Consider the following 57,671-nt stretch of genomic DNA (forward strand, 5'->3'; position numbering starts at 1 on the left):
TAGGCAATTATGAGCTAGGCACTCGTAGTATCAGCGCTGATGATGCTGTCATAATCGCTAAAGCCTTAGACGTTAGTGCTGCTGAGCTCTTATTTGGAGATACCGGATTTAGCAATGTCTCAAATCCTAGGCCATATGAGAGAGGGAATCTCTACCCAGTAATTAGCTGGGTAAGTGCAGGCGCATGGGCAGAGGCCTGCGAACCTTACACAATTGACCAAATAGATGAGTGGTTTGAATCAGACGCGAAGATTGCTGGTACAGGCTTCTGGCTTCGTGTTCAAGGTGACTCGATGACTGCCCCCACAGGCTTGAGTATACCCGAAGGCACGTTGGTGCTGGTCGATACTGGGCGCGAACCAATTAACCATAGTCTCGTTGTCGCTAAGTTGACTGATGCAAATGAAGCAACCTTCAAACGCCTTATCATCGATGCTGGCCAAAAATACCTTAAAGGGCTTAATCCCTCATACCCATTAATTCCAATCAACGGGAATTGCAAAATTATCGGCGTCGCGATCGAGACAAAACTGAGACTGGTTTAGCCCATAAAACCTCAATTTCCTCATAAGGATTTGGGGTTTTACACATCTTTCTTCCCTTCAAATTGCCTCATATTTGCTAAACACACAAAATAAACACATTTTGTGTTTGACATGATAAACACATTTTGTGAATATCATTCATGTCGTAAACACAAATCATGTTCAGCTTATGTTCTTTACCCTTATAAATGAGGTTTTGTGAGCGCTACAAACTACAGAGAGAAGAGCTCGGCCTCACATTTGTAAACCTTCAGCCCCGAGCCCTTCTATGTGTGGAGAGTAATTAATTAAATCTATCTGTTTGTGTGAATTTTAATTAATTCGCACCGGAGATACTCATACCTAAAAAATGTGGAGGAATAATCGTGAAGTTAAGCGAATTATCAGCAAAGACACTCGTTAAGCAGGCGCATGCAGGCACCAAGCTAGTGAGTGGGCAATACCCGGAGGCCGCAGCAATATTGCGTGAAGTCACTACTCGATATGACGTGTTGTATGAAGTGCGTCTGCAAGCCAAGGATGCAGAAAGAAAGCCTGAGCTTGTAGATTTGAGCCAACAGATAGAACTACTAGACAGAATCCTTAGCTGGATTTTGAAAGAGCTTCCTACGCCAACAAAAAAGGCTGCAGCAATGGCCATGAGGCTAAGCTCGGTAATAGAGATCATTTCAAACCTTGAACTCCCAGCACAGGTGCAGATAAATGACTAACTCAATCGTGATCGACATTGAAACTATGGATGTGCGCCCTTCTGCTCTAATCCTTTCTATAGGGGCCTTCGCTTTTGATATCTCAAACATCGAGAAGACACGCAGTTCAATTCTTGAAGTTAGCAGGGATCTAGATGTAGCCGAGTATTCTCCATATGCCTTTTACGCACTTGTCGATACGTTTAATCAGCTTATGTCTGGCCGTTCTGTTGGCAAAGATAATCAGTTCTGGTGGAAAACTCAGGGGGAAGATGCTCATGAAGCTTTAGCCGGTGAGCGCCATTCATTAAGCACGCAGCTGCTGAACTTATCCAGCTGGATCGCTCAGCATAATGATGCCCGGATATATTTTCGTGGTACTGATTTTGATGGCTCCATTTTGGAACATGCTTATCGCCAATGCGGTTTGACCTGCCCTTGGAAATACAACGGCAAGCGAGACGTCCGCACGTATATCGATGCGCTAACTGGCAGCCAAAAAGGTTACATCGTGGACCACCAGCCATGTTTTCAGATTATTAAGCATCATGCACTGCATGATGCAATGAATGATGCTGAGCAAATGGTCATAGCCTACTCTGGCAACATGGCATCCCATTAAAACTGATTATTAGTACCCAAACTACCCGCCAGCTCATACTGTGCTATTGGGCTGGCTATCGAGGAATGACTATGGCGCGAATGCTTCCATTGCTGGAGTGGGCAAAAGAGGAATTTGGCGACCTCGCCCCTAGCGAAAGAATCTTAAAAAAATATGCCAAGGGGCAGATGATCGTCCCACCTGCTCAGAAAATTGGTCGAGAGTGGATGGTTGACCGCAATGCTCGATATGTGGGCATGCTGGTAACACCTGTACTCTCAAAGACGGCAAATCCAATGCTAAAAAGGATTATTTCAGATGGCTGCTCGTCCACGCTCGCATAAGATCACTATACCGAATCTGTATAGGAAATTAGATAAGCGTAATGGAAAGGTCTACTGGCAATATAAGCATCCTATCACCGGTAAATTTCACAGCTTAGGGTGCGATGAAGATGAGGCCAAACAGGTCGCTAGTGAAGCAAACGTAATTATTGCTGAGCAGCGTACAAGGCAAATCCTGTCCATTAATGACAAAATTGCGCAGTTAAAAGGCTCGAGAGAATCCATTACTGTTTCTGAGTGGCTTGATAAATATATAACCATTCAGGAAGAACGAATTAAAAACGAGGAATTAAGACCCAATACATACAAGCAGAAAATAAAACCCGTCCGTCTGTTCCGTGAACACTGTGGTATGCAGTATTTAAAAAGCATTACTACTCTCGATATCTCAGAGATTGTCGATCCAGTAAAGGCCGATGGACACAGCCGTATGGCTCAGGTCGTTCGAATGGTTCTGATTGATATATTCAAAGAGGCCCAGCACGCTGGGCACGTGCCTCCAGGCTACAACCCTGCACAAGCAACCCGACAGCCCCACAACAAAATCTCACGACAGAGATTATCTCTTGTGGAGTGGCAGGCGATTTTCACACAAGCAGATCACCACCCAGCCTATCTCAAGAGCGGGATGCTATTAGCATTAGTCACCGGCCAAAGGATCGGAGATATATGCGCGATGAAGTTTTCGGATATTTGGGATGACATGTTGCATGTAACCCAAGAAAAGACAGGCATGAGATTGGCGATCCCACTGAGCCTCAGATGCAACGCGATTGATATGAGCCTTAGAGATGTAATTGCGGTATGCCGCGATGCCGTTGTCAGTAAGTATTTGGTTCATTTTAGGCATTCAACATCTCAAGCCACACGCGGCGGAAATGTATCTGTAAGTTCGCTGACAACGACTTTTAAGAAATCACGCAACAATTGCGGTATCAGTTGGGAAGAAAAGACAGCACCAACCTTTCACGAACAAAGATCGTTATCGGAACGACTGTATCGAGAGCAAGGAGTCGATACGCAAAAACTACTTGGGCATAAATCTAAAAAAATGACAGATAAGTACAACGACGATCGGGGGAAAGATTGGATGGTTGTTGCTATATAAAAGAGCCAATCACAGGAGGGTTTTGGGGAAGAATTTTGGTGGAGTTTTGGGGAAGATTTCTCGTTAACAAAAAATAACGGGGCTCTAACAGCCCCGTTTACATTTACGCTATTACATGTGCTTAATAATCGCGTCACCAAACTCTGAACATTTCAGCAGTTTAGCGCCTTCTAACTGACGTTCGAAGTCATAGGTCACGGTCTTGGCAGCGATCGCGCCTTCCATGCCTTTAACAATTAAATCAGCCGCTTCGAACCATTCCATGTGACGCAGCATCATTTCAGCGGACAAGATAATAGAACCAGGGTTTACTTTATCCTGACCCGCATACTTAGGTGCGGTGCCATGAGTCGCTTCAAACAGAGCGCATTCATCACCGATGTTAGCGCCCGGTGCAATACCGATACCACCAACCTGTGCAGCCAGCGCATCAGAAATGTAGTCACCGTTCAGGTTCATACAGGCGATAACGTCATATTCAGCAGGACGCAGCAGGATCTGTTGCAGGAACGCATCCGCGATCACATCTTTAACGATGATGTCTTTGCCGGTTTTAGGGTTCTTGATTTTAACCCATGGGCCACCGTCAATCAGTTCGCCGCCGAATTCTTCACGCGCCAACTGGTATCCCCAGTCTTTGAATGCGCCTTCGGTGAACTTCATGATGTTGCCTTTGTGAACCAGCGTCAGAGAGTCACGGTCGTTGGTGATCGCGTACTCAATCGCCGCGCGAACCAAACGCTTAGTGCCCTCTTCCGAGCAAGGCTTGATACCGATGCCGCAATGTTCAGGGAAGCGAATTTTCTTCACGCCCATTTCATCACGCAGGAATTTGATCACTTTATCAGCTTCAGCGCTGTCTGCTTTCCATTCGATACCGGCATAGATGTCTTCTGAGTTTTCACGGAAGATCACCATATCGGTCAGCTCTGGCTGTTTCACCGGGCTTGGCGTGCCCTGATAGTAACGGACTGGGCGCAGACAAACGTAGAGGTCGAGCTGTTGGCGCAGTGCAACGTTAAGAGAACGAATACCGCCGCCAACCGGGGTGGTCAGTGGGCCTTTGATAGCCACGCGGTAGTCACGAATAAGGTCCAGCGTCTCTTCAGGCAGCCATACGTCTTTACCGTAGACCTGAGTCGATTTTTCGCCGGTGTAGATTTCCATCCAAGAAATTTTGCGTTCGCCTTTGTAGGCTTTGTTAACGGCTGCATCAACGACTTTGATCATCGCAGGAGTCACGTCAACACCGATACCGTCACCTTCAATGAACGGAATCACCGGGTTATGCGGAACAACCAGTTTCCCCTGAGCATCAACCGTAATTTTCTTACCTTCAGCCGGAACAACAACTTTGCTTTCCATTAACCTCTCCTTCAGCGCACGTACTTATAAAATACCGTTTATAAATATTACTACCCATTAACCTGGGTCATTCGTTTTTGTACAGTAACTGCTTGATTTCGCAAAGGCATGAATTTTTAAAAATGCAGCCTTTTGTTAATGCATTGTAAGATACCTGTCAATATTACTTGAAATATTGTCCGTCGCCAATCGGAATACGATTTCAGTTATAATGTTGTGACCATCTGCTATCATAATCACTATGCCAAAATTCCCTGTTAAAAATCACAACGTTAACCGATTCAGCTCGCGTCCTAATGCGGCTGTGAAGCGTCCACGTGGGCCACGAAAAGTGGTCATATTCAACAAACCTTTCGACGTTTTGCCTCAGTTCACCGATGAAGCAGGACGCTCTACATTAAAAGATTTCATCCCGTTGACCGATGTTTACGCGGCTGGCCGTCTCGATCGGGACAGCGAAGGCCTGCTGGTGCTAACCAACGACGGCAAACTTCAGGCTCAGTTGACTCAGCCTGGGCAAAAAACAGGTAAGGTCTACTATGTTCAGGTTGAAGGTGCACCAGACGAAGCCGCTCTGGAGCAATTCCGCCGTGGCCTTGAGCTAAAAGATGGTATGACACTCCCTGCTGGGATTGAAATCGTTGCGGAACCAGAATGGCTCTGGCCGCGCAATCCGCCGATCCGTGAACGTAAATCCATCCCTACCACATGGATGAAAGTAACGCTTTATGAAGGCCGTAACCGGCAGGTACGCCGAATGACAGCGCATATTGGTTTCCCCACCCTGCGCCTGATCCGCTACAGCATGGGAGATATTACGTTGCAAGATCTCGCCCTCGGCGCTTGGCAAGAAATCCAATATCCATAGCCAGAAAGCATGGCTAAATAACGAAATGGTTAATCAGTTATGAATAGCTAACTCATAGAAGAAGGAAATCTGATGCTAAAACCTCATGTGACCGTTGCCTGCGTCGTGCAGTCTCAGGATCGTTTTTTGATCGTAGAAGAAACCGTACACGGAAAACCAACGTGGAATCAGCCTGCGGGTCATTTGGAGACCGACGAAACCCTGCTAGATGCTGCGGTGCGTGAGCTATGGGAAGAGACGGGCATACACGCCCAACCTCAGCACCTCTTGCAGATGTATCAGTGGGTTGCACCAGACAATACGCCTTTCTTGCGTTTTACCTTCTCGATTGATTTACCCGAACAGCCGGAAACGCAGCCGCACGATGACGACATCGATCGTTGCCTGTGGCTCACCGCCGATGAAATTATCCACAGTGACCGCCTGCGGTCGCCGCTGGTACGCGAGAGTATCCTGCGCTATCAACGCCCTGAGCGGTATCCGCTGGAAATTCTCGCCACCTTCGGTGAGCTAAAAAGAAGCTAATTAAGCTATAAGCCCCGCATCGGCGGGGTTTTTCTTGTCCTCTCGACACAGCGTGCTTGCGATCACACTTTTTACCTTTGATATTCTTATTCGTCACAATTGACGTTTTTTTAACTCATAAAAATGACGACCCCCGCTCAAATCACCTTATTTAATTCTCCCTAAAAACGTTACCTATTCTTTTTATTAGAGAAATTTTCCAGGCTCCTCTTTGGCACAGATCGTGCTCATGCATTGAGCATGCTAGTCACCGTTGTGATCTGAACCAGAGGACCGAACATGAATCGCTTTGTGATTGCAGAACCTTTGCGATGCATTGGCTGTAATACTTGTCTGGCGGCCTGCGCCCAGACGCACAAGGAACAGGGTTTGCAACAGCACCCTCGCCTTGCGATGACGCGTACTGGCGACCAAACGGCGCCCATCCTGTGCAGACAGTGTGAGGACGCGCCGTGTAAAAGGGTATGCCCTGTTAACGCCATCAGCCAAGGCACCGACGCCATTGAGCTAAACGAAAGCCTGTGCATCGGCTGCAAACTATGTGGTCTGGTCTGTCCCTTCGGAGCGATTACGCCTTTCGGCAGTCACTCTCTCGATCTTCCTGACCAATTTCAATATCACGTCAGCGCGGCTGAACTGGCCGATGTGCCCGTCAGTTCGCCGACGATGGAGCCCTTTCTAGCGTGGAATGCAGGCGTACGCAGCATTGCCGTCAAATGTGATCTATGTGCTTTCTCACCGTCTGGCCCCGCCTGTATCCAAGTTTGCCCTACTGATGCGCTGCACTTGGTCGATGAAAAACTGATCGCACAGCAGCTGTTGCAACGCCGCTTGGAGGCCTCTTCTGAGTTAGCGTCTGACCTTCTGGCGCTCGCCATCCCACCGCAGGAGCACCTCTAATATGGATTCTCTTCACTTGTTGTTCTGGTCTGTTGGTATCTACGTGATTGGCGCCGTGCTCTCGCTACTCTTCGCAAAGCAAGAGCGTATCGCGATTTGGGCCACCGGCATCAGCGCTATTCTTGGCGGTATTATCGGACTGTGCAGCGCGTTTCCCGTATTGATACAGACCGCAACGCTCACATTTTCTGCCGCAGGCCCCTTCCCTTTTGCCGAGTTAGTGATTCGCATGGACCCATTGGCGGCGTTTATGGTGTTGGTCATTTCGTTGCTGGTCACCCTGTGCGGGCTCTATTCGCTTTCTTATGTCGAGGAGTATCGCGGGCGCGGCGCGTGGAGCATGGGGTTCTTCATGAACCTGTTCATCGCCTCCATGGTGGCGCTGGTCGTGATGGACAATGCTTTTTACTTCATCATTCTGTTCGAGATGATGTCGCTCGCTTCATGGTTTTTGGTTATCGCCGATCAGGACGACGAATCTATTCACGCAGGCCTGCTCTATTTCTTTATTGCCCACGCAGGTTCCGTGCTCATCATGATTGCGTTCTTCTTGATGTGGCAGCAAAGCGGCAGCCTCAATTTTGCCTCCTTCCGCAGCCTCTCTCTTTCTCCTGGGCTGGCCTCGGCCGTTTTTCTGCTGGGCTTTTTTGGCTTTGGTGCCAAGGCAGGGATGCTACCGTTACATAGCTGGCTGCCTCGTGCTCACCCTGCGGCACCTTCTCACGCATCGGCGTTAATGTCTGGCGTCATGGTCAAAATTGGCATTTTCGGCATCATCAAGATCGGTGTCGACCTTTTGGGTGCCACCGAACTGTGGTGGGGGATCGTGGTGCTAGGATTTGGCGCCGTATCTTCCGTGTTAGGCGTGCTGTATGCGCTTGCCGAGCACGATATCAAACGGCTCCTCGCCTGGCATACGGTTGAGAATATCGGCATTATTTTAATGGGCGTGGGCGTTGGCATGGTTGGAATGGCCACTCAGCATCCGGTTCTCGCCGCGCTAGGCTTGCTCGGTGCGCTCTATCACCTGTTGAATCACGCCGTATTTAAAGGGCTGTTGTTCCTCGGCGCGGGCGCGGTTATTTATCGTGTGCATACCCGCGACATGGAAAAAATGGGCGGCCTCGGCAAGCTTATGCCTTGGACAGGACTCGCGTTCCTCATCGGTTGTATGTCCATTTCGGCACTCCCCCCGCTCAACGGCTTCATCAGTGAGTGGTACACCTATCAATCGCTGTTCTCAATGAGTCATTCCGGTGATTTCATCATGCGGCTAAGTGCGCCAATTGCCATTGTGATGCTAGCCATCACCGGCGCACTCGCAGCGATGTGCTTCGTTAAAGTTTACGGCATTAGCTTTTGCGGTGGTGCGCGCAGCGAGCGGGCCGCTCAGGCTCGTGAAGTGCCTTGGCCGATGACGCTATCCATGTTGCTTTTAGCGTTACTGTGCATATTGCTTGGCGCAGGTGCCAGCGTCGTTGCGCCCATCATCTCTAGCGTAGCCACAACGCTCGTCAACACTCACCCCATCACCGTATCTGAAGGATTGCTATTGGTTCCCGCGCAAGCATCCCAAGCGATGCTTTCCCCGGCGGTTATGTTCATCTTATTACTCGCCTTACCGCTGCTGCCGCTGCTGGTTTATCTGGCATTGCGCGGAAAACAGCAGAAATTTCGCCGCCATGGCGATCCTTGGGCCTGCGGCTACGGCTGGGAAGACGCCATGTCCGCCTCCGCGGGCAGTTTTACGCAACCACTGCGCGTGATGTTTATGTCGCTTTATCGACTGCGTAAACAGCTTGATCCATCCCCACTTTTAGCGCGCGCGTTGGATAGCACCACACGCGGAGCCGCGCGAGCAGAACCGTTTTGGGATGAAGGCATCATTTATCCACTGGTGCGTGGCGTGCGCCGTTTTGGTTTACGCGTTCAAAATTTGCAGGGCGGCGATTTCAGGCTGTATTGCCTCTATATCGTGGCCGCATTGGTGATCCTACTTTTGATTATTGCGGTGTGAGGAGAAAATCATGTTGATGCAAGAAACGCCCTCGCTGGCAATGGGGATCTTCGCGCTAGTGCAAGCGATTATCCTATTAGCCATGACTCCGCTGATGACCGGTATCTCACGTCAAATCCGCGCCAGAATGCAATCTCGGCGCGGGCCGGGGATTTGGCAGGATTATCGCGACCTTAGCAAACTGTTTAAGCGCCAAGAAGTCGGCCCAGCACAATCCGGTATTATCTTCCGCCTAATGCCCTACGTTTTGCTCGGCAGCATGCTGCTGGTGGCGATGTCTCTTCCCGTCTTCACACAGACTGCGCCCTTCGGCGGCGCGGGTGACTTAATCGCTCTGCTGTATCTTTTCGCGCTATTCCGCTTTTTCTTCTCGCTTTCCGGTTTGGATACCGGCAGCACTTTCGCCGGCATTGGTGCCAGCCGTGAACTCACCCTAGGGATCTTAGTTGAACCAACGTTGATTCTGGCTCTTTTAGTCGTAGCGCTTATCGCGGGATCGACCAACATTGGCACTATTAGCGCCACCTTAACTCAAGGATGGAGCTCACCAACGGCAACATTTTTGGCGCTGCTGGCCTGTGGATTTACCGCTTTTATCGAAATGGGAAAAATTCCCTTCGACGTCGCCGAAGCCGAACAAGAATTGCAGGAAGGGCCGCTGACCGAGTATTCAGGTTCGGGACTGGCCTTGGTGAAGTGGGGAATCGGCCTTAAGCAGGTCGTGGTCGCAGAACTGTTTTTGGCGGTGTTTATTCCCTTTGGCAAGGCCGCCACGCTCAGCGCATCCGCGCTCTTCTTCGCACTGATCCTCATGCTGATCAAACTTCTGGTGGTATTCGTGCTGGCCTCACTGGTGGAAAACAGTTTGGCTCGCGGTCGCTTCCTGATGACTCATCGTGTGACATGGCTTGGCTTTGGCGTCGCAGCGCTAGCCTTCGTGTTCTACCTAACCGGTCTATAAGGAGCTACCACCATGATGGAAAATATCGCTCTAACGACCCTTTTGCTACCGTTTATCGGCGCACTTATCACCGCCTGCGCGCCCAAACGTTATGCTAAATGGCTATGTACATTCTTCGCCCTAATCCCAACCTTAGGCACGCTGGCTCTAGGTTGGCAATATTGGCTGCACGATAAAGCCGATGTCACCTATACCCTGCTCAGCTACGGCACGGTCGAGCTGTTTGGTTTTACCATTGACCGAATCAGCACGCTTATCGTTTTTGCTGTCGTGTTTCTTGGCTTCTTGGTCAGCCTTTATTCCACCGGCTATCTCACCGTTGGTAATAAAGAGCATCCGCATGAGGGGAGCAATCGCTATTACGCATTTCTGCTGATCTTCATAGGTGCCATGGTTGGGCTGGTTCTTTCATCCACCATTCTGGGGCAACTGCTGTTTTTCGAAATCACGGGCGGCTGTTCCTGGGCATTGATTGGCTATTACCAAACGCCAAAATCTCAGCGTTCCGCCATGAAAGCGCTGCTTATCACTCATGTGGCCTCGATTGGTCTGTATCTCGCTGCCGCCACGCTGTTCCTTAATACCGGCACGTTTGCCCTCAGCGCTCTCGCCAATTTGCACGGCAGCGCCAGCTATATCGTGTTCGGCGGTATCTTGTTTGCCGCATGGGGGAAATCGGCCCAGCTACCGCTACAGGCGTGGTTACCTGATGCCATGGAAGCGCCAACGCCTATCAGTGCCTATTTACATGCGGCATCAATGGTTAAAGTCGGTGTTTATATCTTTGCACGTGCCATCCTCTCTGCCGGAGAAGTGCCGCATATTATCGGCTGGATAGGCATCGTCATGGCCACCATCACGCTGATTTATGGCTTCCTGATGTATCTGCCGCAAAAGGATATGAAACGCCTGTTAGCATGGTCGACCATCACTCAGCTTTCTTATATTTTCCTCGCCCTCTCGCTATCGATATTCGGCTCTAAGCTGGCCTTTGAAGGCGGTGTGGCTTACATCTTCAACCACGCTTTTGCCAAGAGCCTGTTCTTCTTGATTGCCGGAGCACTCAGCTACAGCTGCGGCACCCGAATGCTGCCGCGTTTGAAGGGCGTGCTGAAAAAAATGCCGCTGCTAGGCATCGGATTCTGCGTGGCCGCCTTAGCCATTACCGGCGTCCCCCCGTTTAACGGCTTCTTTAGCAAATTCCCTATTTTCGCCGCAGGTTTTGCGCTTTCACATGAGTTTTGGGTCATGACGCCATTAATGGTGTTGGTACTCATCGAGTCTGTCGCCAGCTTTGCATGGTTTATTTACTGGTTCGGTCGCGTCATTCCCGGCACGCCGAGCGAAGAGGTCGCCCAAGCGGCACCGGTTCCTCTGGCTATGCGTATCGTGCTGGTGGTGCTGATCGCGATGTCGGTGTTCTCAAGTTTTATCGCCGTTGCCTGGCTTGGATAAGGGAGTCAACTATGACCGGATCATTAATCGTTAATAACCTAGCAGGGCTGATGATGCTCACATCGCTGCTGGTCATTGGAGCCAAACGCCCTACCGCTTCCTGCTGGCTCTATGCTTTGCAGTCGTTGGTTCTGGTGCTGATATTCTTCACGTTATCGCAAACCCTTGAGGCTCATCAGTTAGCCCTTTGGGCCATCAGCGCTTTCATCACCAAAGTGGTGATGGTGCCGCTCATTATGGGCTATGCCTTCCGCAAACTGTCAGACCCCTGCGCCAATGGCAGCATTATCAGTATGTCGATGCTGATGCTGTCTGCTGCCGTTATCGTTGTGCTGTGTTGGTTCGTGGTGGCACCGGTTCAACTCCCGTTACTGGCAACGCTAAAACCCGCGCTGGCGGTCTCTCTTGGGCACTTCCTATTGGGGCTGCTGTGTATCGTGACCCAACGCAATATTTTAAAACAGGTATTTGGCTACTGCCTGATGGAAAACGGCTCTCACCTCACTCTCGCACTGCTGGCATTCCGTGCACCAGAGTTAGTTGAAATCGGTATTGCCACCGATGCCATTTTTGCCGTGATCGTGATGGCGGTGCTAGCGCGCAAAATTTATCGCACGCTCAACACGCTGGACGTTGAACAACTCACGGCGCTGAAGGGGTAACGCGATGAATCAAGAATCGATTTTATTTCTCCTACTGGCGACGCCGTTAATTGCCTCGTTGTTAACCTTTGCCAGCCGCCTGCTGGGTGATTCAGCCCGCATCGTGGTCACGGCGCTACACAGCATTGGCATTCTCGCGCTGTTAATCGTCGCCCTGTGGGTGGTCGCGATGACCGCCGAACACGGCGAACTCTTATCGGCTAACCACTGGCTGCACATCGACAGTCTCAGCGCCCTATTCTTGGCAATTCTGGGCGTGATTGGCTTTTTAACCGGGATTTACTCGATTGGCTACATGCGCCATGAAGTCGACGAAGGAGAAATTTCCGTCCCGACGCTGTGCAATTACTATGGTTTCTTCCACCTGTTTCTCTTCACCATGCTACTGGTGGTCACCAGCAACAACCTCATCTTAATGTGGGCCGCCATTGAAGCCACTACCTTAAGTTCAGCGTTTCTGGTGGGAATTTACGGCCAGCGATCGTCGCTGGAAGCCGCATGGAAATACATCATCATTTGTACCGTCGGCGTCGCCTTCGGCCTGTTTGGCACCATTTTGGTTTATGCCAATGCGGCCAGCTTTATGCCCGATGCCAACAACGCTATTTTCTGGACGGAAGTCCTTAAGCATGCGAGCGAACTAGACCCAACGCTGATGCATTTAGCCTTTGTATTTATCCTGATTGGCTTCGGAACCAAAACCGGGCTATTTCCTATGCATGCGTGGTTACCGGATGCCCATAGCGAAGCGCCCAGCCCCACCAGCGCCCTGCTTTCTGCGGTGCTGCTGAACTGCGCGCTGCTCGTTATCATCCGTTACTACATCATTATCAGCGCCGCTATCGGACCCGTTTTCCCAAGCCGATTACTGATCGTATTTGGCTTGCTGTCTGTGGCCGTTGCTGCGTTCTTTATTCTGGTTCAGCGCGACATCAAGCGCCTACTGGCCTACTCCAGCGTCGAAAACATGGGGCTGATTGCGGTCGCTATCGGCATCGGTGGCCCGCTAGGGGTGCTGGCGGCCTTGCTGCACACGCTTAATCATAGCCTCGCCAAAACCCTGCTGTTCTGCGGTTCTGGCAACGTGTTATTGAAATACGGCACGCGCGATCTACATGCGGTGAAAGGCATGCTCAAAATCATGCCGTTCAGTGCCGTACTCTTCGCGGGAGGCACATTAGCGCTCGGAGGTATGCCTCCATTTAACGTCTTTATCAGTGAGTTTATGACCGTTGTTGCCGGTTTGGCGGCGGGGCATGTTTGGCTCACCGTGTTTATCTTGCTGCTGCTGACCATCGTACTCGGTGGCTTAGTTCGCATGGTGGCGTGCATTCTGTTTGGCGACGCCCCCGAAGCCGTCAGCAAAGGCGAGCTGGGGCTGTTCACCACCTTACCGATGGCGATCCTGATCGTGCTGATGCTGGTCATGGGGACACACATTCCCCAACCGGTAACGCGTCTACTGGAAAACGCCGCCACCATCGTCATGAATCCATCATCAACGCAGGCCCCGACCTTCAACTGGCCGTGGGTCGCAGCACAACATGTGCCGTCCGCGCAATGCGCATCAACATCCTGCATGGAGAAGTAATGTGAGCTACCTAAATGTGGTGAATAGCAATCAACAGGGTGAAAAGCGCGGTGCGGGTTATTTAAAAAAACTGCGCGAAAAATTTCCCAACGGCGTACTGGACGAAGAGTGGCAAACCGCCGATCAGCTCACCGTTACGGTGAAAACCAACGAACTGCCAGAGATTGTGGAATATCTGTACTATCAGCTCGGCGGCTGGCTGCCGGTGTTATTTGGCAACGATGAACGTTCCCTAAATGGTTATTTTGCGGTTTATTACGTGCTGTCGATGGAGGAAGGCGAGAAGTGTTGGGTCACGGTGAAAGCCTTGGTCAGCGCGACCACGCTGGAATTCCCTTCGGTCACCCCTCGTGTTCCGGCTGCGGTATGGGGTGAGCGTGAAATCCGCGATATGTACGGTTTGATACCGGTGGGTTTGCCCGATGAGCGGCGCTTAGTGCTACCTGATGACTGGCCTGACGGCATGTATCCGTTGCGCAAAGATGCGATGGATTATCGCCAACGCCCAATGCCGACCACCGATGCCGAAACCTATGAATTCATCAATGAACTCGGCGGCAAAGATAACCGTATTGTGCCGATTGGCCCGATGCACATTACCTCGGATGAACCTGGACATTTCCGCTTGTTTGTCGACGGCGAGCAGATTATCGATGCTGACTATCGGCTTTTCTACGTGCACCGCGGGATGGAAAAGCTGGCTGAAACCCGCATGGGTTACAACGAAGTCACCTTCCTCTCAGATCGGGTATGTGGAATTTGTGGCTTCACCCACAGCGTGGCCTACACGACCTCGGTTGAAAATGCGCTCGGTATCGTGGTTCCGCCTCGAGCCCATACCATTCGCAGTATTTTATTAGAAGTCGAACGTCTGCACAGCCACCTACTTAACCTCGGCCTATCGAGCCACTTTGTCGGCTTTGATACCGGATTCATGCAGTTTTTCCGCGTACGTGAGAAATCCATGATGATGGCTGAGCTGCTCACCGGTGCACGCAAAACCTACGGCTTAAATCTCATTGGCGGCATTCGTCGTGACATTCTCAAAGCCCAGCAGATGAAAACCCTGCAATTAGTGCACGAGATGCGCGATGACGTCACTCAGCTAGTCGATATGCTGATGAATACGCCGAACATTGAGCAGCGCACACAGGGCGTAGGTATTTTAGATCGTAAAATCGCGCGTGATTTCAGCCCCGTTGGGCCACTGATCCGCGGCAGCGGTTTCAAACGGGACATGCGTTTCGACCATCCGTATGCCGATTACGGCAACCTACCTAAAACGTTATTTACCTTCGACGGCGGCGATGTGTTCTCGCGCGTGATGGTACGCGTGAAGGAGGTTTTCGATTCTTTAGCCATGATCGAATACGGTTTAGATAACCTGCCCGAAGGCAATCTGCTGGTCGAGGGCTTTACCTACCAACCACACAAATTTGCTCTGGGTTATGCCGAGGCACCACGCGGTGAAGACGTGCATTGGAGCATGCTGGGCGACAACCAAAAATTGTTCCGCTGGCGCTGTCGCGCAGCAACCTACGCCAACTGGCCGGTGTTACGTTACATGCTGCGCGGAAACACCATTTCCGATGCACCGCTTATTATTGGCAGCCTTGACCCCTGCTACTCCTGTACCGATCGGGTAACCCTAGTTGACGTACGTAAGAAAAAATCCAAAACCGTCTCCTATCGGGAAATTGAACGCTATAGCGTTGAACGTAACCATTCACCGCTGAAATGAGGGGTAAACAATGCTGAAACTGTTTAAGACCATCCTCAAGGCCGGTGAGCCAACGGTGAAATATCCGTTCAAGCCGCTGGACGTTTGTCCCGGCTTTCGTGGCAAACCAGAATACGATCCCGAACAATGCATCGCCTGTGGAGCCTGCACCGTCGCCTGCCCTGCTAACGCATTAACGATGGAAACGCATCTCCAGAGCGGCGAGCGCATTTGGCAATTGTTTATTGGTCGCTGTATTTTCTGTGGACGATGTGAAGAAGTATGCCCAACGCGAGCGATTGTGCTGTCACCTGAGTTTGAAATGGCGGTCACCCGCAAGCCCGATTTATACGTAAAGGCAACGTTTCAACTCCAGAGCTGCCGCAGCTGTCATCGTCCTTTTACGCCGGTGAAATCGGTGGAATATGCCATGGCGCTGCTGATCCAGTCTGGCGTCGATGCCGCCAGCGTTGAGGAAATGCGCCCCAAGTTTGAAACCTGCCCTCGCTGCCGACGTAGAGATGACCTAAGCCATCATGAGCATCAGAACCTGAGCTATCACGTTGGGGAGAAAAATCAATGAGCCACACACCGAGTCAGATAGGTCACACAGCCAGTAAACCCATTCAATTGGATGAGTCGGCAACGGCGCTCAAACAAACTCTGCTCAGGGATATTAAACGTTCAGCCTATGTCTATCGCGTCGACTGCGGCGGCTGCAACGGATGCGAAATAGAAATATTCGCTGCGATCACTCCCCTGTTTGACGCCGAGCGTTTTGGTATCAAAGTGGTTCCCTCACCGCGCCATGCCGACATTCTTCTGTTTACCGGTGCGGTCACGCGGGCGATGCGCGTTCCGGCATTACGTGCTTATGAAGCAGCGCCCGATCCTAAAATCTGTATTTCTTACGGTGCCTGCGGCTGCGGTGGAGGTATTTTCCACGATCTGTATTGCGTATGGGGCGGCAGCGATACGATTGTTCCGATTGATGTTTGGATCCCCGGTTGCCCGCCAACACCTGCCGCAACAATTTACGGTTTTGCCGTCGCACTCGGCCTGCTCGATCAAAAACTTAAAGGCGTTAACCACCAGCAGCAAGCGAATGAGAAAGCCTCGTTATTGCTGCCACAAACGCTGCCTGAACTCAGAATCCTTGTCGAGCGTGAGGCACGGCGTTTGGCAGGTTATCGGCAAGGACGCGAGATCAGCGATCATTTCCTCGGGCTACTACAAAATGGCGATGCCAACACCGTGGCAGGCAATATTGCACAATGGTTACAAAGTGCTGACGATCCACGTCTAAACGAAATCGTGCATCGGCTACAAAGCCTGCTGGCAACGGGAGGTCGGTAATGACTGGAGAGGAAAAACCAAATAAGAACAATGTGGTCTTTTGGTCACTGCGGCAAAAATTTCTTGATAGCGGCGATGTTCCCGAACAGGCACAGCAGGTGATGTATTACTCCTTGGCGATTGGTCATCACGTGGGCGTGATTGACTGTCTGAATACCGAGCTGACCTGCTCTTTAGAAGCTTACCAGAACTGGATTTCACTCTTACCTGAGGGTGATGCACAGCGCAAAATGCGTGGACTACTGACTTTTGGCGAGATAACGATTGATATTACGCACACTCAAATGCTCGCCAACGCGTTTGCGCCGCTATGTGAGTCAGCAGCAACACCTTTTGCCGAATGGAGTTCAACCTTAATCCGCTTGTTAACCGAGATAGTTCGCGAGCCCGCCATCTATCTGATGGTGAAAAAAAACACCGGCCAACACCTAACTGCCTGAGCGCAAAATGAATAGGAAGCACAGCAATGTGCTTCCCAAACAATACATTATTAGCGATCTCCAAATTTACACTTCGCGGGCAGAAATGCCTAAACGCTGCATCCGCGAGAGCAACGTGGTGCGTTTGATGCCCAGTTTAACCGCCGCACCGCGTGGCCCCGCCACAATGCCGTTAGTTTCACGCAGCACCTGAACAATACGCTCTCTTTCTTCTTCATCATTTTCTGGTGCTTTGGTTTGCAGGATCTGCGCCATTTTAGAGATTTTGTCTGCCACATGGCTTTTGGTTGCAGGGATGCGCAAATCATTAAGCTGCAAATTAAGCGGCCCGCGACGGGTCAAAATCACCGCCCTTTCAATTACGTTTTCCAGCTCACGTACGTTGCCTGGCCAAGGATATCGGCTCAAATGTTCCAAGGCTTCGGCGGGAATACTGTCAATATCACGATTCATGCGGCGAGCCAGTTTTTGAGTGAAAAATTTAGCCAATAAGGGAATGTCGTCTGGCCTTTCACGCAACGGAGGCAACAAAATCGGAAAGACATTTAGCCGGTAATAAAGATCGCCACGAAACTCACGTTCAGCCGCCATGTGTTGCAAATCACGGTTGGTCGCTGCAATCACACGTACGTTAACAGGAATTACGCGATTTCCCCCTAAACGCTCAATCTCCCGCTCTTGTAAAACTCGCAGCAGTTTAGGTTGCAGTTCAAGCGGCATATCGCCGATCTCATCTAAAAATAACGTTCCGCCCTCGGCCATTTCGAAGCGCCCAAGATGGGTATTGGTAGCACCGGTAAATGCCCCTTTATCATGGCCAAACAAATCGCTCTCCAGCAGACTGGAAGGCACCGCCGCACAGTTCATTTTTATCATGGGGTTATTATGTCTGGCGCTAAGCTTATGAATGGCGCGAGCCACCATCTCTTTGCCGGTTCCCGTTTCCCCCAAAATTAATACGGTGCTATCGCTTTCAGCGACCATTTCCATTTGCTCAACCACATCACTCATCGCTTGGCTTTGGTAAATAATATCGCTGAACCCGTCGCTATTTTGGATCTGTTCATTGAGCCAGATATTTTCATGCGCCAGACTATCTTTACTGCGGGTGATCTGCCCATAAGCGTCGGCGTTTTCCACCGCAATGCCGATACGGGCCGCGATCTGAGCCAAAAGCTGGCAGCTATCGCGGGTAAAAATAGCGGGATCGGGGTGTGCTAAAATCAGAACGCCAAGAGGCTTGTGGTTAAACGATAACGGCAGAAAAAATGCCGCCTGCATGCCTTTTTGAGCCAATGTCTGAAGCAATGGATCTTGTCTCCAATCGGCTAAATGCTTATGGGTTTGCACCAGAATAGATTGATTCTCATGCAGTGAACGCGCCACTATGCTGCCATCCAGCTCAAGAGAAAATTGGCGGCATGTAACAGATTGATGAGGCAAATAGTCACTGGCGTATACCACCAAACTTTGCTGCTTACCGGCGTCGCGTAACGCCATGCCAATCGATGCAATGCCAAAAAAACGATGGATCTCTTTCGACACTTCTGCCACCAGCGCATCCGTTTCAAGATGTGATAGCACAGAATTGGTGGTATCCACCAAAATCTGACACTGATCGCGTTCATGGCTTAAATTCACGCACTCTTCCCGCAGGCGTTCTTGCTCCAGTAGGCCTTCAATAACCGGGGTGACTAACCGCGCGAGCCAAGAAAAAAGCACTTTATCGTCAGCGCTAAACAGCCCTCCGTCATTACGCACAAATCTGAGCTCAACCAGCGTACTGCCCGCAAGCTTGACCACGTGCAAATTGGTGTCGCTCACACTCCCCGAAAAAGCCGTTGCCGAGCGCTCAACGCTGCCGTCATCAAAACAGCGATAATAAACACCGTCGTTGAGATGAAGTTCGATAAATTGCACAGGGCTAAAGGGGGGCGGTAGAGGGATAAATGCTTTGAGCGCAGAAATGCTGTCGGTTTGGCCAAGCAACTGCTGCGTAACCAGAGAGACAACCTCCTGCCACGGTAAATTTTGCGGAGTAACAACGCTAGTAAGAATACTCGTTTCGCTCGGCTTCATAATATCGCAACGTTATCATTCTGATTATTGAACCCCCAGTGTAATACGTTTTTAAATTAATATAACAAGTGACACATTATTCTTTGATCAGAACAGGATATTTTTTATTGTCTATCATCCGCATATATCCGCGTCATCTTTAATAATCAATTTTTGTGATCTCGATAGTTATTCCACATTCGCCATAAAGTTTTTTGGTACGCAACGTGCATGTTTTAACGTGAATATAGAATCACACTTTCAATTCGTTCCTTTTTTATATCAGATGATATGACAGGAGTTAGCTATGAGCACAGGCAATCCATTTGATTTACGCTTGCCGGATGAAATGGCAAAAGTCGCTGAACAAGCAGGATTATATAAAGCAACGAAAAAGAAAGAGCTCTCATTCTTTCTCGCATTAACCGCTGGCGTATTTATTTCCCTCGCCTTTGTCTTCTACATCACCGTGACAATGGGCCCTGCGCCCGCAACAGGAGTCACCAAGCTGGCGGGCGGGTTATGCTTTGCCTTAGGACTGATTCTGGTTGTCGTTTGTGGCGCCGATCTCTTTACTTCTTCGGTGCTTACCGTGATGGCTAAGGCCAGTGGGCTCATCAACTGGCGTCAATTAATAACCAACTGGATCATTGTGTACATCGGAAATTTTGTCGGCGCTATGCTGCTGGTTGCGCTTATCTGGTTCGCAGGTCAAGCGATGAATAGCAACGCCCAGTGGGGGCTCAACGTTTTACAGACCGCCGATCACAAAATGCATCATACGTTTATTGAAGCGGTATGCCTCGGCATATTGTGCAACCTAATGGTTTGCCTTGCCGTATGGCTCAGTTACTCTGGGCGTACTTTGGTCGACAAAATTGCCGCCCTCTTATTACCTATCGGCATGTTCGTCGCCAGCGGTTTTGAGCACAGCATTGCCAATATGTTTCTTATCCCACTGGCGATCGTTATTCGCAATTTTTCACCCGATATATTCTGGCAAACACTGAATACCACCCCGGATCGGTTTTCTGCTCTGACCGTAAATAATTTTATTACAGACAATCTTATCCCCGTTACTATTGGTAATATTATCGGCGGTGGCGTATTAGTGGGCATTACCTATTGGATGATTTACTTACGGCATCCTAAAAATGAACGGTAATATCATCGTCATTAATGACGATATGAATCACTCATTATCATAATGGCGCACTGCCATTGTGATAGACATGAAAAAAAAGTTACGCGTAATATCTGAACCGATGAGTTTTATTTGAATTCGTCAGATTTGACGATTTAAAAATATCATTTTTAACTGCCAATATACCAAGATAAATAGGCGCATTTTATATGCCAAAGAAGCAGGTTAATCTTATTCAACATGACACGATAGAGGACCTTTCGGTCTGTTTTATCGCGTATTTTGAACGTTACGGCAAACCGAAAAAAACCTGCTTCTTGGCACATTTACAAACGTTATATCAGATGCACACTGGCGTAAACCTTCCCACAAGCGGAGACCATTCTCATCATCTTGAAAGATTACTCAGCCAAGCAACAAAAGCATGGCATATCTACCGCTACCACACTTTTGACCGACCCACGAACAGAAATCAAAACCATCTACAAGCGGGACGCGTATTTCGCGTGAATAACTGGAGCGTTCGCGACCTTTATCAGTGGTCGAAGAAGAATAGCTTTGACCTCTTTAATCATCTCAAGATGCGGGGGGCGAAAAAGCTGCAGTGTGTTTACCTCTACGATGAAGAACAGCCCTATTACATTCGTTGGCGCTCTGCCGCCGCAGGCATTCATCCCTATGACATTATTGATTTTTCCTGGCGGGAGATTTCCACCTATCGGCTGATTCTCTCTGAATCATTGATCGTACACAACCGCTGCACTGGCACCGAAAATGGCATCTGCGTTCATGGAAATAGCTACCGTTCCATTCGCGATGCCTATGAAAGTTTGATGCCAAATAAATCTTACGGTGCCATTTGTCGTTTACTGCGTCATGGGGCGACTCCAGATGAAGCATTTGATGATGGCGAGTGGGATCGAAAGAAAAGCTAAAATATTTTCATTTTTCTGCATCCAATCCACCTGCCCGTCCGTATATGAGTATGTGAGGCACAGAGCCTGACTTTTCCCCTACTCATAAGGAACGCATCATGAATATGTTTACCCGTACCTTACTTTGCTCATCTCTGCTGGTGTGTGGCGCTTCTGCATTTGCACAAAACATGTCTGAAGCCTCCATGATGTCTGGTGGTACTACCATGGTCGGTGGTGCAACAATGTATCCACAAAAAAATATCGTCGAAAACGCAGTGAACTCTAAAGATCACACCACCTTGGTTGCGGCAGTCAAAGCCGCCGGTTTAGTCGATACCCTGCAGGGGAAAGGCCCTTACACCGTCTTTGCGCCAACCAATGAAGCATTTGCCGCGCTCCCCGCAGGTACAGTAGATACCCTGTTAAAGCCGGAAAACAAAGCCAAACTGGTGTCTGTACTCACATATCATGTGGTTCCCGGTTCTCTGGATATGAAAGCACTGGAGAAAAAAATCCATCAAGGTAATGGCAAAGCCATGCTTAAAACGGTGAACGGGCAAGATATCTGGCTATTACAAAACGGCCCGCACAATATTCAGATTAAAGATGCGAACGGCGGCGTCGCTAATATCAGCACGTATGATGTTCATCAGAAAAATGGCGTCATCGATGTCATTGACAAGGTGCTCCTTCCTAAATAAAGCCGTCTATACTTGCTGCAGGTGATTTCTGTAGATTATTCCTGCACAAGGTAGAACGATGAATAACGGCGATATTGAGCCTCTAACACGATTAATCCAAGAGGCTGCTCGGGGAAACCGAGCGGCCTTTGAAGATCTTTATCGCCAGACGTCGCCGAGGCTTTATTCGGTTGCCGTGCAAATATTGCGTAATCCGGTATGGGCGCAGGATATTCTGCAAGAGAGTTTTATTACCATTTGGCACAAAGCGGCTACCTATCAGCCAGGGCTTAGCAGCCCGCAAACTTGGTTGACCCATATCGTGCGCAATCGTGCCATCGATGGTTTACGTAGCGGTAGCGCACGCTATGAAATACCGACCGATGACGAATTTGACACGGAGATGGGTGACAACGGCATTAATGACGATCCGCTACAGCACATCCAAGATAACGTGCAAAATTTACGGCTTAAAGAGTGCTTAGCGGGGCTGCCTTCCGATCAGCAGCAAACCGTGGTACTGGCTTATTATCAAGGGCTGTCACATGGCGAAGTTTCTGCCTTTCTCCACCAGCCACTGGGGACCATAAAAAGCTGGATACGCCGTGGACTAGAACAACTTAAAGGATGCTTAGGCTTATGATCCCTCGCACTGAACATCTCGAACAACTGGCTGGCGAATACGTGCTGGGCACGTTACGCGGTTTGCCTCGAGCACGGTTCGAGCGTTGGCTAGAACAAACGCCTGAGCTGCAAGTTCACGTACTACGTTGGCAAAATGGCCTCGCACCGCTTGACGATCTCTATCAGCCAATTCAGCCTCCGGCTCACGTTTGGCAAAATATTGTACGCCAGCTAGACAGCGAACGTGACAACGTCACAAGCATCAAATCGCATTGGATTAAACGCCATGGTTGGATAGGCGTAGCTGCACTAGCGGCGGCCTGCTTGTTATTAGTCTTACTCCCAAGAACATTGGTGAAACCTTTTGCCCCGCCGTCTGAAGTCGCGGTACTTGCCACACAAGACAATAATATGCGCTGGCAGGTTAGCTTAAATCCAGACAGCCATGCGTTAACGCTAACACCTCCACGTGGGTTGAATATTCCTAGCGATCGGAGCTTAGAACTGTGGGCGATACCAAAAGGTGGCAAGCCTATTTCACTCGGTATTATCAGCAATACCGCATTGAGTGCCGTTTCGGCATTAGGTAAACCAATTATTAATGGCAGCCTATTGGCTATAAGCCTTGAGCCGCGTGGCGGTTCCCCAACCGGACAGCCAACAGGTAAGGTTCTGTTTACAGGCAGTATTCAACTGTAAAATAGGCATTGTTCTCGATATGCCCATCGCTTCAGCCTGCGCCGCTAGACCAGTCGTCTAGAAAATACGGCGCAGTGCTTTTTCCACGCCCTGCTTTCGTGCTAAAATCCGCCCCTTAAATTTGTGTTCCACTCAGACTGTGAGAGTCTCATGTCAGATAACAGCCAGAAAAAAGTGATCGTCGGGATGTCCGGCGGCGTTGATTCCTCCGTATCCGCCTACCTATTACAACAACAGGGATATCAGGTTGCTGGCCTGTTCATGAAGAACTGGGAAGAGGACGACAATGAAGAGTACTGCTCAGCGGCGACCGATTTGGCCGATGCTCAAGCAGTCTGCGACAAGTTAGGTATCGAACTGCATACCGTTAACTTTGCGGCAGAATATTGGGATAACGTATTTGAGCTGTTCTTAGCCGAATACAAAGCTGGCCGCACACCTAACCCCGATATCCTGTGTAACAAAGAGATCAAATTCAAAGCATTCTTAGAGTTCGCCGCTGAAGACTTAGGCGCTGACTACATTGCAACAGGTCACTATGTGCGCCGCCGCGATATCAACGGCACCACGCAGCTACTGCGCGGCGTTGATACCAACAAAGATCAGAGCTACTTCTTGTATACGCTGAGCCATGAGCAAGTGGCACAGAGCCTGTTCCCTGTGGGTGAACTCGAAAAGCCAGAAGTTCGCAAAATCGCCGAACAGTTAGATCTTGCGACCGCGAAGAAGAAAGATTCAACCGGTATCTGCTTTATCGGTGAACGTAAATTCCGTGATTTCCTTGGCCGTTATTTGCCTGCGCAGCCGGGCAAAATCATGACCGTTGACGGTGAAGAGATTGGCCAACATCAAGGCCTGATGTATCACACGCTCGGACAGCGTAAGGGGCTCGGTATCGGCGGCACTAAAGACGGCGGTGAAGATCCTTGGTATGTGGTCGAGAAAGATCTTGAAAACAACGTGTTGCTCGTTGCTCAAGGCCACAACCACCCAAGCCTGTACTCGAATGGTTTAATTGCCCAGCAGCTGCATTGGGTCGATCGTAAAACCGTGCGTGAACCGTTCCGCTGCGTGGTGAAAACTCGCTATCGCCAGCCGGATATCGCTTGTACCGTCACGCCAATTGATGATGAGCGCATTGAAGTTCGCTTCGACGAACCTGTTGCGGCGGTGACGCCAGGGCAGTCTGCCGTGTTTTACATCGACGAAGTCTGCTTAGGCGGCGGTGTTATCGAACAACGCATCATTGACTAAGTTTTCAGCACCTTACTTAAGCCGGAGCACATTCTTTGTTCTCCGGCTTTCTTATTTACAAAATTCAGACAGTTATAAATAAATCCTTTCTTAAATTACGGTTGAAAGTCGCGTGCTAGACTGAGAATATTCTGACGAATACTAATCAGAGATAAACGATGAATCCGTTACAGTCGCTCGATGTTCTCTACATAAATGCTTGTGTCACCTACGCATCGCTGTCGGTGAGTTATTTTGTGCTTAGCAAACACAACGCATTAAATTCACATTCATCGTTAAGTCGCCGCATTTTATTTGGCGTGATCGCGGGACTCATCTCGCTCTATCTCACGCGCAGTAAAATGTACTTCACTCAGGAGGTTTACTACAGCTTCGAAATTGTACCGATGCTGTTAGTCACTTTCTTTGGTGGCGGTATTGCTGGGATCACCGCATGGCTAGTAAACTTCGCAACCACCGGCGGTTTCGTTCTCGATAATCTGCTACTGGCGGTGATGCTAGTGCCAGTGCTCATCGCGAAAGTCTGGGAGCGTAATACCTTCCGCACCTATCTCAAAACGATCTTTTTTATCACGCTTTATCGCGTCGTAATTGTGCTACCGTTTTTGCATACCAAAGACCACGTTTTAGATATTTTACTCTACCAAACCGTCTCTTTTATTTGTTTACTCGTCTGCTACCAAACGCTTTCTATCAAGCGCCGCAGCGTCGATGCCTTCTTTAAAGTCCGCGCAGCATCTTTGCTTGATCCCATGACGAAAGTGCATAACCGACAGGCACTCGAGCAACAAATGCAGGCGTTGTCGAAGTCACGTTCGCCCTGCTGTTTAGTGATGATCGATATTGATAACTTTAAATCCGTTAATGATACCTATGGGCATTTGGCGGGCGATCAGGTTCTGATTGAAGTGGCCGAACTGATTCGATTGATCACCCGCTCAAGCGATTTTGTGGCACGCTTTGGCGGTGAAGAATTTGCTCTCATTATCAATTATGACGATCTTAATCGCGCCTATCACATCTGTGAGCGTATCCGGTTAGCCATCAGCAACCGTAAGTTCTTCCTCTCGCATGGGCCAAAAATTCATGTCACGGCCTCATTTGGTATTAGCCTGTTTGACGGGAAAACTGCAACCTTAGAAGAAACGCTCAATCGCGCCGATAACGCGCTTTATACGGCAAAACACAGCGGAAAAAACAGGGTCGTTATCGAGTAAAGTTTGCCCCATCGGCATGGGAATCGAGCAGACGTCAGCCAAATATCAGCAAGGGACTCGATTGCCTCTGTGTTTAAGCCCTGCTTTGTGGCATGATCTGCGCTTGAATTTCTACGCGGGTTGCTAAACCTGCGTTAATTTTTCCTTGCCCGCGCATACAGGAGTCTCCGTGGCGAAGAACTACTACGACATCACCTTGGCATTAGCCGGTATCTGTCAATCAGCCCGACTGGTTCAACAGCTGGCACATGAAGGTCAGTGCGATAACGCCGCAATGAGAACGTCGCTGAACAGTATTCTTCAAACTAACCCGCCATCGACGCTGGCCGTATTCGGCGATCATGAGCGCGATCTTAAGTTAGGCCTCGAAACGCTGTTAAACGTGCTGAATGCCAATCGCCAAGGGCCTGGCGCGGAGTTAACGCGTTATTGTCTGAGTCTAATGGTGTTAGAACGCAAGTTATTTGGCAACAATGCTGCCATGCAAACGCTGTCTGACCGTATCAATGTTCTAGACCGCCAACTGGCACATTTCGATCTTGAATCTGAAACGATTGTTAGCTCTTTAGCCTCGATTTACGTTGACGTCGTAAGCCCATTAGGCCCTCGCATTCAGGTCACTGGCTCCCCAACTATCCTGCAAAATCCGCTAATTCAAGCCAAAGTACGCGCTGCATTGTTAGCGGGTATTCGCTCTGGGATCTTGTGGCAGCAGGTTGGCGGCGGGCGCTTGCAGCTGATGTTCTCGCGTAATCGTTTATTCCAGATGGCCCAAAATTTACTTACGCATTGTTAATCCAACGTCTTGTCAGTTCTAAAGACAATATGTTGTTGGTTCTAAAGAATTTTTTAGATTCTAAAGAATAGTTAGCCCAGCGATCGCTCGCTGGAAGATTTACCGATTGGTTACGTTTTTCAATATCCACCACAATCCCTCAGGAGTTGCTACCGATGGAATTATCCTCTCTGACCGCTGTGTCACCGATTGACGGCCGCTATGGCGATAAAGTCACCTCGCTGCGTCCGATTTTCAGTGAATATGGTCTGCTGAAGTTCCGTGTGCAGGTAGAAGTACGTTGGTTGCAGAAATTAGCAGCCTGTGCAGAAATCCGCGAAGTTCCGGCTTTTGACGCCGACGCAAACGCTTACCTTGACAAAATTGTCGCCGAATTCAGCGAACAAGACGCTCAGCGCATCAAAACCATCGAGCGCACCACCAATCATGATGTTAAAGCTGTAGAATACTTCCTGAAAGAAAAAGTTGCCGAAGTTCCTGCGCTACACGCGGTATCTGAGTTCATCCATTTTGCTTGTACCTCTGAAGACATTAACAACCTGTCTCATGCGCTGATGTTGAACACCGCGCGTGAAGACGTGATCAAGCCGCAGTGGCGCAAAATCATCGATGCTATTGCCGGCCTGTCTCAGGAATACCGCGATATTCCCCTTCTCTCTCGCACCCACGGTCAGCCAGCAACGCCTTCAACCGTAGGCAAAGAATTTGCCAACGTGGCTTACCGTATGGAACGCCAGTTCAGACAGTTGGGTAACGTTGATATCCTCGGCAAAATTAACGGCGCGGTGGGTAACTATAACGCCCACGTGGTGGCATACCCTGAAGTTAACTGGCATCAGTTTAGCGAAGAGTTCGTCACGTCTCTGGGTATCCAATGGAACCCATACACCACGCAAATTGAACCGCATGACTATATTGCAGAACTGTTCGATTGCATCGCACGCTTCAACACCATTCTGCTCGATTTTGACCGCGACATTTGGGGCTATATCGCACTTAGCCATTTCAAACAGAAAACCATCGCGGGCGAAATCGGCTCCTCAACCATGCCACACAAAGTCAACCCAATCGATTTCGAAAACTCTGAAGGCAATTTGGGTCTATCGAATGCTGTTCTGGGACATTTGGCCGCTAAATTGCCGGTTTCACGCTGGCAGCGCGATCTGACGGATTCCACCGTACTGCGCAACTTAGGCGTTGGACTGGGCTATGCGTTAATTGCTTATCAGTCCACCCTGAAAGGAATTAGCAAACTGGAAGTGAATCGCGATCATCTTCTGGATGAGCTGGATCACAACTGGGAAGTGTTGGCCGAGCCAATTCAGACCGTGATGCGCCGTTACGGCATCGAAAAACCGTATGAAAAACTGAAAGAGTTAACGCGCGGTAAACGTGTTGACGCGGCGGGCATGCAGGCATTTATCGATGGGCTGGCTCTGCCAGACGACGAGAAAACGCGCCTGAAAGCCATGACACCAGCCAATTATATTGGTGAAGCCATTACTCTCGTTGATAAGCTGAAATAATTAGCATTTCCGCTTCAAGCTGCCCGCGATTGCGGGCAGTTTTCATTCAACCTGTTGTATTTTGTGCTTCGATATAAATCCCTGCCACGAAATCACGCATTTTTCCTTCTGCAATCTGAAATCACGGTCTACACTGAGGATCTCATCCGTCTTAATCAATACAAATAATCCGGACGTTCAACGCTATGAGCGCAGAAAATAGCCTGCAGTTATTAAATAAATTACAGCAAGATATTGCCCAAACTGGCTCGATGCCAATCTATCTTCGATTTAATGAATCTCTCCGTGAAGCCATTGATCAAGGGATCGTCAAACCAGGCGATTTTCTGCCCAGCGAACGCGCTTTCACCGACGCATTAAAAATATCCAGAATTACGGTGCGTAAGGCGCTGGCATGCCTTGAGCAAGACGATATTATCGGCCGTGGCCGTGGCTTTGGTACCATGGTGAAAAATACCCCTACGCCGCCGCTGGCTTACTCCCTCGCGACCATTAAAGGGTTTTCCGGTGAGGTGAATTTACAAGGCCGAACGCCTGGCTCAGTGTGGATCAAGCGTGAGCGCGTGACTGCCTCAGTCAACGTTGCTGAAAAGCTGAATATTCCACAAAACAGTTCAGTTTTCCGCCTAGAGCGTATTCGTACCGTGGATCACAGCCCCGTTTCCGTCGCTATATCATACGTGGTTGAAAACGCCATTGATGACGTTGAGCAAATCGGCAATTCACTATACGACTACTTGCGCGGCCGCCAGATCCAATTTGGTAAGCTTTATAGCCAAATTAGCGCCTGCTTAGCGAATAACGAACTGCGCGAAAAACTGCTGATCAAAGAACCTTCGGCAATGTTGGTGATCCGTCAGACCTTACTCGATCACGAACTGCGGCCGTTGGAGTACAGCATCAACTATTGCCGTGGCGATATGTATGAGTACTCCACCGAAGACTGAGTTCTAACGCCTCATCATCAAAGCGCAACTCACCAATCGAGTGGCGCTTTTTTATTTCCTTCTTTGCGAATCTCTCCGCAAGTTTATTTAGTAATTGCCTTTCAAGCTTTACCGCGCTGTGCACAGCCTCGCACACTGTTATCACCAATGAATTTTCCCCGAGCAATTAAATTTACTCAGGATTACTCTTTTCCCGGACCACCTCATGCCGAATTATGTTGGTGTGCATCTGAAAATACTGCTTGCAAAGCATACAAAAAGGTATAAAATTTTATACACAAAAGGATCGACACCATGTGTGATCAAAAAAGGACTTTCATTGCCATAACGGTTTCTGGTTTAAAACTAACGCCTAGTGTTAAACCTATCGACTGGAGGGGAACATCTAAGAAGGTGCTGCTCTCCTTCTGCGATGAAGTTAAAAAAACGGCGGGGTTTGAGCTTCATCGTGTTCAATATGGCCTTGAACCTCGGCACTGGAAGCCGAGAAACGATCTTGGCTCCGGCATCGTTGAAATCCGAATAGATAACGATAATAACCAATACAGAATCATGTATGTCGCAACATTTGTCGAATCAGTCTATGTGCTGCATTGCTTTACGAAGAAAACGCAAAAGACCTCGCGCATAGACAATGAAATCGTCATGTTGCGGTATAAAGAAATCGTCAAAGAAAGGAGTCTTAAACATGAGTAATCACAACGTAAGCAACCACGTAAATAACCACATTGATACTCAATCTCGCCATTTCACCGAAGCTGATGGCAATATTTTTGCAGACCTTGGTTTTTCTGACAGCCAAGCTCAGCAATTGCATGCGGAATCTCTCACCCAGATAAACGCCGAGTTAGAGATGAAGATCACCCTGATGGTAGAAATTACCCAGTGGATTGCGTCTAACAATCTTAAACAAAGCGCCGCCGCAGAAATATTGAATATTTCGCGCCCGAGAGTGTCAGACGTGGTGAACCAAAAAACTGAGAAGTTTACTATCGACTCACTTGTCGGCATGCTGAGCATGACCGGCAAGCGAGCACGTTTAGTGATTGAATAGCGCGTAGGGTTAGAAAAATTCAGCTAACTCTTCTATGGTCGGTGCACAATCACCGCCGCGAAAAGAGACTACGTAGGCAGCGATATGGTTGGCTAGCGTCAACGCATCCTTGGCTGACAACCCGCAGGCCAACCCTGCCAGCAGTCCTGCACAATGACTATCACCGGCGCCAATCGTATCAACCACGTTGACGAGGCAAGCATCAACCCAGCCTTTTTCATCATCCGCTTGGTGATAGTAACAGCCAGCCTCTCCCATTCTGACCACAACCAGCTCTTTGGTTTGCTGATGAAGCTGCTGACAAAACGCCTCAACGTCATCCGCTGCCATGCCAAGGATTTGGGCTTCACGCTCATTGAGCGTGAGAATAACGCCAGGGCGCAATAGCTGCTGAACTATCTGAGGTGAAATGCGATCCAGCCTTGGGCCAAAATCCACCACCACTTTCACATCCGTTGGCAAACCATTAACCCAATTCAGCAAAACGTCACCACGCGGAACGCTAAGCTGATAGCCGGAAATAGACACAAAGCCCGACATTGGTGTCAGCGGTGCTAACCACTCTGCCTGCCACTGGTTTTCAATACCGTCAAATGAGATAAAGGTTCGCTCACCATCAGGTTCAACCAACGCCAAACACCAACCATTGTCGCCGCCGGTGACATTAAGCTGGCTATGAATGCCTTTGCTCGCCATGGCCGCCCGCAGTCGATCTGCCCACATTCCCTCGCCAATTGGCAGCATGGGTACACAGCTAACGCCCAAACGATGCAGCGCCAGCGCAATGTTTAACGCACATCCGCCCAGATGAACACCGCGCTCAAAGGCGGGCTGATCGCCGCCCTTTTCTGGTATACGATCGGTATCCGCCACCACGTCCATGACCGAGGCGCCTAGCACCATGACCGGCTGCGCCTGCTTTCGTTGATACAAAAATTGGTTCAGCCACGGTTTCATTATTTTGCATCCTGCCATTGAGCACGGAATTTTTCGAACGCGATGCTATAACGCGTCATATCGATAGGATTAGTTTGTTGCAGTGTTGACAGCCATTCAGGTTTAATCGCGTTAACCCCTTTCAATGCGCCACAGATAGCCGTTGCCATAGCACCAATGGTATCAGTGTCGCCGCCAAGATTGGCACACAGCACCGCACACTGGTTAGGGCATCCCTGAGCCAAATCAACCATCGCAATCGCCGCAGGAACAGATTCGATGGTACTCACCCCCGCCCCGACTAATTGATAAACGCGCTCGCTGGCGTCTTCTATACCATCAGAACCAGAAACCACCGAAAGCGCCAGCTCAATGCGTGCTGCCAAGGATGCGCTGAACGTTGATGGTCGGAACTCTTGCGCATAGGTGGCCACGGCAGGCAACGCTATTTTAATCTCTTCCCACGAGGCGCCTTCAACGGCCTTCGACACTGCCCATGCGATCACCACGGCACCGGCTACCGCAATATCTGATTTATGCGTTGGACTTGAGGCCTCCCATACTTGGTCAACAAAAGTACGCAACGGAGCCGAAGGAAGCACGCATCCCAAAGGAGAAACGCGCATCGCCGCGCCGTTGGTCACTCCGTTGTTTTCTAAACTGCTAATTGGCTTGCCTTCTTTCTGTTCACGCAGCGCCACTTTTGAACTTGGGCCTAAAATATTCTTATTAAACGCATCGAAGCTATCTACCCAACGAATGACGTTTCTCGCAATCAGCTCAGGGACCACTTTTCCGTTAGCCTCTACCAGCGCGTCAGCTAATGCCAGTGCCATCGAAGTGTCATCGGTGAATTGTCCGGCGGTGAAATAACATGCAGCGTTGTTTTCCTGAGGGCCATCTAAGAAGCGGTCAATCCAGCCAAAATGACTACGCACGCGCGAACGTGGCCAAAGCTCAGAAGGCATCCCAAGTGAATCGCCCAGCATTTGACCATAAAGTGCACCCAGAATTCGCTGTTGGAGAGCCACTTCTGCCTGTGAAGATACGTGTAAGTCCATAACAAACAACCTCAATATTTCATCGGCGACTGATTCAGAAAGCTGCCAAGCCGCCGTAAGATTAAATAAAAACGGTATTAATTTCCGATAGCAACCTGCGTAATTTCACGGTTCTTTTCACGGAAAAAGAGAATGAAGAGCAGCATCACGGCAAAGACCATCGCCGCACCCACGCCCCACACGGTAAACCAGTCGAAGGTCATACCGTTGTGCGCTTCAGGTAATTGGAAGGCAGTCATTGCGCGACCTCCCAGCCAGTTACCGATAAAGCTGCCGAAGCCTTGGCAAATAAGAGTGATCAAACCCTGCGCCGCTGTTCGCATATGCGCAGGCGCTTTTTTATCCACGTAGATATAGCCGGTCACAAAGTAGAAGTCGTAGCTAACGCCGTGTAGCAAAATGCCGATAAACAACATGCTATACATCAGCACATCCGCCGTGCCGCCATAGATAAACAGCACATAGCGAATACCCGCGGTGACAAAGCCCAGCAGTAGCACTTTTTTGATGCCGTAACGCTTTAACAAGAACGGCAACGCCAGCATGGCGAAGATCTCGGACACCTGTCCAAGCGTCATCCAGCCGGTGGCATTTTCTAAGCCCACCTGCGTGAGGTAACCATTGGCAAATTGATAGTAGAAGGCCAGAGGCATACAGAAGAGAAACGAACACAGCGCAAAAATCGCAAAAGATCGGTCACGCAGCAGGCCCAGCGCATTCAGTCCGAGCAAATCTTTAATATCGGTACGTTGACCCACTTTCGGCGGCGTATTTGGCAGCATAAAGCTGTACAAGCCTAACAATACGGAAGCCAGCGCCGTGACAATCAGCGGCATATTGGTATCCGAAACGTTATCCATCCCCAGCAATGGCGGCAGCATAAAACCAACGACTAATCCTGAAGCAATCCAACCTAAGGTGCCTAATACGCGGATTCGGGGAAAGTCTTTTTCAGTATCACGAATATTGGCAAAGGCGATACTGTTAGTCAGCGCTACGGTTGGCATATACGTCAAAGCATAAACCACCAGCAGAGGGAAAAACGTTGAGAACTGTGTCTGCCACGCCAGCAGCAACATGAGCGCGCCGCCCACCAAATGCAGCCACCCCAGCACCTTTTGTGCCGCAAAATAGCGATCGGCAATGACCCCTACGAGCACTGGAGACAATATTGCCGCAATCGCCGTGCTGCTATATGACCATGCAATCTCTGAAGGCGAAAAACCGAGTTTATTCAGATACTGCCAAAGCGGCACAAACCATGCGCCCCAAATAAACCACTCCACGAACATCATCACGGATAGTTTAGTATTGTTATTATTAACTGTTTGCATTTGATTTCCTTGCACACGAATGGACTAAGAACCCTTTCATTGCGTAGTACCTTAATAATACCATTGAAATAAAACCGAGAGCTGAATCGAACAATCATATTTACTCTCTCGATCTAGGCAAACGTTTTCTCCTCACTCCTTACCCCCCCTTTCTAGCCAAGCATCCCCTGTTCGTTATTCTACTGAGTGCTTTAAGTAAAAAAATTGTATGAAAATATTTTCCTAATTGTTTTTTATTCCCATATCTTTACAATGGGAATTATGATTAGCAAGCTAAGAATACGAAAAGCAAATGCTTATCATAATGTCTTCATCATCCTTCTCTGCCTCTCACTCAACCTGAAGCTGGATCAAAACAAACAGCATTTCTTGGATGACAGGTATCTCTTAAAGCAAGGTGCAGTTATGTCGAAGCCTCATGAAGCAATTCCAGCCAGAAGGCTGTTCTTAAAAAAATCGTTAACGCTGATCCCACTTGCCGCAGCGGCGGGAACCGGTGTGGTATCACTCACCACAACTGCCCAAGCATCACCAGCAAAGTCCCCCGGAGTGAGCCAGCACTACGTTCCTGTTTATTTTAATAATGAGGAGTGGGCCTTCCTGCTAGCAGCCTGTGAACGGCTGATCCCTACCGATGCAAATGGCCCTGGCGCGGTATCGCAGGGAGTCCCAGTTTTTATTGATAAACAGATGGAAGCCCCCTTCGGGCATGGTGGCCTGTGGTATATGCATCCCCCTTTTGTTTCTGCGGTACCAGAACTGGGATATCAGTCCAAATTGGTTCCTCGCGAGGTTTATCGTTTAGGCATTGGCGCAGTGAACGATTATTGCCAGCAAAAGTTTCAACATCGTTTTGCCGAGTTAAAGCCGGAGCAACAGGATCAAGTGCTATCTGACCTAGAAAAAGACCAACCGGCATTCGATGCTGTACCCGCCAAGATGCTGTTCGATTTGCTGCTACAAAACACCAAAGAGGGATACTTTGCGGATCCCATCCACGGTGGCAACCAGACGCTCGCATCGTGGCAACTGATCGGATTCCCCGGTGCTCGCGCCGACTTCACCGACTGGGTCGATCATCCCAATGAGCCTTACCCACAGGGCCCTGTCAGTATTTCCAGCAAGAGGACTGCATAAATGACAACCATAAAAAAAGACCCCGTTGATGTGGTAATTGTTGGTTTCGGCTGGACCGGAGCCATTATGGGAATGGAAATGACCGATGCGGGTTTGAGCGTCGTTGCGTTAGAGCGCGGGGAAAAACGAGATACCTATCCTGACTTTGCCTATCCACGAATTGCCGATGAACTGACCTATGGCATTCGCCTTAAACTTTTTCAGGAAACAGCCAAAGAAACGGTGACCGTGCGCCATAATCCCGGTGATTACGCCGTGCCCTACCGTCAGTTTGGGTCATTCTTGCCGGGCAACGGCGTCGGTGGAGCTGGGGTTCACTGGAACGGCATGCATTGGCGTGCATTGCCGAGCGATTTGAAGTTACACACGACGATAAGCGAACGCTATGGAAAGGCATTTATTCCTGAAGGCATGTTGTTACAAGACTATCCTGTTGATTATGCTGACTTAGAGCCTTTCTTTGATAAATTCGAAAAAGTCTGTGGAACTGCGGGTAAATCAGGCAACCTGCGGGGACAAATTATCGAAGGCGGTAATCCTTTTGAAGGCCCAAGAGCCTCCGAATATCCAACCCCACCGCTTAAATCGCTCTATTCGGGCACTTTATTTAGCCAGGCCGCCAAAGAGCTGGGGTATCACCCTTTTGCCATTCCGGCGGCGAACTGCTCACAGCCCTATACCAATCCCTATGGCGTACAATTAGGCCCATGTAACTATTGCGGCTACTGCGAACGCTTTGGGTGTTTCATGTACTCCAAAGGATCGCCACAAAGTACCATCTTGCCCGTACTCACCCAGCGCAAAAACTTTGAACTACGCACCAACTCAATGGTTATCAAAGTAAACCTCGATAGCAGCGGCAAAAAAGCCACCGGCGTGACTTACATTGACATCCAAGGCCGCGAAATTGAGCAACCGGCCAATATGGTTATCTTGAGCGCCTATCAACTGCATAACGTTCGCTTGCTGTTACTTTCCGGCATTGGTAAGCCTTACAACCCACAAACCGGTGAAGGGATGGTGGGTAGAAACTACGCGTATCAAATGAACAGCGGCATTTCGCTCTTCTTTGATAAAAACACCCATTTCAATCCGTTTATCGGCGCGGGTGCTGCAGGTGCCGTCATTGATGATTTCAACAGCGATAACTTCGATCATACCGATCTTGGATTTATCGGCGGTGCTTATATCTCCGCCGTCCGTACCGGCGGACGTCCGATCCAGCAAATGACACTGCCTGCCGATACGCCAACGTGGGGCGCAGGCTGGAAACAAGGGATCAAAGATAACTATCTACATTCGATGAGCATCGGTTCCGAAGGCTCTGTCATGCCTTACAAAGAGTGCTATTTAGATCTCGATCCAAACTATAAAGATGCTTTCGGCCAGCCACTGCTACGCATGACCTTTGATTGGAAGCCCAATGAAGTGAAAATGACGCAGCACATCACCAGTAAAATGCAGGGTATCGCCACCGCGATGAATCCTAAGCAAATGAAAGTCTCGGTGATGGATATGAATAGTCATTATGACGTGCGGCCTTATCAGTCCACCCATACCACCGGTGGCGCAATTATGGGCGATAGCCCATCCAACAGCGTGGTGAATAAATACCTGCAAAGCTGGGACGTCCCTAACGTCTTCGTACAGGGTGCAAGCGCCTTCCCACAAAATATGGCCTATAACCCAACCGGATTGGTTGGCGCATTAGCCTATTGGTCAGCACATGCTATTCGCACCCAATACTTAGCCAATCCGGGCCCATTGGTTCAGGCCTGACAGGGAGAGTAATCATGAAAATAATCAGACAAACGCAGCTGGCCATATTGTTACTGAGCACATGCGGACTTTACGCTCAAGCCGCTCCAGTTCCACTCGAACAACGGATCGCCCATGGCGAATATCTTTCCCGTGCTGGCGACTGTACCGCATGCCATACCGCCGTGGGTGGTCAGCCCTTTGCCGGCGGGTTGAAAATGACGACGCCGGTCGGGGCAATTTATTCAACCAACATCACCCCAGATAAAGAACAAGGGATTGGTGAATACAGTTTTACCGAGTTTTCCGACGCGGTGCGTAAAGGCATTCGCAAGGATGGCACCCATCTTTATCCGGCCATGCCCTATCCATCCTTCGTTAAAATCAACGAAGACGACATGCAGGATCTCTATCTCTACTTTCAGCATGGCGTGAAACCCGTGGCGCAAGCCAACAAAGACAGTGATATTCCTTGGCCGCTGAATATGCGCTGGCCGCTGGCTGGCTGGAACCTTCTGTTCCGTCATGACGGCGTATTCCAACCTGATACCCAGCAAACGACTGCTTGGAATCGCGGGGCCTATTTAGTTCAAGGGCTTGGTCACTGTGGTTCTTGCCATACTCCACGCGGGATCGGCTTCCAAGAAAAAGCACTAGACCAGTCTGAGCCTGAATATCTCAGCGGGGGTACGCTAGAAGGTTGGCACGCAGCCAACTTACGCGGTGATAAAGCCACAGGTCTGGGCTATTGGAATGAGCAACAAATTGCCCAATTCTTGAAATCCGGTCATACGGAAAAGTCCGCCGCGTTTGGCTCCATGACCGACGTGGTGCAAGACAGCACGCAATATCTAAATGCAGAAGATTTGCAGGCTATCGCTATCTACTTAAAATCGCTGCAGCCGATGGGCGATAACGCCAAAGAACCCGTGAAGGATTCAGCGACCTATCAGGCGCTCGCCAACGGTAAGGCAACACAGCCCGGCGCACAGCTGTATCTTGATAACTGTGCGGCCTGCCACCGTTCAGACGGTATGGGCTATGAAAACACCTTCCCTGCGCTGGCGCATAATCCTGTGCTGCTGAGCAAAGATCCCTCCTCGCTCATCAGCATTGTGTTGAAAGGATCTCATATGCCGATCACGCGAACGGCACCAACAGGACTCACCATGCCAGATTTTGGCTGGCGTCTCAGTGACGACGATGTCGCTCAACTGCTGTCATTTGTTCGCACTGGTTGGGGAAACCAAGCAGAACCCGTCAGCGCATCACAGGTGAAAGATATACGTGCCGAGTTGCCTAAGCCTCAAGGCAAGTAATCGTTTTTCTACTCTCAATAAAAAACCTCCGGCATAGTCGGAGGTTTTTCATATACACCTTTTCTCGGCGCCAAAAGGTAAACCCGATGGGATCAAAATTGTGCCGCGTACCTCTCTAGATGATGAGCGTCGTCCCCAATAGCACCAGCGGTTTTGGTGACATCGTCAAAGCGGCTCAGTTTTTTGTACGTAATGAGCTACCGAAAACAAGTAACGGACGGACACCCTAAATAGCACCACGCCGATGTTGAGGGGGCAAGATAAAAATAATATTTAACTTTGCATGCGCACTGATGCACACTCATATAAGAATCAACAGCAATGCAAAGGTATTATATGAGAATGGATTCCTACGCGTTTTTAATCCCTTGTATCCTTGGGTTCTTGCTTGCAGCCTTTTTTTTCGTGTTATGGCAAACGGAAATTGCGCGCGTTACTTTTCTAAGCAGAGATGCCGTGTCATTGATGCTAATAGCAGCATCAATAGTTGTCGCATTATCGTCAGTTTTGATTCTATTCGTTGCGAGGAATCGCATTAAAAAGCCGTTAGATTATTTAAGATTACCTTTAGGTCTTTTTATCCTAGCTATCATAGCAAGTTATATTGGAACTTCGTGTTTTGTTTACTATTTCCCCGGAGCGGAAACTCAGTATATTACAAGCTATAAAATTGCCTATTCGAGTAGAAACAGTTGCTCAGGGGTTTTTATCTATGATCCTGAATTACAGGACGAAATTAGAGTTTGTTACCCCAGCGGCGATGTGGAAACTAATCATCGTGTATTTATTGTGAAAAAAAGTAATCGCTATGGGATTGTAGTAAAAGCAGCAGCCACATTTTAATATCTGCCACATGCCAGCCACGACACCTACTGTTTTCTTTAATCAACATATGTGAGATTCATCATGATAAAAATATTTCTATTGGTGCTGATGACAACTGTTTTAGTTGGTTGTACCCCTCTAGCCCCAAAAGATTGTCTGAAAGCACATGCGCTTGATTCATGCCATTACGACCGCTCAGGTAAAGTATCTGACAATGATATCTATGGTGAGCAAGCGTCAGGAATTAAAAAAAATCTGGATGCTGCACTTATCTCTCCCCATGCTTGGGACGGTAAACGATGTAATGTACATATAGATCTTAAAATTGACGGTACACTACAAAATTTCATCATAAAGGGCGGCGACAAGGACTATTGTCATGCTCTAGCCGAAGCAGCTAAACGCGCCAAATTTCCCGCATTTACTGACCAGCATGTTTACGACGTGATGGGATCCGCACGATGGGATTTGCATGGGCAACCATAAATCGAAGATCTCCGCCACGCCTGCCCGCTTTAAATGTCTCGCGAGTTCTGTCGATGCGGCTCTCACCAAGATACGGGGCAAAGATGCCGACAACCTTCGGGACTTTTTCGTCGTATTTTGTTGTTTCCATACTCCACACCACTATCTTTGTTCTAGGTTGATGCCCCATTCGAGGCCTTTTATTTCCCGTTTAGTTTTCGTTTAAGTTTGATGGCGCATGGTTGAGGAAGGGTTTAGGCGATAGTTTCGATACTGGTTGTCGCAACACTGCAACAATGAATATTGAGGGAGTCACCTATGTTAAAACAATCCTTATGCGCAATGACCATCATCAGTGCGATGACCGGTATGGCACAGGCCGATGATTACACCTATGTCGCTGGCGGCCTTCAGGTTGGTGGTATCACAAGCAAAAGTGATTTTGATAAATTAGTGCATCAAAACCGTTCAGATCAAAGCAAAACCACCATGGGTGGCTTTTACCTGCGCGGTGGCTACGGATTTGAAAATAATCTGTTCATTGATGCGCGCTTGAACGGAATGGGAAATAGCCAACGTAGCAGCGGCGATAGCCTGCTGGGTCTTGGCTATCATTTCCCTATTAATCCAAACACCGATATGTATGCACTCATCGGTGCCAGTGGTCACGCCATTTCAACCAATTTTGATTGGGACAAGAAGCGTGATAAAAGCTGGGGCAGCGCAACCGGCGAAATTGGTGTGAAAAGCCACATTACCGATAAAATCGGTATGAATGTCGCCTATCGTTATGCTGAATATGACAGCCGTGGTTTTAACGAAGCGCGAATTGGGGCAGATTATGCCTTAACATCAAATCTTGCGGCCGAAATTGGTTATACCTACCATAATTGGAAAGTGGACGATCAGATCGGTGAGATCGGGCTTCGTTATACTTTCTAGTAAGATAACGCGAATATTAATCTTGCCAAGAGACACTTTCTCTTGGCCCCCACCTTAGGGAGAAGTCATTCATGCGAATTCTGGTCGTTGAAGATAATGGTTTGCTTCGTCATCACCTGTCTGTGCAAATGCGCGATATGGGCCATCAGGTCGATGCTGCGGAAGATGCCAAAGAGGCTGATTTTTTTGTTAATGAACAAACACCAGACATTGCGATTGTTGATTTAGGTTTACCGGGAGAAGATGGCTTAAGCCTGATCCGCCGTTGGCGTTCAGAGCAAATTAAGCTGCCTATCTTGGTGCTGACCGCGCGTGAAAGCTGGCAGGACAAAGTTGCCGTGCTTGAAGCGGGTGCAGATGACTACGTCACGAAACCCTTCCATCTCGAAGAGGTGATTGCACGTATGCAGGCGCTGATGCGTCGTAACAGCGGATTGGCCTCGCAGGTGATTACCCTACCTCCGTTCCAGATTGATCTTTCGCGTCGTGAGCTCACGGTTAACGACAACCTGATCAAACTGACCGCGTTTGAATACACCATCATCGAAACGTTAATCCGTAACCACGCCAAAGTGGTTAGCAAAGACGCTCTGATGTTGCAGCTTTATCCTGATGCTGAGCTGCGTGAAAGCCATACTATCGATGTCTTGATGGGCCGTCTGCGTAAAAAACTGCAGAACGAGTACCCACATGAAGTGATTACAACCGTGCGTGGTCAAGGCTACAGGTTTGATATCAACGAATGAATCTTTCGCGCTGGAACCGCTTTAAAGCACAGCCGTTCTCGTTAAGAACGCGCTTTCTACTTGCCACTGCAGCCGTCGTTTTCATGCTGTCATTAGCCTATGGCGTGGTTGCAGTAGTTGGTTACGTGGTCAGTTTTGATAAAACCACGTTCCGCTTATTGCGCGGCGAAAGTAATCTGTTTTTCAGTCTGGCGCACTGGGAGAACAATAAGCTCACCATCACCTCTCCACCTAACTTCGATCTCAATGCACCGACGTTGGTGATGATTTACGATGACAAAGGCAAACTGCTTTGGTCACAGCGTAAGGTTCCCGAGCTTGAAAAACGTATTGAAAAATCTTGGCTAGAAAAGCCGGGATTCTATGAGTTGGACTCCAGCACCGTGTTCAGTAGCGCCGTGCTGGGAGACAACCCAAAGGTTCAAGACCAGCTCAAAGATTACGATGACGACGATGACGATGCGATGACCCACTCCGTGGCGGTCAATCAATACGCCGCAACGGCGCGTCTACCAGCGTTGACCATCGTCGTTGTCGATACTATCCCTCAGGAGTTACAAAATTCCGATATGGTCTGGGGCTGGTTTACCTATGTCCTAATCGCCAACATTCTATTAGTGGTACCGCTCCTGTGGCTGGCTGCATATTGGAGCTTACAGCCGATAAAAGCGGTGCTGATACAGGTACGTGAGCTTGAAAGCGGTCAACGAGAACAGCTGAGTGAAAATCCACCGCGCGAACTCCGTGGGCTGGTACGTAACCTGAATATTTTGCTCAACAATGAACGCCAGCGCTATACCCGTTATCGCACCACGTTAACCGATTTAACCCATAGCCTGAAAACGCCGTTAGCTGTGCTGCAAAGCACTCTGCGCTCATTGCGTAATGGCAAAGACTTAAAAATTGAACAAGCTGAACCCATTATGTTGGAGCAAATTAGTCGAATCTCACAGCAGATTGGTTACTATTTGCACCGCGCCAGCATGCAGTCTGAACACAATATGCTAAACCGTGAGTTGCATTCAGTTCCGCCTTTATTGGACAGCCTGTGTTCGGCGCTCAATAAGGTTTATCAGCGTAAAGGCGTGGATATTACGCTTGATATTTCTCCTGAACTCACGTTTGTCGGTGAAAAGAACGACTTTATGGAAGTGATGGGAAATGTGCTGGATAATGCCTGCAAATATTGTCTAGAGTTCGTAGAAATTACTGCACGGCAAACAGACAAAGAACTGATTATCATGATTGACGACGATGGGCCAGGTATTCCAGAGAGCAAACGTGAGCTAATCTTCCGTCGTGGACAACGCATTGATACTCTGCGTCCAGGACAAGGTCTTGGCTTAGCGTTAGTCGATGAGTTATTACAACAGTATGACGGTGAAGCCATCATTACCGATAGCCATTTAGGTGGAGCACGAATGAGTATTCATTTCGGCCGCCAACAGGTTTCGCACGCCGTCGATTAAATAATCCCCTCTTTTCTCTCAATACGGCGTGTTACCTGCGCCGTATCAGCAAAACATTACGCTTAAAAGTATAAGTTGTGACAAACAGGCAGAGGAATCCCTGCGCGCTTCCGTTATAATCCCAACAGATACATACACAGGGAATTAACAATGGATTATCAACTTGATCTCGACTGGAATGATTTTTTGCAACGCTACTGGCAAAAACGCCCGGTCATCCTAAAGCGTGGGTTCAAGAATTTTGTTGATCCCATTTCGCCCGACGAATTAGCAGGTCTTGCGATGGAAAACGAGGTTGATAGTCGCCTTGTAAGCCATCAGGACGGTCGCTGGCAGGTTGCTCACGGCCCGTTTGAAAGCTATGACCATCTGAGTGAGAATAACTGGTCTATTCTGGTACAGGCGGTCGATCATTGGCACGTGCCCTCCAGCGCGTTAATGCGCCCATTCCGTAAGCTTCCTGACTGGCGAACTGACGATCTCATGATCTCGTTCTCGGTGCCGGGCGGCGGCGTGGGGCCTCATTTAGATCAGTACGACGTCTTTATCATCCAAGGTACCGGTCGTCGTCGGTGGCGTGTCGGTGAAAAACATCCGCTAAGGCAACATAGCCCGCATCCCGATTTACTTCAGGTTGAGCCTTTCGACGCCATCATTGATGAAGAGATGGAACCGGGCGACATTCTATATATTCCACCAGGATTCCCACATGAAGGCTATGCGCTAGAGAACTCGCTGAACTATTCGGTGGGCTTCCGTGCCCCTAATAGCCGTGAGCTCATCAGCGGCTTTGCCGATTTTGTTCTGGCTAACGAATTAGGCAGCGAGCGCTACAGCGATCCCGATCTCGCCCTTCGCGAAAATCCTTCGGAAGTGCAAAACGCTGAATTGGAAAAGCTGCGTGGCATGATGATGAGCCAATTGCAGAATCAGGATAATTTCAATCTTTGGTTTGGTGAATTTGTCAGCCAGTCTCGTCATGAATTGGATATTGCACCACCAGAGCCGCCTTATCAGGCTGGTGAGATTTACGAATTACTCCAATCCGGAGAATCTCTGGAACGACTGGGCGGGCTACGTGTTATCAACGTCGCAGGCAGCTGTTATGTTAACGGTGAGATTATCGTCACCGAACACAGTGCTGCGGCACAGGCCCTAGCGCGCGAATACGTGGTTAACGCCTCAATGCTGGGAGAAGCGCTCGACGATCCAAGCTTCCTCGTGACATTGGCAGCTTTAATTAATAGCGGTTATTGGTTCTTCCGCGATTAAAAATATCTACATTTATAAAACCCAACATCTGGCAAATTAAATAAATTTTCCAGATGTTTTTTTATTTAAAATATAAAATAGTTATTTATTAAAACATTTTTAATTTAGAGTTAATCAATATATGTGCCCCACCTCTCTATCAAACTAATAACTTACGTATTATTCTCTTCCTTATCCTTTCAATAGAACCAATTTTTTAGAAAACCACTTTCTATGGATGCGCTGTCTAATAAGAAAATATCTCTACGCATTAGCGTATTAAAAGCGGCAAGAACACGTATTGAATGGACATTCAATACCTTTAGCCGAATTTGCATTTCTTTTTCAGGAGGAAAAGATTCAACGACATTGCTTCATTTAGCGGCAGATCACGCCAGAAAAAATGGAAAAAAATTCGATATTGTCTTTATCGATTGGGAGGCGCAGTTTAGCCACACCATCAATCATATTGAAAAGATGCGAAGCTTATATCAGGACGTCATCGGTCATTTTTATTGGGTGGCATTACCTATCACCACGGAGAATTCTGTTTCACAATTTCAGCCTGAATGGCAATGTTGGACGCCCAATACAAATTGGATCCGTAAACCACCCGCCGATGCCATTACCGATCCTAATTTTTTTCCTTTTTATCATGATGGCATTACCTTCGAATCATTTATGCCTGCCTTTTCTGACTGGTATTCCAACCATCAGCCCTGCGCCATGATGATTGGAATTCGGACCGATGAGTCCTACACCCGTTTTTGGGCCATTGCGTCTAAGCGTAAACACCGCTTTGCCGATGACAAACCATGGACGACAGGAACAATTTCAGGCCATACCTACAATATCTACCCTATCTATGATTGGAAAACGGACGATATTTGGACCTACTTCTCCTCCACTAAAAAAATCTACAATCCCTTGTATGACCTGATGTTTCAGGCTGGGGTGGGATTACATGCCATGCGGATCTGTGAACCCTTTGGGCCAGAACAGCGGCAAGGTTTGTGGCTCTACCATGTTCTTGAGCCTGAATGCTGGGAGCATGTCTGCGAGCGAGTCTCGGGGGCTAATACCGGCAGCATTTATGCTAATAGCCGAGGTGATTTCTATGCCCGCCGTCAGGTACATAAACCCGACAATCACACTTGGCGTAGCTATGCCCTATTCTTACTCGATAGTATGCCGCGACAAACCGCCGAGCATTATCGAAATAAGATCGCAATTTATTTACGCTGGTATCAAACTCATGGTTTCCCTCGCGATATACCCGATGAACAAGAAAAAGATATCGGCTCTAAAGATATTCCGTCGTGGCGGCGCATTTGCAAAGTACTTTTACGCAATGATTATTGGTGCCGATCATTATCATTTAGCCCAAATAAGCCAACCAGCTATGAGCGTTACAACAAAAGAATTCAAGCGAAAAGAAAATGCTGGAGCATCATATGAAGATTGATTTATTAATTAACGAGCTAAAAATAGAATTAGGGACGATGTCCGAAACCGTCCAAATTGAGACACTAAATAAGATCCGATTGGCACTGCATAAGATCAGCCCCTTTTCCAATGAGCCCATTGATTGCGTGCTTTGGAAACCCATTGAGCGCGTTGTCTCAAATGATTACAATCCCAATTCCGTAGCACCACCAGAGAAACGGTTACTCTATACATCATTATTACGCGATGGCTATACGCAGCCCATAGTCACCAGCCAACAATCCCCCGATGATGAAACGCACGTTATTGTTGATGGTTTCCATCGTCGCGAGCTCGCATCCAAGCGCCCTCTTTTACGCACCCGGGTGCTTGGTTATCTCCCCGTGGTAATGCTTAAAGAAAGTGCGCAGGAGAAAACGCATCTGATTGCGGCAACTATTCGTCATAATCGTGCCCGAGGCAAACACCAGATCAGCGCCATGTCCGACATCGTTCGTGAGCTTTATCATTTAGGTTGGGATGACGAAAGGATCAGTGAAGAATTAGGCATGGACGCTGATGAGGTTTTACGCTTAAAACAGATTAGCGGCCTAATGGAACTGTTCCAAGACCGTGAATTTTCAGAAGCATGGACGGTGAAATAGCAAAAAAATCGCCATCCTTACTCGGTAAGAATGGCGAACAATACAGTTCAAACAGGTAAGCCTCGAACCACTATTTATAAATTTCTTCTAACAGCTCGCGAACATACTCAGGCACCACCTGACTCGCTGCGCCGTAATGCTTCTCGTCAAACTGGCTTTCGACTTGGCTAGGTTCAAGATTGAGCTCAACGGTATGAGCGCCATTTAAATGAGCCTCATGCACAAAACCTGCCGCAGGATAAACATGCCCCGATGTGCCAATCGCAATAAAGTAATCGGCTTTTGCCAGGGCATCATAAATTTCATCCATACCAATTGGCATTTCACCAAACCAAACAATATGCGGACGCAGCGGTGCTGGGAACTGACAGCAATGACAACGGTCATCCACGGTTAGATCGCCTTTCCATTCAATAACCTGCCCAGACTGAGTACAACGAACTTTTAACAATTCCCCGTGCATATGGATAATGCGGGAATTTCCTGCTCGCTCGTGTAAGTTATCGATGTTTTGCGTCACTAGCACAAAGTTGTCGCCCAACTGCCGCTCTAATTCTGCCAGCGCCAAATGGGCCGCATTTGGCTGAATTTCTGGCTGCTGTAGCTGCTGACGGCGTGCATTATAGAAACTCTGCACCAATTCTGGATCGCGATGGTAACCTTCTGGCGTAGCCACATCTTCAACCCGATGCTCTTCCCACAGCCCATCAGCGGCACGAAACGTTCTGATCCCCGATTCGGCAGAAATCCCCGCGCCGGTGAGTACCACGACATATGGCTTAGTCATACACCCTCCTGCCTGATTATTCGCATGACACAGCGTGTCACGGTGGAAAATTCGTGAACGAAAACGCTGGTGTCGTAGTCGTTTATTTTTCCTAAACCGGCATATACGATGACGGGTACGCATAACCACAGCTCCTCATTGGTTTCATTACCACAGCAAAAAAATAATCGTCGTTAGTCGGTCAAATTCAAAAACGCAGCACCGCGCACGCCACCCGCGTCGCCATAGCGAGCAGGTTCAATACGTGGCGCTTTAGCAACCCGCAGTAAAGCACGTGGGACACGTTCATTGAGCAGCGGATACAGCTCAGTGAAGTTCGACAATCCACCACCGAGCACCACCAGATGCGGGTCGACCACGGTAAATAGGTTGCCCAAACACATCGCCAGCACATCGGCAAAGCAATCCACATGCGCCAGCGCTTTATCATCACCTGCGCGGTAGCGCTCAATAATCTCTTTGGCACCGAGATTTTCACCGGTGCGGTGCTGATACAACCATTCAAAACCACGACCAGAAATATATTTTTCGATACAGCCCTGCTGCCCACAGCCACAGGCAACACGCGGTGTATCAGCACCCATCCGATCCAAGGCATCAACCGGCAAACGGAAATGGCCAAACTCACCGGCAATATAATTACGGCCAGTCAAGGTTTTACCATTAATCACTAATCCGCCACCCACGCCGGTACCCAAGATGATCCCCAGCACGATGGGATAAGCGCGGAACTCTTCGTCCCACGCTTCCGAAAGGGCAAAACAGTTGGCATCGTTATCCACTCGAACTGGACGCCCAATGAGCTGCGAGAGATCGCGCGGGAGCGGTTTCCCCATTGCGGCAGGCACGTTCGAGGTAAAGAGCTCGCCCGTATCGGCGTTGGGTAATCCTGGGATGCCGATCCCTACCTTGCCCTGAGTACCGGTGAATTCATCGGCTTCAAAGGTTAACGACGCTAGCGTATTGAGTAATTCACGGTAATCGTCATGAGGCGTAGGCACACGCTTACGCCAAATCTGATTCAGCTCGGCGTCAAATACGCCCAGCTCTATTTTGGTGCCGCCCATGTCAAAACCGTAATACATTAACTCTCCTTGTTGCGCGTCGTTGATTGTAGTCGTTATTTATTATTGCCTACCGCGTTACTGACCGCCGCTTAGCACTCGTGCAGGATCAATGCGGCTTGCACGGCGAGCGGGATACCAGCTAGCCACTAAACTTAACACAATCGCGGTGGCCAGCACTTCCACCACGTCAATCCAATGCAGCTCGGTTGGCAAGAAATCAATCGGATAAATATCGCCCGACAGCAATCGGTGTCCGATCACCTTTTCGATAACTTTAGATATATTCGTCAGTTCGAGTGATGCCACTACGCCGATCACCACGCCACAAACGCTGCCGACCATCCCCGCGAGCAAACCATACCAGATGAAAATCGCGCGAATCAGCCGGTCTTTTGCACCTAGCGTTCTGAGCACCGCGATATCACTACTTTTATCTTTCACCGCCATAACCAGCGTAGACACGATGTTGAAACACGCCACGCCGATCACCAAAACCATCGCCAGATACATGATGGCGCGGATCATCTGGATATCACGGAACATATAGCCGTAGGTGCCTTTCCAACTGCGAATATAAACATACGCATTGGTGACCTCACCCGCATCGCGCACCAGTTTGTCAGCGTTGAAGACATCATCCACTTTAATGGAAATACCGGTAACGCTGTTGCCAAGGTCTTGATACTGCTGAGCATCGGCCAGCGGCACCATCGCTAAACTGTGATCGAGCATACCGCTCAATTGCAGAATGCCGCTTACGTGCAGACGAATGCGTTTTGGCTGCAAGAGTTTCATCTGTGGATCGTTGTTTGGCACCATCACGGTCACCCAATCACCAACCTTTACATGCAGTGCATCAGCCACGCCTTTACCGAGAATAACCTGCTGCTCCCCCGCTTTAAACGTTGACCACGCATCACCTTGCACATATTGCGACAGCGAGCTTACGCGGCTTTCTTGCTCTGGATTGACGCCGCGAAGTTGTACCGCCACCAGCTGAGTACCGCTCTCAATGAGGCCTGTAAATTCCACATAAGGCGCTGCGGCAACGATACCTTTCACTTTTTCAACGCGTTCTAACACCTGTGGCCAGCCGTTAAACGGCTGCTCTACCGGATAAATTTCGCCGTGAGGTACAACGGAAAGAATGCGATGATCCAGCTCACGCTCAAAACCGTTCATGGCACTCAGGCCGACGATCAAAACGGCTACACCCAGCGCGATACCGACGGTAGAAATCACAGAAATCAGAGACACCATGCCGCCACGGCGTCGTCCACGGCTAAAACGCAGACCGATCAGCAGAGATAATGGTGAAGCCGACATTATTGCGCCCCCATCAGGGTCACATTTTGTTGAAGTTGACCATCGCGCATTTCAAGCTGACGATTCAAACGTTTCGCCAACGCCAAATCATGGGTCACCACCAAGAAAGCCGTTCCTTGACGCACGTTTAGCTCGCCTAACAGATCGAAAATACTGTCGGCGGTGCGCATATCAAGGTTACCGGTCGGTTCATCCGCCAAGACCAGCGAGGGGTTGTTTACCAACGCACGCGCAATCGCCACGCGCTGACGTTCGCCGCCCGACAGTTCCGATGGACGGTGATGGCTACGCTTAGCCAATCCAACAGCGGTGAGCATGTCCATCGCTTTACCTTGGGCGTCGTCACCTTTTTTGCCGCCAATTAACAGCGGCATCATCACGTTTTCTAACGCGCTGAAATCCGGCAGTAAATGGTGAAATTGGTAAATAAAACCCAGTTCACGATTGCGTAGTTCAGCCTTGGCGGTTGAAGACATATCGTTGAGCGATTGACCTTTAAAAATCACCTCGCCGGAAGTTGGAGAATCCAGACCGCCGAGCAGATGCAGCAACGTACTTTTACCTGAACCTGAGCTGCCCACAATGGCCATCATTTCGCCGGGCTGCATGTCAAAGGTCACATTACGCAATACGTCCGTGTGCAATTTACCTTCGTGATAGGTTTTGCACAGGTCTTTGCACTGCAACAGTTCTTTATACAAAGACGGAGAATTACTCATAACGTAAAGCCTCAGCAGGATTCACCGCGGCGGCACGCCACGACGGATATAACGTAGAAAGCAGCGCGAGCAGCATTGCCACAACGGCAATCAGCACCACCTGCGGAATATTGATATCAACCGGTAGACTACCACCGGCCAACATTTCGCCTAACCCTGGAATAACATTGATTTGGCTGGCAAACACCACGCCCAAGACGGCGCCAAGCAAAGCGCCGATAATACCGGCACTGGCGCCCTGCACCATGAACACCGACATGATTTGTGCACGGGTTAATCCTTGGGTTTGCAGAATCGCGACCTCGCCCTGCTTCTCCATGACCAGCAGGCTCAACGAGGTAATAATATTAAACGCGGCGACGGCGATAATCAGGCTGAGCAGCAGCCCCATCATATTTTTTTCCATCTTAACGGCTTGGAATAACTCCCCCTTCCGCTCGCGCCAATCTTTCCATACCAAGCCTTTCGCTAGCGGTTGGCTGACCAGCGCGTCAATCGCCAGCGGCTTATCCATATAAATACGCCAGCCGGTGATATTCCCCAGCGGATAGCGCATCAGGCGGGAAGCATCCTGCTGATTCATCAGCATTTGATACTGATCGACTTCGCTATTGGCAGAGAATGTGCCCACCACGTTAAACACGCGCTGGCTTGGAATGCGTCCCATTGGCGTAAACTGGCTGGCGCTAGGCACCATAATGCGCAGCTTTTCACCGCGCTTCACGCCCAGTTGCCCCGCCAGTTGGTCACCTAAAATCACATTGTATTGGCCCGGCTGCAAAGCCTGCTGAGTCGCGCCATTAAGATATGGCGACAACGGATCTTTTTCGTCAGGGTTTACGCCAATAATCACGCCCACCGCCACGCTATGCGCGCTTTGCAGCACCGCATTACCGGTCGTCAGTGGTGTAACACTTTTAACACCGGCCAGATGTTCAAACTGGGTGGCTGGAACCTGTTGAGGATTAATCGACCCTTGCGTCGACGTCACTAATGCCTGCGGCATCAGCCCAAGAATATTATTTTCTAGATCTCGCTCAAAACCGTTCATCACCGAAAGAACGGTGACTAACGCCATAACGCCGAGCGTGATGCCTATAGTAGAAAGCCAAGAAACAAACCGGCCAAAGCGGTCTGAGGCTCGTCCGCGCATGTAACGCAGACCGATGAATAACGCGACAGGTTGATACATGAAATCCGTTCGGTTGCTGTTGGTAAGGCAAAATGAGTGTGGATGATAACATTTAGGAAACCCAAAAAAACTACGTAATGCATTTTCACTTCATTTTGTCGCTATTTCAGCGCCCTAGACACCATGGATTCCCCCCTAGGAGCTTGCGTTTCAACCACAAGGCATTCACTCAGCAGTTGCTAAAGTGAAGTGATAAAGGATAATAAAGCTCAGAACTGCGGTGCCTGATCGGGCTACGCGCCAAAAGAGCGACAGAGACTGACTAACGATTTATGCCTGAACAATACCAATACACGTTACCTGAGCGTTATACGCTCCCGGCCAAAGCTGGCGATGTACGGCTTTTAGGTCAGCTCACTGGATCTGCGTGTGCGCTAGAATGCGCGCAGATTGCCGAAAAACATGCGGGTCCGGTGGTGCTGATCACCTCGGATATTCAATCAGCGCTGCGACTACGCGACGAAATCCAACAGTTCACGACGCGTATGGTGACCACCCTGTCTGACTGGGAAACTCTGCCGTACGACAGCTTCTCACCGCATCAGGACATCATCTCCGCTCGCCTGTCTAGCCTATATCAACTCCCGACGATGAAACGCGGCGTCTTTATTCTGCCGGTCAACACGCTGATGCAGCGCGTATGCCCGCATGAATTCCTGCATGGTCATGCGTTGGTGATGCAGAAAGGCCAGTTGTTGTCTCGCGATAAACTTCGCAGCCAATTAGAACAGGCAGGGTATCGCAGCGTCGATCAGGTGATGGAACACGGTGAATTTGCCACCCGTGGTGCGTTGCTCGATCTCTATCCGATGGGTAGCGACGAGCCTTATCGTATTGATTTCTTCGACGATGAAATCGACAGCCTGCGCGTGTTTGACGTGGATTCCCAGCGCACGCTCAATGAAGTTGAATCCATCAACTTACTCCCGGCGCACGAGTTCCCAACCGATCAAACCGCCATCGAGCTGTTTCGTAGCCAATGGCGCGAACACTTTGAGGTGCGTCGCGATCCCGAACATATCTACCAGCAGGTCAGTAAAGGCATCTGGCCTGCGGGGATAGAATATTGGCAGCCGCTGTTCTTCAGCCAAGCGCTACCGCCGCTGTTTAGCTATTTCCCAAGCAACACGCTATTAGTCAACACCGGCGAATTAGAGGCCTCGGCAGATCGATTTTGGTTGGATGTGAATCAGCGCTACGAGAACCGCCGCGTTGACCCGATGCGCCCGCTGCTCACGCCAGACAAGCTCTGGCTGCGCGTTGATGAACTGTTTTCCTCGCTCAAACAGTGGCCACGTGTTCAACTCAAAACAGACAAGCTTGATAAAAAAGCGGCGAACACCAACCTCAGCTACCAACCGTTGCCAGAGCTCACGGTTCAGGCGCAGAACAAAAATCCGCTCGATCTTCTGCGGCGCTTCATTGAACAAACCAAAGATGCCATTGTTTTCTCGGTAGAAAGTGAAGGTCGCCGCGAAACCATGCTGGAACTGCTGGCGCGCATCAAAATAAATCCGAAGCTGATTACCCGTATAGAAGACGCGGAAGCAGGCAAAATTTATATTATGCAGGGCTCGTGCGAGCATGGATTTATCAATCCAGAGCTTAAGCTTGCACTGATCTGTGAAAGCGACCTGTTAGGTGAACGCGTAAGCCGTCGTCGCCAAGACAACCGCCGAACTATTAATACCGATACGCTGATCCGTAACCTAGCCGAGCTGAGCATCGGCCAGCCGGTCGTTCATCTGGAGCACGGCGTAGGCCGCTATGGCGGTATGACAACGCTGGAAGCCGGCGGAATCAAGGGCGAATACCTGATCCTGACCTATGCCGGTGACGCCAAACTGTACGTTCCGGTTTCCTCGCTGTATCTACTCAGCCGTTACTCTGGTGGTGCAGATGAAAGCGCTCCGCTACATAAATTAGGCAGCGACGCGTGGACCCGAGCCCGCCAAAAAGCCGCTGAAAAAGTCCGCGACGTCGCGGCTGAGTTGCTGGATATCTATGCCATGCGGGCGGCAAAACCCGGCTTTGCGTTCAAACAGGATCGCGAAGCCTATCAAATGTTCTGCCAAACCTTCCCGTTTGAAACCACGCCCGATCAGAGCATGGCGATCAACGCCGTACTCAGCGATATGTGCCAACCGCTGGCGATGGACCGTTTAGTGTGCGGCGACGTGGGCTTCGGTAAAACAGAAGTGGCGATGCGTGCCGCGTTCCTCGCGGTGCACAACAATAAACAGGTGGCGGTATTAGTACCAACCACCCTGCTGGCTCAACAGCATTACGACAACTTCCGTGACCGTTTCGCCAACTGGCCGGTTCGCATTGAAATGATTTCCCGCTTCCGTAGCGCGAAAGAGCAAACGCAGGTGCTGCAAGATGCCGCGGATGGCAAAGTCGATATTTTAATTGGTACCCATAAGCTTTTGCAGGCTGATGTGCAGTGGCGTGATTTAGGTCTTCTGATCGTCGATGAAGAGCACCGCTTTGGCGTTCGACAGAAAGAACGTATCAAAGCCATGCGCGCCGACGTGGATATTCTCACGCTGACCGCGACGCCGATCCCACGAACGCTCAACATGGCAATGAGTGGAATGCGCGATCTGTCGATTATTGCCACGCCACCAGCGCGTCGTTTAGCCGTAAAAACTTTTGTGCGCGAATATGACAGCTTAGTGGTGCGCGAAGCCATCCTGCGTGAAGTCACGCGCGGCGGTCAGGTTTATTATCTGTACAACGACGTTGAAAACATTGAAAAAGCAGCACAGAAGCTGAGCGAACTGGTGCCTGAGGCGCGTATTGCCATCGGCCATGGGCAGATGCGCGAACGCGAGCTTGAACGCGTGATGAATGATTTCCATCACCAACGCTTCAACGTTCTGGTGTGCACCACCATTATTGAAACCGGTATCGATATTCCAAGCGCGAATACCATCATTATTGAACGTGCCGATCATTTTGGTTTGGCACAGCTGCATCAGCTGCGCGGGCGCGTGGGCCGTTCTTTCCATCAGGCCTATGCTTATCTACTTACGCCGCCGCCAAAAGCAATGTCGACCGATGCGCAAAAACGTTTAGAAGCCATCGCATCGCTGGAAGACTTGGGCGCGGGCTTTGCTCTAGCCACCCACGATCTAGAAATTCGCGGTGCGGGTGAGCTGTTGGGCGATGACCAAAGCGGCCAGATGACCACTATTGGTTTCTCTCTGTATATGGAGCTGCTTGAAAGCGCGGTTGATGCGCTTAAAGAGGGACGCGAGCCTTCGCTAGAAGATCTCACCAGCAATCAGACCGACGTCGAGCTCCGCATGCCGGTATTGCTACCGGATGATTATATTCCGGACGTCAGTACCCGTTTGTCATTCTACAAACGTATTGCCAGCGCCAAGAATGACGATCAGCTTGAAGAGCTAAAAGTAGAGCTGATCGATCGCTTCGGCCTGCTGCCTGATGCGGCGCGCAATTTACTGCACAGCGCCAAGCTGCGTCTGGATGCGATGGAACTCGGTATTCGTCGTATTGAAGGTAATGATAAGGGCGGATTCATTGAGTTTGGCGATAAAAACCACGTTGACCCCATGTTCCTCATTGGCCTGTTGCAGAAGCAACCACACATCTTCCGTTTAGATGGGCCAACTAAGCTGAAGTTTATTATCGATCTCAGCGAACGTAAGGCACGCCTTGAGTTCATTTCCGATCTTCTCAGCCAGTTTGCTGAACATCGGGTTTAAATCATAAACGGGGTATATGAATATATGCCCCGTGTTTTATTGAAAATATATACACGTTATATAGACCACATTATTTTTAGCATGCCGTTGTTTATCTATAAGTAAAAATCCACCTCTTCAAGAGGTGGATTTAAATGGGGCCCCCTGAAAGGGGGGCCTTGTACGTTTTGATCCTGTAATAATGCCATTTGTTGTTCGTATTCTTGGTCTTTCTTATCTTGATGCCTCACTTAACGCCTGATAATTTCTTCGTTCACTCCGACTTTGTCTGCAAAATATCCCCTTGCCCAAAAATGATTACCCCAGAGCTTCTTTCGTATATGTGGAAACTTGTTGTAGAGACGAATAGTTGTACGCCCTTCCAGGACGCCCATCAGCGTTGAAATTGAGAGTTTAGGTGGGATCATCACGACAAGATGAACATGGTCTGATTGCACATTCAGTTCCAGCCCCTCACAATCTTTCATATTGCAGAGTATATAAACTGAGCGATAAAGCTCTTTACCTACTGCCCTTGTTAAAATCTTATAGCGATACTTAGGCATCCACACTAAGGGATATTTGCATCGCCAGAATATATGTGCTGAACTTCTATAACTGCTCATGTCAGTTATTTCCTTCTTACTGGTGGTGAGTAGGCTGGAATTTTCTGGCATGGGCTTCCTTCAGGCTATATAGCCTCACAGGGACAATCACCACCTCCCGATGAAGTGGTTTAAAGCTGACAATAAAATAAAACGCTCCAATTTGTAACCGTGAAATTCTTTGAGGCTTATTCTTTGTTGGGGGTTCAAAACTCAATTTTTAATGATGTGATAGCCTGAGTCTCATAAAGAACAAGCACTTCCAATGAAAACAGGGCTATTAATTAGTTACATCAACAATGTTCTTATTTAGATTAACCTCATCTGCATGGTGATTTAGATGAGGTTTCTTATAGTTACGGGATGTGGTTAGTGGTTAGTTGCAAGTATCAACTTAACCCGTAATAATTGTATAAGAGATCGGCATAACGCTAATGTACTGATTATCGCTATCATTATCTATAATCTCACCGGTTGAGGTATTAATGCGGTGTGTCGGCTCTCTTTTGCAGAAAATCGCTACCTGCACAAAATACGGCCCATTTACCCAGTTATAGTTAGTAATTTTAGTTATTTTAAAGTAGTCCATTAGATTATTACCTGCAGAGTCACAAGGCGCTTCAAGGAGTTCTGCTGTAAACCCTGTGCAATCTTCTACTTTATGATTCATAGGCTGACCATCACTACCTGTAATTGGTAAATTGACATACATCACGAACTGCCCATCAGGGCAATAGACTTTGCCACAATTCCAATGGTCATAACCTATATAAATGTTTCTTGGAATGTTATTTCCGCCATGTATTTCAGAACCTAATACTTCAAACATAAACACCTCTTAGACATGATTCAATTAAATTTATTTTTCACGAAACACTTAATTTTTAGAACAATAAAAAGGCTTTTCAAAAATAACATAAGATAATTTAATGTCAACTCACCACTAGCTTATTAATATATTAATCAACCATAAGGAGAACAAATAATCGCATTGTGCAAATAGCATTGATAAATATATACATCGAGTTAATAAGTTGAATGAAGTTATATTTTTATCCCAATATATACTTAATAAAATTAGAGATACTATTTTCAGCATCGTTAATGTTTATTAAATCGAATTCAGGTTATAGAGCCAGAGATAATCAGCGTCATCCAGAATGACATGACGATCTTACTATTTTTAGAATAAATTTTTCACATCTCACTGAAAAAACAATATGAGCTATATTTATTGAACGTCTTGAATTCACAAATGAATGGCTAGGCTAGAACCTCAAGATTCAGCGCCATATGATATGCTGACGAGTTCGTTTTAATACATGGAGTAAATAATGCTGGAATACTTGAATCACAGGGAGGCATAGCCTCCCTTACTGGTTTAGCGCTATCAAACTCTTACACGCTTTGGTTCAATACCAATTGGCCGTTACGGTCTACGGGGATCTGGGTGCCCGGATCTTTATCCATGCGCACGCGCCCTTGCTGATCGCCAATTTTGTAGGTTACGTCGTAGCCCAGCAGTTTCTGCGATTTGTCATAAACGGTAGAACAGCGTTGCTGGGTGCTGGTATAGGTGTCATTGTTTTGCATTGCGCCTTGAACCTGATTACCGGCATAGCCGCCACCTAACGCTCCGACCACGGTCGCCACATCTTTGCCGCGCCCGTTACCGATCTGATGGCCTAATACCCCACCTGCTACCGCGCCTAATACAGAACCTGTGATTCGGTTCTCGTCTTGTACCGGACGGCGATGCGTTACCGTGACGTTGCGGCACTGCTGTCGTGGGGTCTTCACTGACTCATGAATCGGCGTTGCTGAGAGTACCTGCGCATAACGCGGACCAGTACTAAACACGTCTAAACTTGCTACAGCGGCAACGCTTAACGCTGCGGCTACACCGATACCAACACCTGCCAACATTGATTTATTCACAGGGCACTCCTCCTGAATAGACTCACGCAATAATAATGAACACGATGTTTATGAACGTCACGGGTTCATCGCGATGCGAAAGTCTTTTGCATCCTTTCGCTCGGTGTGCGTGCTTCACCTAAGTTATAGGAGATAGTGTGCATAGGAATATTCCCTGCAACAATCAGACAACATAACGAAATGATATTCATCATTATTTTTAAGACATTTCCTACCCAGCCTACGTCAGTATCGCTAGTGCCTTAACGTCATATGGCCACTTGTGCAGCACCTAACACAAATATTTATGAAAGCTTAGACTGCCTTATTTAAATAAAAAATTTTTATTCCATAAACAGAAAGTACATTTTAAATTTAATTAAGCATTTTATTTTTAGATATGATAGACCAATACAGTAACTAAGCTATCTTAATTTTGACGGGAATTGTTTTCTTCCCGACTTTCGATATTAAATACTTGGAGAAACATAATGAGGCATTATTTCACTTCGTTATTATTGTTCCTATCAGTACTGCTATTAAATCCATTTTACGCTTATGCAGACAATTATCAGACCAGCGTCAACTGTGCGTACAGTCACACATTAGGAGACGATGCAATTCTGATGTTTGGTATGCCAGGTCGGGCCATGTGGCATGATTTTTTTGGCAATCAAAAAACTGACGCATATTCAACTTACGTCACACTTCGTGAAGCTGCTGGAACAACCTGCGACACTCTCGCAGACTCCTCTGCCTATTGGTCGCCAGCCATGAGATTACCGAACCAGCAAATCGCACCGCCTAAATATACCAAGGTCTATTATCAAACTGTCAACAGCACTCAATATCCATTAACCTCACTGCCTGAAGGATTGCAACTATTAGCCGGTAACCATACAGGAACAACCGAAAACCCTTATATTTCTTTCTTTTGCAACGATGGTTC

The 57,671-nt window shown here is 48.9% G+C and carries 54 protein-coding genes and 1 pseudogene (2 of these 55 cut by a window edge); 42 read left to right on the plus strand and 13 right to left on the minus strand.

The genetic code is table 11. The features are described 5' to 3' along the window. From CPY98_RS11815 to CPY98_RS11835, 5 genes are all read left to right on the plus strand, one after another. A protein-coding gene (locus CPY98_RS11815) for a LexA family transcriptional regulator (RefSeq protein ID WP_096387822.1) crosses the window boundary here: on the plus strand, positions 1–545 show its 3' portion. It extends 109 nt beyond the left edge of the window; 545 of the gene's 654 nt are visible here — the last part of the coding sequence; its start codon lies beyond the left edge, outside the window; the stop codon is at positions 543–545. A 365-nt stretch (positions 546–910) separates the two neighbouring features. Further along, positions 911–1,255, plus strand: a complete 345-nt coding sequence (locus CPY98_RS11820) for a hypothetical protein (protein WP_096387824.1) — start codon at positions 911–913, stop codon at positions 1,253–1,255. Then, on the plus strand, positions 1,248–1,856 hold the full coding sequence (locus CPY98_RS11825) for a 3'-5' exonuclease (protein WP_096387826.1): 609 nt from the start codon (positions 1,248–1,250) through the stop codon (positions 1,854–1,856). The genes CPY98_RS11820 and CPY98_RS11825 overlap by 8 nt, the downstream gene beginning before the upstream one ends. A gap of 71 nt (positions 1,857–1,927) precedes the next feature. Then, positions 1,928–2,179, plus strand: coding sequence for an excisionase (locus CPY98_RS11830; RefSeq protein ID WP_096387828.1), 252 nt, complete (start codon positions 1,928–1,930; stop codon positions 2,177–2,179). Further along, complete coding sequence (locus CPY98_RS11835) at positions 2,154–3,287, plus strand: phage integrase Arm DNA-binding domain-containing protein (RefSeq protein WP_096387830.1); 1,134 nt, start codon at positions 2,154–2,156, stop codon at positions 3,285–3,287. The genes CPY98_RS11830 and CPY98_RS11835 overlap by 26 nt, the downstream gene beginning before the upstream one ends. Before the next feature lie 111 nt (positions 3,288–3,398). Here the strand turns inward: CPY98_RS11835 and icd are convergent, their stop codons facing one another. Then, the gene (icd, locus tag CPY98_RS11840; protein WP_025797012.1) at positions 3,399–4,652 is read right to left on the minus strand and encodes an NADP-dependent isocitrate dehydrogenase; all 1,254 of its coding nucleotides are present in this window, start codon (positions 4,650–4,652) and stop codon (positions 3,399–3,401) included. A gap of 241 nt (positions 4,653–4,893) precedes the next feature. Between icd and rluE the strand changes: the two genes are divergently transcribed. From rluE to CPY98_RS11900, 12 genes are all read left to right on the plus strand, one after another. Then, entirely contained in the window at positions 4,894–5,520 is a 627-nt protein-coding gene (gene rluE, locus CPY98_RS11845) for a 23S rRNA pseudouridine(2457) synthase RluE (protein WP_096387832.1), read from the plus strand. A gap of 72 nt (positions 5,521–5,592) precedes the next feature. Next, positions 5,593–6,045 carry an NUDIX hydrolase gene (locus CPY98_RS11850; RefSeq protein WP_096387834.1) on the plus strand — a complete coding sequence of 151 codons (453 nt, stop codon included), beginning with the start codon at positions 5,593–5,595 and terminating at the stop codon, positions 6,043–6,045. Between the two features lie 279 nt (positions 6,046–6,324). Next, positions 6,325–6,945 carry a 4Fe-4S dicluster domain-containing protein gene (locus tag CPY98_RS11855; protein ID WP_096387836.1) on the plus strand — a complete coding sequence of 207 codons (621 nt, stop codon included), beginning with the start codon at positions 6,325–6,327 and terminating at the stop codon, positions 6,943–6,945. Position 6,946: 1 nt separating this feature from the next. Continuing rightward, positions 6,947–8,962, plus strand: coding sequence for a hydrogenase 4 subunit B (hyfB, locus tag CPY98_RS11860; RefSeq protein WP_096387838.1), 2,016 nt, complete (start codon positions 6,947–6,949; stop codon positions 8,960–8,962). Positions 8,963–8,972: 10 nt separating this feature from the next. Then, positions 8,973–9,923: a respiratory chain complex I subunit 1 family protein gene (locus tag CPY98_RS11865; RefSeq protein ID WP_096387840.1), complete on the plus strand. Its 951-nt coding sequence runs from the start codon at positions 8,973–8,975 to the stop codon at positions 9,921–9,923. A gap of 15 nt (positions 9,924–9,938) precedes the next feature. After that, positions 9,939–11,378 carry a hydrogenase 4 subunit D gene (locus CPY98_RS11870; RefSeq protein WP_043493856.1) on the plus strand — a complete coding sequence of 480 codons (1,440 nt, stop codon included), beginning with the start codon at positions 9,939–9,941 and terminating at the stop codon, positions 11,376–11,378. A gap of 11 nt (positions 11,379–11,389) precedes the next feature. Further along, positions 11,390–12,040 (plus strand): hydrogenase 4 membrane subunit, encoded by a 651-nt coding sequence (gene hyfE, locus CPY98_RS11875; protein ID WP_025797022.1) that lies wholly within the window; start codon positions 11,390–11,392, stop codon positions 12,038–12,040. 4 nt (positions 12,041–12,044) lie between these two features. Then, positions 12,045–13,631: a hydrogenase 4 subunit F gene (locus tag CPY98_RS11880; RefSeq protein ID WP_096387842.1), complete on the plus strand. Its 1,587-nt coding sequence runs from the start codon at positions 12,045–12,047 to the stop codon at positions 13,629–13,631. After that, on the plus strand, positions 13,585–15,372 hold the full coding sequence (locus CPY98_RS11885; RefSeq protein WP_172863845.1) for a hydrogenase large subunit: 1,788 nt from the start codon (positions 13,585–13,587) through the stop codon (positions 15,370–15,372). Before CPY98_RS11880 ends, CPY98_RS11885 begins: the two co-directional genes overlap by 47 nt. A gap of 10 nt (positions 15,373–15,382) precedes the next feature. Next, on the plus strand, positions 15,383–15,934 hold the full coding sequence (hyfH, locus tag CPY98_RS11890; RefSeq protein WP_025797025.1) for a hydrogenase 4 subunit H: 552 nt from the start codon (positions 15,383–15,385) through the stop codon (positions 15,932–15,934). Further along, positions 15,931–16,707, plus strand: coding sequence for an NADH-quinone oxidoreductase subunit B family protein (locus CPY98_RS11895; RefSeq protein WP_043493569.1), 777 nt, complete (start codon positions 15,931–15,933; stop codon positions 16,705–16,707). Before hyfH ends, CPY98_RS11895 begins: the two co-directional genes overlap by 4 nt. Next, positions 16,707–17,147: a formate hydrogenlyase maturation HycH family protein gene (locus tag CPY98_RS11900; RefSeq protein ID WP_096387846.1), complete on the plus strand. Its 441-nt coding sequence runs from the start codon at positions 16,707–16,709 to the stop codon at positions 17,145–17,147. The genes CPY98_RS11895 and CPY98_RS11900 overlap by 1 nt, the downstream gene beginning before the upstream one ends. A gap of 66 nt (positions 17,148–17,213) precedes the next feature. Here CPY98_RS11900 and CPY98_RS11905 read toward each other — a convergent pair whose 3' ends face one another. After that, positions 17,214–19,226, minus strand: coding sequence for a sigma 54-interacting transcriptional regulator (locus tag CPY98_RS11905; protein WP_096387848.1), 2,013 nt, complete (start codon positions 19,224–19,226; stop codon positions 17,214–17,216). A gap of 286 nt (positions 19,227–19,512) precedes the next feature. Here CPY98_RS11905 and focA point away from each other — a divergent pair, with 286 nt between their 5' ends. From focA to CPY98_RS11965, 12 genes are all read left to right on the plus strand, one after another. Beyond that, complete coding sequence (focA, locus tag CPY98_RS11910) at positions 19,513–20,370, plus strand: formate transporter FocA (RefSeq protein WP_043493574.1); 858 nt, start codon at positions 19,513–19,515, stop codon at positions 20,368–20,370. A gap of 188 nt (positions 20,371–20,558) precedes the next feature. Next, positions 20,559–21,284, plus strand: coding sequence for a hypothetical protein (locus tag CPY98_RS11915; protein WP_096387850.1), 726 nt, complete (start codon positions 20,559–20,561; stop codon positions 21,282–21,284). 98 nt (positions 21,285–21,382) lie between these two features. Next, positions 21,383–21,967: a fasciclin domain-containing protein gene (locus CPY98_RS11920; protein ID WP_025797035.1), complete on the plus strand. Its 585-nt coding sequence runs from the start codon at positions 21,383–21,385 to the stop codon at positions 21,965–21,967. Positions 21,968–22,025: 58 nt separating this feature from the next. Next, positions 22,026–22,589: a sigma-70 family RNA polymerase sigma factor gene (locus CPY98_RS11925; protein ID WP_043493578.1), complete on the plus strand. Its 564-nt coding sequence runs from the start codon at positions 22,026–22,028 to the stop codon at positions 22,587–22,589. Beyond that, a complete protein-coding gene (locus tag CPY98_RS11930) occupies positions 22,586–23,269 on the plus strand; it encodes an anti-sigma factor domain-containing protein (RefSeq protein ID WP_040046565.1) in 684 nt (227 codons plus the stop codon). Before CPY98_RS11925 ends, CPY98_RS11930 begins: the two co-directional genes overlap by 4 nt. Positions 23,270–23,419: 150 nt before the next feature. Beyond that, positions 23,420–24,523, plus strand: a complete 1,104-nt coding sequence (mnmA, locus tag CPY98_RS11935; protein ID WP_096387852.1) for a tRNA 2-thiouridine(34) synthase MnmA — start codon at positions 23,420–23,422, stop codon at positions 24,521–24,523. A 158-nt stretch (positions 24,524–24,681) separates the two neighbouring features. Further along, positions 24,682–25,740 (plus strand): GGDEF domain-containing protein, encoded by a 1,059-nt coding sequence (locus CPY98_RS11940; protein WP_096387854.1) that lies wholly within the window; start codon positions 24,682–24,684, stop codon positions 25,738–25,740. Between the two features lie 169 nt (positions 25,741–25,909). Beyond that, positions 25,910–26,536, plus strand: coding sequence for a high frequency lysogenization protein HflD (gene hflD / locus CPY98_RS11945; protein ID WP_040046563.1), 627 nt, complete (start codon positions 25,910–25,912; stop codon positions 26,534–26,536). A gap of 155 nt (positions 26,537–26,691) precedes the next feature. Then, positions 26,692–28,062 (plus strand): adenylosuccinate lyase, encoded by a 1,371-nt coding sequence (purB, locus tag CPY98_RS11950; RefSeq protein WP_096387856.1) that lies wholly within the window; start codon positions 26,692–26,694, stop codon positions 28,060–28,062. 185 nt (positions 28,063–28,247) lie between these two features. Further along, positions 28,248–29,009, plus strand: coding sequence for a GntR family transcriptional regulator (locus CPY98_RS11955; protein ID WP_096387858.1), 762 nt, complete (start codon positions 28,248–28,250; stop codon positions 29,007–29,009). A 294-nt stretch (positions 29,010–29,303) separates the two neighbouring features. Continuing rightward, complete coding sequence (locus tag CPY98_RS11960) at positions 29,304–29,705, plus strand: type II toxin-antitoxin system RelE/ParE family toxin (protein WP_051874147.1); 402 nt, start codon at positions 29,304–29,306, stop codon at positions 29,703–29,705. Then, positions 29,698–30,063 (plus strand): helix-turn-helix domain-containing protein, encoded by a 366-nt coding sequence (locus tag CPY98_RS11965; RefSeq protein ID WP_096387860.1) that lies wholly within the window; start codon positions 29,698–29,700, stop codon positions 30,061–30,063. Before CPY98_RS11960 ends, CPY98_RS11965 begins: the two co-directional genes overlap by 8 nt. Positions 30,064–30,072: 9 nt before the next feature. Here the strand turns inward: CPY98_RS11965 and CPY98_RS11970 are convergent, their stop codons facing one another. From CPY98_RS11970 to CPY98_RS11980, 3 genes are all read right to left on the minus strand, one after another. Next, entirely contained in the window at positions 30,073–31,020 is a 948-nt protein-coding gene (locus CPY98_RS11970; protein WP_096387862.1) for a PfkB family carbohydrate kinase, read from the minus strand. Next, positions 31,020–32,060, minus strand: a complete 1,041-nt coding sequence (locus CPY98_RS11975; protein WP_043493595.1) for an ADP-ribosylglycohydrolase family protein — start codon at positions 32,058–32,060, stop codon at positions 31,020–31,022. The genes CPY98_RS11970 and CPY98_RS11975 overlap by 1 nt, the downstream gene beginning before the upstream one ends. A gap of 77 nt (positions 32,061–32,137) precedes the next feature. Continuing rightward, positions 32,138–33,394, minus strand: coding sequence for a nucleoside permease (locus tag CPY98_RS11980; RefSeq protein WP_043493598.1), 1,257 nt, complete (start codon positions 33,392–33,394; stop codon positions 32,138–32,140). 405 nt (positions 33,395–33,799) lie between these two features. Here CPY98_RS11980 and CPY98_RS11985 point away from each other — a divergent pair, with 405 nt between their 5' ends. The 11 genes from CPY98_RS11985 to CPY98_RS12035 all read left to right on the plus strand — a co-directional run bounded on the left by CPY98_RS11985 (position 33,800) and on the right by CPY98_RS12035 (position 45,396). Beyond that, positions 33,800–34,531, plus strand: a complete 732-nt coding sequence (locus CPY98_RS11985) for a gluconate 2-dehydrogenase subunit 3 family protein (RefSeq protein ID WP_025797057.1) — start codon at positions 33,800–33,802, stop codon at positions 34,529–34,531. Then, positions 34,532–36,310 carry a GMC family oxidoreductase gene (locus CPY98_RS11990; protein WP_046449164.1) on the plus strand — a complete coding sequence of 593 codons (1,779 nt, stop codon included), beginning with the start codon at positions 34,532–34,534 and terminating at the stop codon, positions 36,308–36,310. 14 nt (positions 36,311–36,324) lie between these two features. Next, positions 36,325–37,608 carry a cytochrome c gene (locus CPY98_RS11995; RefSeq protein ID WP_096387864.1) on the plus strand — a complete coding sequence of 428 codons (1,284 nt, stop codon included), beginning with the start codon at positions 36,325–36,327 and terminating at the stop codon, positions 37,606–37,608. Positions 37,609–37,950: 342 nt separating this feature from the next. Further along, positions 37,951–38,451 (plus strand): hypothetical protein, encoded by a 501-nt coding sequence (locus CPY98_RS12000; protein WP_157743845.1) that lies wholly within the window; start codon positions 37,951–37,953, stop codon positions 38,449–38,451. Between the two features lie 63 nt (positions 38,452–38,514). Beyond that, the gene (locus tag CPY98_RS12005) at positions 38,515–38,919 is read left to right on the plus strand and encodes a cell envelope integrity TolA C-terminal domain-containing protein (protein ID WP_096387868.1); all 405 of its coding nucleotides are present in this window, start codon (positions 38,515–38,517) and stop codon (positions 38,917–38,919) included. Positions 38,920–39,216: 297 nt separating this feature from the next. Further along, positions 39,217–39,840 carry a porin family protein gene (locus CPY98_RS12010; RefSeq protein ID WP_043493608.1) on the plus strand — a complete coding sequence of 208 codons (624 nt, stop codon included), beginning with the start codon at positions 39,217–39,219 and terminating at the stop codon, positions 39,838–39,840. 71 nt (positions 39,841–39,911) lie between these two features. Continuing rightward, on the plus strand, positions 39,912–40,586 hold the full coding sequence (phoP, locus tag CPY98_RS12015) for a two-component system response regulator PhoP (protein WP_040046551.1): 675 nt from the start codon (positions 39,912–39,914) through the stop codon (positions 40,584–40,586). Then, a complete protein-coding gene (gene phoQ, locus CPY98_RS12020; protein WP_025797076.1) occupies positions 40,583–42,055 on the plus strand; it encodes a two-component system sensor histidine kinase PhoQ in 1,473 nt (490 codons plus the stop codon). The genes phoP and phoQ overlap by 4 nt, the downstream gene beginning before the upstream one ends. Before the next feature lie 150 nt (positions 42,056–42,205). Further along, positions 42,206–43,327 carry a cupin domain-containing protein gene (locus CPY98_RS12025; RefSeq protein ID WP_096387870.1) on the plus strand — a complete coding sequence of 374 codons (1,122 nt, stop codon included), beginning with the start codon at positions 42,206–42,208 and terminating at the stop codon, positions 43,325–43,327. A gap of 213 nt (positions 43,328–43,540) precedes the next feature. After that, entirely contained in the window at positions 43,541–44,764 is a 1,224-nt protein-coding gene (locus CPY98_RS12030) for a phosphoadenosine phosphosulfate reductase (protein WP_080949454.1), read from the plus strand. Next, positions 44,761–45,396 (plus strand): ParB/RepB/Spo0J family partition protein, encoded by a 636-nt coding sequence (locus tag CPY98_RS12035; protein ID WP_096387871.1) that lies wholly within the window; start codon positions 44,761–44,763, stop codon positions 45,394–45,396. Before CPY98_RS12030 ends, CPY98_RS12035 begins: the two co-directional genes overlap by 4 nt. A gap of 70 nt (positions 45,397–45,466) precedes the next feature. Here CPY98_RS12035 and cobB read toward each other — a convergent pair whose 3' ends face one another. From cobB to lolC, 5 genes are read right to left on the minus strand one after another with little or no spacing between them, the layout of a single operon-like run. Continuing rightward, the gene (gene cobB, locus CPY98_RS12040; protein WP_043493614.1) at positions 45,467–46,306 is read right to left on the minus strand and encodes a Sir2 family NAD+-dependent deacetylase; all 840 of its coding nucleotides are present in this window, start codon (positions 46,304–46,306) and stop codon (positions 45,467–45,469) included. Positions 46,307–46,356: 50 nt separating this feature from the next. After that, positions 46,357–47,268 (minus strand): N-acetylglucosamine kinase, encoded by a 912-nt coding sequence (gene nagK, locus CPY98_RS12045; protein WP_043493617.1) that lies wholly within the window; start codon positions 47,266–47,268, stop codon positions 46,357–46,359. Positions 47,269–47,325: 57 nt separating this feature from the next. Beyond that, complete coding sequence (gene lolE, locus CPY98_RS12050) at positions 47,326–48,576, minus strand: lipoprotein-releasing ABC transporter permease subunit LolE (protein WP_025797088.1); 1,251 nt, start codon at positions 48,574–48,576, stop codon at positions 47,326–47,328. After that, complete coding sequence (lolD, locus tag CPY98_RS12055; protein ID WP_025797090.1) at positions 48,576–49,295, minus strand: lipoprotein-releasing ABC transporter ATP-binding protein LolD; 720 nt, start codon at positions 49,293–49,295, stop codon at positions 48,576–48,578. The genes lolE and lolD overlap by 1 nt, the downstream gene beginning before the upstream one ends. After that, a complete protein-coding gene (gene lolC, locus CPY98_RS12060) occupies positions 49,288–50,487 on the minus strand; it encodes a lipoprotein-releasing ABC transporter permease subunit LolC (protein ID WP_025797092.1) in 1,200 nt (399 codons plus the stop codon). The genes lolD and lolC overlap by 8 nt, the downstream gene beginning before the upstream one ends. 272 nt (positions 50,488–50,759) lie before the next feature. On the opposite strand from lolC, the gene mfd reads away from it, so the two are divergent. Then, positions 50,760–54,221, plus strand: coding sequence for a transcription-repair coupling factor (gene mfd / locus CPY98_RS12065; RefSeq protein ID WP_096387873.1), 3,462 nt, complete (start codon positions 50,760–50,762; stop codon positions 54,219–54,221). 233 nt (positions 54,222–54,454) lie between these two features. Here mfd and tnpA read toward each other — a convergent pair. The 3 genes and pseudogenes from tnpA to CPY98_RS12080 all read right to left on the minus strand — a co-directional run. Further along, positions 54,455–54,826: pseudogene (tnpA, locus tag CPY98_RS12070) on the minus strand (IS200/IS605 family transposase); the annotation flags it as partial. Positions 54,827–55,199: 373 nt separating this feature from the next. Continuing rightward, positions 55,200–55,634, minus strand: coding sequence for a hypothetical protein (locus tag CPY98_RS12075; RefSeq protein WP_096387875.1), 435 nt, complete (start codon positions 55,632–55,634; stop codon positions 55,200–55,202). Positions 55,635–56,203: 569 nt separating this feature from the next. Then, a complete protein-coding gene (locus CPY98_RS12080) occupies positions 56,204–56,743 on the minus strand; it encodes a glycine zipper 2TM domain-containing protein (protein WP_025797099.1) in 540 nt (179 codons plus the stop codon). A 470-nt stretch (positions 56,744–57,213) separates the two neighbouring features. Here CPY98_RS12080 and CPY98_RS12085 point away from each other — a divergent pair, with 470 nt between their 5' ends. After that, positions 57,214–57,671, plus strand: the 5' end (the start) of a protein-coding gene (locus tag CPY98_RS12085) for a DUF1996 domain-containing protein (RefSeq protein ID WP_096387877.1). It continues 982 nt past the right edge of the window; the window shows 458 of its 1,440 coding nt (coding positions 1–458); the start codon lies at positions 57,214–57,216; its stop codon lies off the right edge, out of view.

It is taken from the genome of Hafnia sp. CBA7124 (assembly GCF_002355555.1).
Classification (GTDB): Bacteria; Pseudomonadota; Gammaproteobacteria; order Enterobacterales; family Enterobacteriaceae; genus Hafnia; species Hafnia alvei.

Excerpts from the sequence above, each read along its gene's own strand:
- CPY98_RS11825 (WP_096387826.1), top strand. The coding sequence starts at position 1,248 with ATGACTAACTCAATCGTGATCGACATTGAAACTATGGATGTGCGCCCT.
- CPY98_RS11830 (WP_096387828.1), top strand. The coding sequence starts at position 1,928 with ATGGCGCGAATGCTTCCATTGCTGGAGTGGGCAAAAGAGGAATTTGGC.
- CPY98_RS11835 (WP_096387830.1), top strand. The coding sequence starts at position 2,154 with ATGGCTGCTCGTCCACGCTCGCATAAGATCACTATACCGAATCTGTAT.
- icd (WP_025797012.1), bottom strand. The coding sequence starts at position 4,652 with ATGGAAAGCAAAGTTGTTGTTCCGGCTGAAGGTAAGAAAATTACGGTT.
- rluE (WP_096387832.1), top strand. The coding sequence starts at position 4,894 with ATGCCAAAATTCCCTGTTAAAAATCACAACGTTAACCGATTCAGCTCG.
- CPY98_RS11850 (WP_096387834.1), top strand. The coding sequence starts at position 5,593 with ATGCTAAAACCTCATGTGACCGTTGCCTGCGTCGTGCAGTCTCAGGAT.
- CPY98_RS11855 (WP_096387836.1), top strand. The coding sequence starts at position 6,325 with ATGAATCGCTTTGTGATTGCAGAACCTTTGCGATGCATTGGCTGTAAT.
- hyfB (WP_096387838.1), top strand. The coding sequence starts at position 6,947 with ATGGATTCTCTTCACTTGTTGTTCTGGTCTGTTGGTATCTACGTGATT.
- CPY98_RS11865 (WP_096387840.1), top strand. The coding sequence starts at position 8,973 with ATGTTGATGCAAGAAACGCCCTCGCTGGCAATGGGGATCTTCGCGCTA.
- CPY98_RS11870 (WP_043493856.1), top strand. The coding sequence starts at position 9,939 with ATGGAAAATATCGCTCTAACGACCCTTTTGCTACCGTTTATCGGCGCA.
- hyfE (WP_025797022.1), top strand. The coding sequence starts at position 11,390 with ATGACCGGATCATTAATCGTTAATAACCTAGCAGGGCTGATGATGCTC.
- CPY98_RS11880 (WP_096387842.1), top strand. The coding sequence starts at position 12,045 with ATGAATCAAGAATCGATTTTATTTCTCCTACTGGCGACGCCGTTAATT.
- CPY98_RS11885 (WP_172863845.1), top strand. The coding sequence starts at position 13,585 with ATGTGCCGTCCGCGCAATGCGCATCAACATCCTGCATGGAGAAGTAAT.
- hyfH (WP_025797025.1), top strand. The coding sequence starts at position 15,383 with ATGCTGAAACTGTTTAAGACCATCCTCAAGGCCGGTGAGCCAACGGTG.
- CPY98_RS11895 (WP_043493569.1), top strand. The coding sequence starts at position 15,931 with ATGAGCCACACACCGAGTCAGATAGGTCACACAGCCAGTAAACCCATT.
- CPY98_RS11900 (WP_096387846.1), top strand. The coding sequence starts at position 16,707 with ATGACTGGAGAGGAAAAACCAAATAAGAACAATGTGGTCTTTTGGTCA.
- CPY98_RS11905 (WP_096387848.1), bottom strand. The coding sequence starts at position 19,226 with ATGAAGCCGAGCGAAACGAGTATTCTTACTAGCGTTGTTACTCCGCAA.
- focA (WP_043493574.1), top strand. The coding sequence starts at position 19,513 with ATGAGCACAGGCAATCCATTTGATTTACGCTTGCCGGATGAAATGGCA.
- CPY98_RS11915 (WP_096387850.1), top strand. The coding sequence starts at position 20,559 with ATGCCAAAGAAGCAGGTTAATCTTATTCAACATGACACGATAGAGGAC.
- CPY98_RS11920 (WP_025797035.1), top strand. The coding sequence starts at position 21,383 with ATGAATATGTTTACCCGTACCTTACTTTGCTCATCTCTGCTGGTGTGT.
- CPY98_RS11925 (WP_043493578.1), top strand. The coding sequence starts at position 22,026 with ATGAATAACGGCGATATTGAGCCTCTAACACGATTAATCCAAGAGGCT.
- CPY98_RS11930 (WP_040046565.1), top strand. The coding sequence starts at position 22,586 with ATGATCCCTCGCACTGAACATCTCGAACAACTGGCTGGCGAATACGTG.
- mnmA (WP_096387852.1), top strand. The coding sequence starts at position 23,420 with ATGTCAGATAACAGCCAGAAAAAAGTGATCGTCGGGATGTCCGGCGGC.
- CPY98_RS11940 (WP_096387854.1), top strand. The coding sequence starts at position 24,682 with ATGAATCCGTTACAGTCGCTCGATGTTCTCTACATAAATGCTTGTGTC.
- purB (WP_096387856.1), top strand. The coding sequence starts at position 26,692 with ATGGAATTATCCTCTCTGACCGCTGTGTCACCGATTGACGGCCGCTAT.
- CPY98_RS11955 (WP_096387858.1), top strand. The coding sequence starts at position 28,248 with ATGAGCGCAGAAAATAGCCTGCAGTTATTAAATAAATTACAGCAAGAT.
- CPY98_RS11960 (WP_051874147.1), top strand. The coding sequence starts at position 29,304 with ATGTGTGATCAAAAAAGGACTTTCATTGCCATAACGGTTTCTGGTTTA.
- CPY98_RS11965 (WP_096387860.1), top strand. The coding sequence starts at position 29,698 with ATGAGTAATCACAACGTAAGCAACCACGTAAATAACCACATTGATACT.
- CPY98_RS11970 (WP_096387862.1), bottom strand. The coding sequence starts at position 31,020 with ATGAAACCGTGGCTGAACCAATTTTTGTATCAACGAAAGCAGGCGCAG.
- CPY98_RS11975 (WP_043493595.1), bottom strand. The coding sequence starts at position 32,060 with ATGGACTTACACGTATCTTCACAGGCAGAAGTGGCTCTCCAACAGCGA.
- CPY98_RS11980 (WP_043493598.1), bottom strand. The coding sequence starts at position 33,394 with ATGCAAACAGTTAATAATAACAATACTAAACTATCCGTGATGATGTTC.
- CPY98_RS11985 (WP_025797057.1), top strand. The coding sequence starts at position 33,800 with ATGTCGAAGCCTCATGAAGCAATTCCAGCCAGAAGGCTGTTCTTAAAA.
- CPY98_RS11990 (WP_046449164.1), top strand. The coding sequence starts at position 34,532 with ATGACAACCATAAAAAAAGACCCCGTTGATGTGGTAATTGTTGGTTTC.
- CPY98_RS11995 (WP_096387864.1), top strand. The coding sequence starts at position 36,325 with ATGAAAATAATCAGACAAACGCAGCTGGCCATATTGTTACTGAGCACA.
- CPY98_RS12000 (WP_157743845.1), top strand. The coding sequence starts at position 37,951 with ATGGATTCCTACGCGTTTTTAATCCCTTGTATCCTTGGGTTCTTGCTT.
- CPY98_RS12005 (WP_096387868.1), top strand. The coding sequence starts at position 38,515 with ATGATAAAAATATTTCTATTGGTGCTGATGACAACTGTTTTAGTTGGT.
- CPY98_RS12010 (WP_043493608.1), top strand. The coding sequence starts at position 39,217 with ATGTTAAAACAATCCTTATGCGCAATGACCATCATCAGTGCGATGACC.
- phoP (WP_040046551.1), top strand. The coding sequence starts at position 39,912 with ATGCGAATTCTGGTCGTTGAAGATAATGGTTTGCTTCGTCATCACCTG.
- phoQ (WP_025797076.1), top strand. The coding sequence starts at position 40,583 with ATGAATCTTTCGCGCTGGAACCGCTTTAAAGCACAGCCGTTCTCGTTA.
- CPY98_RS12025 (WP_096387870.1), top strand. The coding sequence starts at position 42,206 with ATGGATTATCAACTTGATCTCGACTGGAATGATTTTTTGCAACGCTAC.
- CPY98_RS12030 (WP_080949454.1), top strand. The coding sequence starts at position 43,541 with ATGGATGCGCTGTCTAATAAGAAAATATCTCTACGCATTAGCGTATTA.
- CPY98_RS12035 (WP_096387871.1), top strand. The coding sequence starts at position 44,761 with ATGAAGATTGATTTATTAATTAACGAGCTAAAAATAGAATTAGGGACG.
- cobB (WP_043493614.1), bottom strand. The coding sequence starts at position 46,306 with ATGCGTACCCGTCATCGTATATGCCGGTTTAGGAAAAATAAACGACTA.
- nagK (WP_043493617.1), bottom strand. The coding sequence starts at position 47,268 with ATGTATTACGGTTTTGACATGGGCGGCACCAAAATAGAGCTGGGCGTA.
- lolE (WP_025797088.1), bottom strand. The coding sequence starts at position 48,576 with ATGTCGGCTTCACCATTATCTCTGCTGATCGGTCTGCGTTTTAGCCGT.
- lolD (WP_025797090.1), bottom strand. The coding sequence starts at position 49,295 with ATGAGTAATTCTCCGTCTTTGTATAAAGAACTGTTGCAGTGCAAAGAC.
- lolC (WP_025797092.1), bottom strand. The coding sequence starts at position 50,487 with ATGTATCAACCTGTCGCGTTATTCATCGGTCTGCGTTACATGCGCGGA.
- mfd (WP_096387873.1), top strand. The coding sequence starts at position 50,760 with ATGCCTGAACAATACCAATACACGTTACCTGAGCGTTATACGCTCCCG.
- CPY98_RS12075 (WP_096387875.1), bottom strand. The coding sequence starts at position 55,634 with ATGTTTGAAGTATTAGGTTCTGAAATACATGGCGGAAATAACATTCCA.